We start from the raw sequence: 57671 nt of genomic DNA, 5'->3' as shown, positions 1-57671 counted from the left end.
TACAGATTAACGCAAAGAATAAGTAATAAAGTGAGGACTATATATGAAATATTTTGGAACAGATGGAATTAGAGGAGTTGCGAATAAAGACTTAACCCCAGAATTGGCCTTTCGGGCTGGTCGTGCAGGTGGTTATGCTCTGACTAAGCACAGTGTTCAAGATCATCAGCCACGTGTCTTGGTATCAAGAGATACACGAATTTCTGGACAGATGTTGGAAGATGCTTTGGTAGCTGGAATGTTGTCCGTTGGAATTGAGGTGGTTCAACTCGGAGTTGTCACTACCCCCGGAGTAGCATACTTGGTTAGAGATCAAAGTGCTGATGCCGGAGTTATGATTACGGCTTCACATAATCCCGCTGAGTTCAATGGAATTAAATTCTTTGGCGGTGACGGATATAAATTGTCCGATGACATCGAGGCTGACATCGAGAAGATTCTTGAAAGTGATACTGATAACTTACCACGTCCCTCAGCAAAGGGATTAGGCACTTCAGCAGAGTACACCGAAGCATCGCAAAAGTATCTTCACTTTCTGTCCCAAACGATTCCAGATGAATTAAGTGGGATTAAGGTGTCAGTTGATGCCGCAAATGGGGCTACCAGCAACTTGGTTCCCCGTCTTTACGCTGACCTTGGCCTTGACTTTAAAACAATGGCGACCTCACCTAATGGACTAAACATTAATGATAACGTCGGTTCCACTCACCCAGAACAGTTGCAAAAAATGGTTGTTGAAAATGGTTCCCAGTTAGGAATTGCCTTTGATGGTGATGGTGATCGGTGCATTGCTGTCGATGAAAAGGGAAACATCGTTGATGGTGATAAGATTATGTACATCTGTGGTAAGTATATGGATGCTAATGGTCGATTAAAGCATGACACCATTGTTACGACAGTGATGAGTAACCTCGGAATGTACAAAGCCATGGAAGCCAACGGCTTAAATAGTGTGAAAACTAAAGTTGGGGACCGATACGTGGTTGAATCAATGAAAGCCAATGGTTACAATCTAGGTGGCGAACAGTCCGGTCACATTGTGTTTTTGGACTTTAATACCACTGGCGATGGGATGCTAACCAGTCTGCAATTAATGCATATTATGAAAGAAACCGGTAAATCACTTTCCGAATTAGCAGACGAAGTGAAAAAATATCCTCAAAGTCTTGTTAACGTGAAGGTTTCTGACAAAAAGCACGCGATGGATCATGACAATGTTAAAAAGGCCATTGATGATGTTGAAGATGAAATGAATGGGAATGGTCGTGTCTTGGTTCGACCAAGTGGGACTGAGCCGCTGCTAAGAGTTATGGTGGAAGCTCCGACTCAAAAAGAAAGTGATAAGTATGCGAACAAAATTGCCGACGTTGTTAGAGACGACATGGGAATTGAATAAAGCAATCACGAATTAATAAAAGAGTTAACGTTTGTTAACTCTTTTATTATGCTTAAATTTTTATTAAATTTCGTTCATCGGTGCTATACCAATTCTAACTTATATTTGACAAACACTTGTGAAACCATTATTATCAAAGATGTTAAGTATATAAATAAAATTTAAATACATCTATACCAATTTTAAAGAGAGGTCATTCCCATGTGCGGAATCGTTGGAGTTACAGGCAATAAGAATGCGACATCCATTTTAGTTAATGGATTAGAAAAATTACAATATCGAGGATATGATTCAGCCGGAATCTTTGTGGAAGGAAAAGACCACAAAGATTATTTAGTGAAAACAACTGGAAGTATCGACGATTTAAAGAAAAAAATTGGACCAGAGGTTCAGGGAACTGCTGGAATTGGGCACACTCGTTGGGCCACTCATGGTGGAGTGAACATTGAAAATGCTCATCCTCAATTCTCAGATGACAATCGTTTCTATCTGGTTCACAATGGTGTGATCGAAAACTATGAACAATTGAAGAAAGAATACTTATCAGACGTTAAGTTTCATAGTCAAACTGACACCGAAGTGGCGGTCCAATTGGTTGATAAGTTTGTGACTGAAGACAAAATGAGCACGAAGGATGCCTTCATTAAGATGCTTTCACTCCTTAAAAATTCTTCATATGCTTTTATCTTAATGGATAAAGAAGATCCAGATACTTTATATGCAGCCAAAAACAAAAGCCCCATGTTGATTGGATTATGTGACGGTTTCAACGTAGTATGCTCTGATTCAATTGCCATGTTAGACGTTACTGATACTTTTCTTGAGGTGGTTGATGGTGACGTTGCGATCGTAAAGCCTGATAAGGTAACCATCCTTGATGAAAACCGTAAGCCAGTAGAGCGTCATCAGTTCAAGGTAACCATTGATCCAAGTGCGTCTGATAAGGGGACTTATCCTTACTACATGCTTAAAGAGATTGATGAACAACCCAATGTCATGAGAAAATTAGTTAAAGAGTACTTTGATGCAGACGGAAACATGAACGTTGGTTGTGGCGTAATGGATACCATCCTTGATTCAGATCGAATCTATATCGTGGGTGCTGGTACCAGTTATCATGCTGGATTAGTCGGTAAAGATTTGATGGAGAAGTACACTGGAATTCCAACTGAAGTGCACGTCTCATCCGAGTTTGCTTACGAAGATCCATTGCTTTCTAAGAAACCATTCTTTATCTTTTTGACTCAAAGTGGGGAGACCGCTGACAGTCGGGAAGTTTTAGTGAACGTTAACAAGCATCATTTCCCTAGTTTAACCATTACTAATGTTGCTAATTCGACCTTGTCACGCGAAGCAACTTACACGATGTTGCTTAATGCTGGTCCAGAAATTTCAGTTGCTTCAACTAAAGCATATACTGCTCAAATTGCAATCCAAGCCATTTTGGCAAAGGCCGTTGGTATGCGGGGTAATCGTCAGGTCGCAAAAGATTTTGATTTAGCACGACAATTGGGTTTGGTTGCGACTGGGATGCAGTCAATTGTTGAAGAAAAAGATAAGATTGATGAAATTGCTAAGAAATATTTCGTTGATGCTAAACAGGCCTTTTACATCGGCCGTGGGGTTGATTACACTGTTTCCCTTGAAGCAGCGTTGAAGTTAAAAGAAATTTCTTATGTCCATGCGGAAGGCTTTGCTTCTGGTGAACTTAAGCACGGAACGATTGCATTGATTGAAAAGGGCACTCCAGTGATTGGTATTATCACCCAGAAGAAGACCGCTGGATTAACTCGTAGTAATCTGGAAGAAACTGCAGCTCGTGGTGCCAGTGCTTTGACGATCGTGCGACAAAGTCTAGCTCAAGATGGTGATACGTTTGTTATCCCAGACGTTGATGAGTTGTTAACACCGCTGCTTAGTGTCATTCCAGCTCAACTAATTGCTTATTACACTAGTTTGAACAAGGGATTGAACGTTGATCGTCCAAGAAACCTTGCTAAAAGTGTTACAGTTGAATAATGTTTTTAAGAGCTACCATTCTTGGTAGCTCTTTTATTATGTTGTTGAAGCATCGTTGAGTACTGAACTTTCTTTACATTTTAGTAATTTTCTCGTATTATTTTATTATCGTGTCAGTTGTAATTTTGAATTTAGGAAGTAAACCATGACTGAAAAAAATTATAAAATTAAAGTACAAGATGTCACCAAAGAGTATGACATGTTCAAGACTCAATCTGACAAGTTAAAGTCGTTTTTCTCATTATCAAGGAAAAATAAAACCCCACATTTTTGGTCTTTGATGGGAATTTCATTTACCGTTCAGCCTGGTGAAGCATTGGGAATCATTGGTGTAAATGGTTCAGGAAAGTCAACCATTTCTAACATTATTTCTGGCATTATTCCGCAAACGACCGGCCAAGTTGACGTGCGCGGAGATACTTCGATCGTGGCAATTAACGCTGGCTTGAGAAAGAATTTAACTGGCCGTGAAAACATCCGAATGAAGTCATTGATGCAGGGACTTACAAACCACCAAATTGATGACATGATGGATGATATCATTGCCTTTGCTGATATTGGTGATTTTGTTGATCAACCAGTAAAAGACTATTCTAGTGGTATGAGGTCCCGACTTGGCTTTGCCATTGCCGTTCACATTAAGCCAGACATTTTGATTATTGATGAAGCCTTGTCCGTTGGTGACGATACTTTCTACCAAAAATGCGTTGATAAGATTGATGAATTCAAAGAAGAAGGTAAGACCATTATCTTTGTATCTCATTCACTAAAGCAGGTGCGTCTGTTGTGTGATCGGGTTGCTTGGATTAACTACGGGAAGCTACGGAAAATTGGTCCGATGGAAGAAGTCGTCTCCGAATATCAGAAGTTCATCAAGTGGTTTAAATCGTTAAGCAAAAAAGAGAAAAAACAATTCCAGAAAAAAGAAAAGACCATTCAGAAGAATTTTGATATTAATAAGTATCAAAAAGAAATTACTAATGAGTATGCTGAGGATCACCCGAATGATCCTAATCCAGCACGAACCATCCATAAGCGGTTCTATAGTGAAGTTATTCAAGAAAAGATGCCATTGACCACTAAGGTTATGACGTGGGCGGTTTTATTTGCCATGATTTTCTTTTGCTTGGTAAATGTATCTGGTCATCCAACGATGGCTGTTGTTAGACACCCAAGTTACATTGTTCATCCAAGTAAGAAGATGAGGTACCAAAAGAAAAATGGAAAATCAGTAATGGTCACTAAGCATGAATACAAGCAACTTGAGAAACATGCCTGGGGACAACGATAAAAATTTTGCTATTATTCATCAAAGTGAATAATAGCATTTTTGTTTAGGAGGAAGATTTAGATGGCAATGAAGAGTCATGAAACATTTACATTGATTGAGGAAATTACGCGATTAGATGGTTCTAAGTACCTTGAAATCAGCAACATGGTGCAGAACGGACGAGCTGAGCTTGCTGCAGAACGAAAAATGATTAAACAGGTTCGAATCCTTCAACTAAACATTCCTCACTCCGTTCATGTCATTAATTACGAGAACTATGTTAACCAGAATTATGTGATGCCAAAGGAAAACTTTGACCACTTTGAGGAGTGGAAACGAACCCCAGCAATGGATCATGAAGTCCAGATGATTTTAAAAGAGAACCATATTGGTTAAATCAATTGGCTAATCTTTTTGTGAATTAAATCATTAATATTTGTTATCACCAACCACCAAATATGGCATAATGAGTATGAATAATATTTGGAGGTGTTGATGATGACTGAAAAATTTTTAATTGGAACTTATACCCAAAAAACTAGTAAGGGCGTTTATCAAATTGAATTAAACAAAGACAAAAAACAGCTGGAAAATGCTCAGCTAATTGCGCAAATTAGCTGTCCAACCTATGTTGTTGAGTCTGATGACCATAAAATTTATGCGATTGATCGTAATCAAGATGAAGCGGAAACACGTGGTGGGATTGCTGTTTTTGATAGCAGCACCATGCCAGCTAAATTAATGCAAGAAGACATTGAAGTAGGTCCCTCACCAGCCTACATTACTGTAGACGAAGGACGCCAGATGGTCTATACAGCAAATTATCATACTGGTAATGTCATTGCGTATCACATTGAAAGTGACGGGACTGTCAAAGAATCACAGCGAATCCATGACGATGGAATGACCGGTCCACTACCAGAACAACAAAGTGGTCCTCATCCACACTATGCCGATCTAACTCCTGATGATCGCTTAGTGATTTGTGACCTGGGATTGGATCGAGTTTATTTGTATGATGTTTCTGACGCGGGTGAGATTACTCCTGTTAGTGAGATTCAGTTGTCACCTGGATTTGGTCCAAGACACATTGCTTTTGCTGAATCGACGGGAAAGGCTTACTTAATTGGTGAACTAAGTAGTAAGATTGCAGTTCTTGATTATAATGAAGAAGCTGGCATCTTTACCGTCCAACAGGTTGTTAAAACTATTCCCAATGACTACAAAGATGCTAATGGTGGAGCTGCAATTCGAATAACTAACGATGAGAAGTTTGTGTATGTTTCTAATCGTGGCAATGATTCGATTGCTGTTTTTAAGGTCCTAGATGATGGTGACTTAGAGCGAATTCAAGTAATTTCAACTGAAGGGGAATTTCCGCGTGATTTTAACTTTAATTCAGATCAATCCTTTCTAATTGCTGTAAATCAAAACACTAATAACGCAACCTTGTACGAGCGAAATCATGAGAATGGTAAGTTGTCTGTCATTCAAAAGGATTTTGCGGTACCAGAGGGAACCTGTGTTGCTCCTCGAAAATAGTTAATTTAATGAAAAGTTAATGCTTTTATAGCGTTAACTTTTTTCATTCCCTTAACAAATTGATATAATTAATTTAAACAGGTGGGGTGGAGATTTTGATTAAATTAATTGTGACAGATATGAACAAAACTTTTTTAAATGAAGCTAATCGATATGATGAGATTAAGTTTTTAAAAACGTTTCAAAAAATGAAACACCAAAACGTTAATTTTGCCGTCGCTAGTGGCGGACCGAATGATAAATTACAAAGCCTGTTTGTTGATTATCGGGACCAAATGGATTTTATTTCTCAAAATGGTTCAGTAATTTATCGTGGAAATGATTTAGTCCATGCCGAATCGCTGAATGATGATCAGATTAAACGGACGTTAAAGATGCTTTATGATGATTTTGGCCCTGACATTGTCGGGGTTAACGTATCTGGGCTTAAGCATACTTATGTAGATAAAAGGCTACCCGAAAAAATGTATCAGTTAATGAAACAATACTATAGTAATACGGTCCGTTTGAATGATTTGGCTAACATCACAAGTGAGAACACTGATGATCAATTAGTAAAAGTTGGTGTGACGTTTAAGCAAGGTGCAAACGTGATGCGAAAAGTTCATGAAATGCGACAGATGCTTCCAGATAATCTTGAGAGTTTGAACTCTGGCTTTAATACCGACCTAATTGGTGTAAAAGGGATCGACAAAGCAACTGGCGTGCGCTATTTGATGAAAAAATATGATGCCAATCCTGAAGAGGTTGTCACATTTGGGGATAATGAGAATGATTTAGGAATGTTGGATTTAACTCCGAATAGTTATGCTATGAAGAATGGCATTCGGGAGGCAAAGGACGCCGCTGGTCACGTTACCGAGTTTGATAATAACGATGATGGGGTTCTAAGGACAATTGATACCATTTTAGATAATCAGTAGTTTCATTTAGTAAGGTAATGACAGTACAAATATACGTGAGGCGATTAAAAATGAATAACGAAGAATTAAATAACATTGTTGAAGGACGTTTGGATAAGTACTTTGAAAAATATCCAAGTACTCCTGATGTTGAGATGTACAAGATTGAGTTGAAACGTTCAATCGTAAAAGATGCATTAGCTAAGATTTCAGATGAAGTTACGATTAACGATGCAATTAACCAGGCTTTTTCTGACTTTGGTGACATTGATCACGCTATTAATCAGATTGTTTTTAAAAGTCATGGAATCAAGGATTAAAATGAATTAGCCGTTGTGGCTTTTTTTATTAGGATACATATGATAATGTATTCATATGAAATAAATTACATATATAAGGAGAAAATCATGGATTCTAAGATTAATCCCAAAAAATTAGAAGAAGCTCATGAGTTATTTAAAATTTTGAGTAATCCGGTTCGGATTCAAATGTTAGTGTTGTTAGAAAATCACTTACTCAACGTTGGTGAGATTAGTGAGGAACTTGGACTTGAACAATCAGCTACTTCTCATCAATTGGCAATGCTTAAAAAGCATCAATTGGTAAGTAGCGAACGGAAGGGCAAGTCAAATTATTATCGCCTGGATGATCCTCATATTATGGACATTGTAAATGAAGGACTAGCTCATTCGGATCACGTGGTAAGGGGTGTCAAACATGGAAACTAAAAACGTGGTTGGGTATGGAATGATAATTGAGATGGTTGCGATTGCTTGGATGATAGTAGAATTTTCGGTTGGCTTAAAGGCCGGGATCGATGCCCACTCAATTGTATTAATTGCGTTTGGTCTTGATAGTTTGATGGAGATTATTGCTGGATTTGTTTTACTATTTCGTTTGGAAATTGAGTTTAAAGGGAGTTCAAAAATTGACATTAATCGAGTGGATAAGGTTGCCACGAAGATCGTTAGCATCATTTTGCTCCTTCTGTGTGTCTATATTCTAGTTACTTCTGGATATAATTTGTTTCAGCATGAAGGTGCTGATGGCAGTCTGATGGGGATCATCATTTCTATTTTGTCTCTTATTATCATGCCAATGATCGCCTATGCTAAGTATTGGATTGGGAAAGTAATTGGTTCTAACGCTTTAATTCAGGATGCCATGTGTAGTGTTACTTGTGCTTATCTTGCTGGGACGGTGCTTATCGGAGTTTTGCTTAATTATTTTTTCCATATTTGGTGGATCGATTCAGCAGCAGCAATTCTAATTGTTTTCCTTATTGGTAAGGAGGCATTAGAATGTCTTGTGGAGAGCTAATCTTGACAAGTGCAATTATAGAACTATAATAATAATTGTATAAAGTTTAGTTGTACAAAACTAAAAGGTGAGGTGTTAAGTATGAGTGAAAACAATTATCAATTTGATGTATTGTATTTAGGAAGTGGACATGGTGCTTTTAACGGTGCTATTCCATTGGCCCTAAAGGGTAAAAAAGCTGGCATTATTGAAGTTGGCAAGATTGGTGGAACTTGTCCTAACCGTGGATGTAACGCTAAGATTGCTTTAGACTTCCCAGTTAAGATGAAAAAAGACGTTGATAACTTCCAAGGACACGGCTTAGATGGAACTACTAAGATCAATTGGGCCGATAACGTTAAGCATGAAAAAGAAGTTATCAGTCAATTACCTGGTGGAATCGAACAAGGTCTAAAGAGTGTTGGCATCGATGTGATCCATGGGTATGGAAAGATCGTTGATGCGCACACCATCGACGTTGACGGTACCAAGTACACCGCTGATAAACTTGTTGTAGCAACTGGAGCTCATTATCACAAGATTGATATTCCCGGTGCTGACTTGGCATACGATGGAACTGATTTCTTGAACTTAGAAAAACAACCAGAACACATGACCGTTATCGGTGGTGGATACATTGCCATTGAATTTGCTACCATCGCAGCAAATGCTGGAACTAAGGTTACCATCCTATTGCACCATGACAAGGCCTTAAGAAAGTTTTATCAACCATTTGTTGAGTCATTACTTAAAGATCTTGAATCTCAAGGAGTTCAAATCATTCGAAACGTTGATCCTGAATCAATCGAAAAATCAGGTGATGGTTTTGTAGTCAAGACTAACAAAGACGACATTGACTCTGATTGGGTTCTTGACGCAACTGGCCGTGATCCGAACGTTGAAGGATTTGGTCTTAAAGAAGTTGGTGTTGATTACGATAAGAACGGAATCAAAGTTGATGATCATCTTCAAACTTCAGTTGACAGCATTTACGCTGCTGGCGATGTTCTTGATAAACAAGTTGGTAAGTTAACTCCAACTGCCATTTTCGAGTCAATGTACCTTACCAAGTTATTTACTGGTGCTACTACTGATCCAATTAAGTATCCAGCTGTTCCAAGTGCAGTTTTCTCATCACCACGAATTGCTGAGATCGGTGTTAGTGTTGACGAAGCTAAGGCCAACCCTGATAAGTATGATGTTAAAGAATCAGACCTTGCCACTGATTGGTTCAGATTTGCAATGCAAGAGAACAAAGGTAAGACCATTTCAATCACCGACAAACAAGGTTACCTAGTAGGTGCTACTGAGATCAGTTCTGAAGCTGATAACGTTATTAGTACTTTGGCACCATTTGTTGAGTATCACATCTCACCAGAAAAGATGAGCGAATTGATCCCATTGTTCCCAACACTTGGTTCTGAGACTTTGAATCATCTATAAAATAAAAAGTTCGCCAAATGGCGAACTTTTTTTTGTATCTAATTCTATTTAAGAAATTCCGGTTTTCTGAAATCAGGATCTGGATAAGTGTAAAAGCCTTTACCGGATTCAAGACCAATGTTACCTTGGTCAATCATATCCTTGAATTTTTCGGAAGCCTTTTTAACTTCTGGGTTAGTTGACATCTTAGTGATATCATACATGGTTTTCATCCCAATAATGTCCATAATGGCGAATGGACCAAGTGGTGCACCAGTTCCAATCATCCATGCCTTATCGATCGTTTCAGGATCAGAAACGCCATTGTTCCAGAGGACTAAAGCATCTGATAGAAATGGTACTAACAGTGAGTTCAATAGGTAACCCGGTTGTTCCTTGTTAACTAGGATTGGAACCATTCCAATTTCACGTGAAAACTGTTCCATCTCTTTTGGAAGATCCTTATTAGTTTTAGATTGTGACATGATTTCAGCGGTATTGTTTTTCCAAATTGAGTTAGCGAAGTGGTAACCCAAATACTTGTCAGGACGACCAGTAGCATCAGCAAACTGTGATGGTAGTAAAGTCGAAGTGTTAGTAACGATAACAGTATCTGGATCAGCTAAATCGTTGAACTTTTTGTAAAAGTCATTTTTAACATCTGGATCCTCAGAAAGAGCCTCGATAACTAAGTCAGCACCCTTAAGAGCGGCCTTTAAATCAGTGGTGTAATGGAGATGTTCCTCTGCGTTCTTGACCTGTTCATCGGTAGCTCCAATGTCTTTTTTTACTGCTTTTTCCCAACGAGCTACTCGCGCCTTAGCACGATCGAGTGAGCCGTCTGAACGGCCCCAAATAGTAGTGTTTTTTCCGTGAAAAGCCGACATGAAAGCAATTTGTGAGCCTAAGGTGCCTCCACCGACAATGACAACGTTATTGAATGTCATGGTGATTTCCTCCTATATATTTACTTATTATCCACTTCTATTCTATGCTAGTGAAAGCGCTTAAGCAACCTTCTTTATCTGTTATAAATGACAATGGTTGCAAGCCAGAGTAAATTAGTTAAAATATTAACTAAATTGTTAATGGAGGTTCAAAATGATGAGTGAGATTAGAAGGGTAACGATTGATGATATTAGTGCTTTACGAGCCATTAGTCGGGAAACGTTTGCCGAGACGTTTGGAACCGAAAATAAACCTGAAAATTTAAATCAATACTTGGATAATGCTTACGATCCGGAAAAATTAAAGAATGAAATTTCTGATCCTAATTCTCAATTTTATTTTGCCTACGTTGATGGAAAGTTAGCTGGTTATCTAAAGTTAAACGTTGATGATGCTCAATCTGAAGAAATGGGTCCGCATCTCTTAGAAGTAGAACGAATTTATTTGAAAAAAGAATTTAAACGTCACGGTCTAGGAACCGAATTGATTGATTTGGCTGTTAATGAGGCGCAGAAAAAAGGGAAAGGAAAGGTTTGGCTTGGTGTGTGGGAACATAATAATGCTGGACTGAAGTTTTATCAAAAAATGGGATTTAAGCCGGTAGGGGATCATGTATTTCAACTTGGCAAGAGTGCTCAGCGTGATTTGATAATGGAAAAGCCAATTAGTGGTAACATTAAGTAAGTAGTTAATAATCTTAATTGGGAAAGTTGGTTCTTTCGTTGTTATTTAATGGTATTTTTCTTTTAATTGCTAGCATCATTGCCGGAACGTTGAGTAGTGTCGTTGGCATGGCAAGTGTGATTCTTTATCCGGCGCTTTTGTTTGTTGGATTACCACCAATTATGGCAAACGTCACGATCACGGTGGGAATTATTTTTAGCGGAACAAGTGCCGTCTTGTCATCAAGACGAGAGCTCAAAGGACAGGGTTCGGTCACTCTTCACGTTATGCTATTTGCGGTCATTGGTGCGGTTATTGGATCAATTATCCTGTTACATAGTTCCAATAAGAGCTTTCAAGATGTTGCTCCCTTTGTCATCTTACTGTCCGGAGTTTTAATGTTAATTCCAAAACGACAGTCAACGTTTGCTTCTGAAAGTATTTCAAAAACAGCGAGTGCAATTGCCGCGATTGCCATTGTGATTGTCGGGATTTACGTTGGCTACTTCGGTGCCGGCGGCGGAGTGTTAATGGCTGCCATTTTGATTCGAATTATCGATGCACCATACGCCATTTGCAATGCGGTCCGAAATGTGACGACTTTAACCATGAACGCAGTATCAGCTGCCATCTTTATTTTTACTACCCCAATTAGTTGGAGTGCTTTGGTGGTGCTTGCCATTGGTCTGTTTATTGGTGGGTACATTGGCCCGATTATTGTCCGGGTAATTCCATCAGCTGTAATGAAGTACACGGTTGCGATTGGTGCGATTATCCTGGCTGCTTTTTTAGCATATCAGGCATATTTTTAAAAAAGATGAATGTAGGGAAATATTATGTGGAATTTAATTTTTTTAGTAGTGGCAGGAGTTGTTAGCGGGGTGCTTGAAAGTACGGTTGGACTGGCCAGTTTAGTTGCTTATCCAGCGATGCTTCTGGCAGGATTTGCACCGATCGTTGCAAACGTTACCAACACGGTTGGCTTTGCCTTTAGTGATTCAAGTGCCATTTTAGCGTCCCAAAAAGAACTTAAGGGACAAAGTAAAGTCATCTTTAAAGTCACCATCTGTGCTGGAATTGGGACCATTATTGGTTCTTTAATTTTACTTAACAGTTCGAATAAAAGTTTTGAAAATGTTGCCCCAATCATCATTATGATTTCGGGAGTTTTGATGTTGCTACCAAAGAGTCAAAAACAATTATCTGAAACGCATATGACTTTGTGGGGAAAGATAATTACCGCCATTGCACTTCTTTTTGTTGGGATGTATTTAGGTTACTTTGGTGCAGGCGGCGGAGTCATGTTAATTGCCATTTTACTTCGAGCTGTGAACCAACCCTATGCTGTTTGTAATGCAATCCGAAATTTTGTTTCTTTAATTTTGAACTGGATTTCGGCCATCATATTTATGTTTACAATGCCAATCAATTGGGTGGCTTTGATTGCCATCACAGTTGGGTTACTAGTAGGTGGATACATTGGGCCGTCAGTCGTACGTCATATTCCATCCAATGTTATGAAGTATGGAGTTGGGATCGGTGCCATTGTATTAGCGATTTGTTTGGGAATTAAGACTTATTAATAAAACAAGGAGAAAGTGGAAGTTTGATTTTAAAGTATTTCTTATTGATTTTTGCTGGGATTTTAAGCGGAATTATGGGAACCGCTGTGGGACTTGCTAGCGTTATTTCATATCCAGCAATGTTGGCTTCCGGACTATCACCAATCGTTTCCAGTGTGACTAACATCGTTGGTTTTGCGTTTAGTAACATGAGCGCAGTGGCTTCATCTCAAAGAGAATTAAAGGGTCAAGGTAAGACCATTTTAAAAGTGGTTATTTTTGCTGGAATTGGGTCTGCACTCGGTTCCCTGATTCTTCTTCGTAGTTCCAACAAAAGTTTTGCAGATATTGCACCAGTTGTCATCATGTTGTCTGGGATTTTGATCATGCTACCGAAGAGTCAAAAGCAGTTAATGAAAACCCATTTGGGATTATGGGGTAAGACCATTACCGCCATTGCACTGACGTTGGTTGGAATGTACTTAGGTTATTTTGGTGCTGGTGGTGGAATTTTGATCATGGCGATTTTAATGCGAGCCTTAAATGAGTCATATGCCGTGGATAATGCCATTCGAAATGTGATGTCACTAGTGATGAATTGGATCTCGGCTTTGATCTTTATTTTTACAATTCAGATTAACTGGCCAGTTCTGATTACGCTAACGATTGGATTGGTTATTGGCGGATACATTGGACCAGCCATTGTACGTCTCATCCCATCCAATATCATGAAGTACGGGGTCGGAATCTTGGCAATTTTATTGGCCATTTATTTAGGAATTAAAACTTACTAATCATGTTGCAACCAGCCTGTGATTATGGTACTTTTAAATCAAATAAGATATGACAATAAAGAGGACGAGTACCATTAATTTCTTTTATAGCGAGTCGAAGTTGGTGAGAGTTCGATAAAGAGTTAATGGGGAAAACACCTTGAGTTTTAAAGCTTGAACGAAGTAGGGCTAACGGTCGCAATCCGTTATCATTGTGTGAGTTGGTTTATGTTACATAAACAATATGGGTGGTACCGCGATGACCTCGTCCCTTTTTGAGATGAGGTCTTTTTTATTGTCTAAAAAGGAGTTGTTAAGTATGAAAGAACAAAACGTTTTAGCAAAAGATTTGTACACTAAGAAACACGATTTTGGTAATGAATCAGTAGTTCTAGAAGGATGGATTCGAACCATTCGTAATTCTAAAAAGATTGCCTTTATCGAAGTCAACGACGGTTCATACATTAAGAATGTTCAGGTGATTGTCAAGAGTGATCTAGATAACTTTGATGACATCATCAAACTGCCGATTAGTTCAACTCTGAAGGTGATTGGCAAACTCGTGGACACCCCGGATGCCCCGCAGCCATTTGAAATTCATGCGGAGCAAGTTAAGATTGAGGGTGTTTCTGATCTAGACTATCCACTGCAAAAGAAGAAGCAATCACTTGAGTACCTTCGTTCTATTGCACATTTACGTCCTCGAACCAATACTTTTTACGCTGTTTTCAAGATTCGTTCGATGGCAGCCTTTGCGATTCATGAATACATGCAAAAACACGGCTTTGTCTATGTAAACACTCCGATTGTTACTAGTAGTGACACGGAGGGGGCTGGTGAGATGTTTCAGATCACTAGCTTAGATCAAAATGACCTGCCAAAGGATGAAAATGGTAAAGTCGATTACTCAAAGGATTTCTTTGGTCAAGAGACGAACTTAACCGTTAGTGGACAATTACCAGTCGAGGCCTTTGCTCTGGCATTTAGAAACGTATACACTTTTGGCCCAACTTTTAGAGCTGAAAATTCGCATACTAAACGCCACGCTGCCGAATTTTGGATGATTGAACCGGAAATGGCATTTGCTGATTTAGATGACATTATCGAAACGTCTGAGGACATGCTAAAGTATGTCATTAATTATCTACTTGAAAATGCTGCAGAGGACCTTCAATTCTTAAATGATAACGTCGACGACAACTTACTTAAGTTGCTTCAGACAACTGTGAACGAGAAGTTTGCGCGGATCACGTATACGGAAGCAATTGATTTGCTTGAAAAAGCCGACGTTGAGTTTAAATATCCGGTTAAGTGGGGGATTGATTTAAAGGCTGAACACGAACGTTATCTATCCGAAAAAGTGTTTGGCAAACCCGTGTTTGTCACTGATTATCCACGTAATATCAAAGCCTTTTATATGCGTGATAACGATGATGGCAAGACCGTTGCTGCTTCAGACCTTCTGGTTCCAAGAATTGGTGAACTAGTTGGAGGAAGCCAACGAGAAGAGCGTGAGCAAGAATTGGCTGACAAAATGGATGAATTTCATTTATCAAAGGATGAGTACGAGTGGTACCTCGAATTACGTAAATACGGTGGCACTAAGCACTCTGGCTTTGGAATTGGCTTCGAACGATTACTGATGTATATCACTGGGATGGATAATATTCGTGATGTTATCCCTTATCCAAGAACCCAAGGTAGTATTAAATTTTAGACTAAAATGAGCCCATGAGAAATCATGAGCTTTTTGTTATCTTTTGTAACAATTCAAATGAAAAAATGATAGTCTATAAATAGCTATTAAATTAGTACAAATCGAAAAGGAGCGCTTTATATGGCAAAAAGTAATGGACTTAGTAGATTAGAAAGATTTTGGTTTATTACCATCATGTTAATCGGTACTTTCACCATGTCGATTAGTCAGTCATCACTATCGACGGCTTATCCCACATTGATGAAGTACTTTGATATTTCAGCATCAACCGTTCAATGGTTAACGACTGGTTTTATGATCATCATGTGTATCATGATGCCGATCAGTCCTTGGTTGTTGAACAACATGAGTTTTAAGAAACTCTTTATGGGAGTTTTACTGATGTTTGATCTAGGGACGTTAATCATTTTAATCAGCAATAGTTTTACGTGGGTGCTGATTGGGAGAGCCTTAGAGGCAATTGCCGTTGGAATTTTGTTTCCATCGTATCAAACGGTATTACTAAATATCACACCGGAAGATGATCGAGGAACGATCATGGGAGTTGCTGGACTAGTCATGGGTTCAGCTCTGGCGTGTGGACCAATCATTTCCGGAATCGTTTTGAAGTTTACCACTTGGCGTGGCTTGTTTGATGTCTTCATTGTGATTATCACTGCTGTATTCCTGATTTCATTCTTTGTGATGAAAGACGTTATGCCACGAATTAAATCAAAGTTAGATTGGCTTTCAATTATCTATTCATTTGGTTTGATTGGAATCTTGTACGTAATTAGTGAAATTGCTAAACCAAACAATAACTATGGAATGCTTTTACTCATCTTAGTTATTAGTATCGTTTTGATTGCGTTGTTTGTTTTCCGTCAGTTTAGGATCAGCAATCCACTATTGAACTTAAACGTGTTAAAGACCTTTAACTATGATTTAGCAGTGCTTTTGACCGGTTTCTCTTACATTTCATTGATTGTAGTTACGATCATTTTCCCACTGTACTATCAACAGGTACTGGGAGTATCACCATTCATTTCCGGGATGGCACTAGTTCCTGGAGCTGTTTTCTTAAGTATCTTGAACCCAATCACGGGTACGATTGTTGATAAAATTGGATTTAAGCCAGTTATGTTAACAGGAATGTTGATGATTGTGCTGGGCTGGGCCATTTTAGCCTTTTTCCCAATTTACAATATCTGGGGCATGATGATCTTGGCAATGCTAATTGAGGGTGGAAATGCCTTTGTCATGATGCCTGCGGTTACGCTTGGGGCCGATTCACTGCCAGAAGATTTGATTTCTTATGGAACGGCTTTAATTACGACGGTCAGACAGGTACTTGGGTCAACTGGAGTTGCGGTTGCAACGATTGTATTAGTTAGAGCAACTGGATTCTTCAAACTCAGTATGCCGGCAATGCCAGCTCAGGTTAATGGATTCCACATGGTTTACTGGGTCTTCTTGGTAATTGCGGTCATCGGATTATTGTTTGCGGTTATGATTAGAACGCCAAAAAAAGATCAAAAATAAATTAAAAACGTATTTTAGATGGAAATCAAATGATTTCCATCTTTTTTTGGTTAATTATAAATTAATTTCACAATATAATGCCAAAACTACTGAAATTAATGGATTTGCAATCGTGATGTAATCATTTGGTATTAATCCTAATCTATCATAGAAAGTGTATGATGATTGTAAAATAATGCACAATAATTAATAAAGGAGCTGGTAAGATGTTCAAAGGATTAATCAGAGGTGTAACAGTAGCGATTGCGTCGTTAGGTTTATTTGGTGTTGTAAACATCGCCACTAACCAAAATCGAGTATCCGCAAATAAAGTCCATTTTTCAAACGTTAAGCGGGTTGCTACTAGTGAGCTTGGTAAATCATATTCGTACGGTGCAGTCGGACCTAACAGTTTTGATTGCTCTGGCTTTACTCAGTATGTCATGGAAAATGGTGCTAATCGTAATATTGTAAGAACCGCACAGGCTCAATACGATGCTTATAAGCATGTTAGAAAGAGTAAAATCAAAAAAGGTGACTTAGTCTTCTTTGGTTCAAGTAAAAGTGACATTTACCACGTTGGGATTGCTTTAAACAAACATCAAATGATTGATGCGCAAAATCGTGGAGTGGTGATTGAGCCAATCCACGCCCCGTGGTGGCATTTAGTGGGGGTTTCGCGTCCAGTTTCATTTACTAAGAAAACAGTTTAAAGTCCCGTTAGGTTTTAATGAGCCTGACGGCTTTTTTGACTTCTCCAACTTTGCTGATTACTATGTAGGCAAATGTTGAAGGGAGTGCATTTCAAGTGCTAAGAAAAGACGAGCCATTTTTACCAATTACATCAAGAAAGGAACTTCGTGACTGGTTTGCTGAAAATTGCAAGAGAGAAGATTGTCTGTGGGTTCCAGTCAGCATGAGTAAAACCAGTGAAGAAAAGATGTTTTATTTGGATATCGTCGAAGAGGCACTGTGTTTTGGCTGGGTCGATGGTTTGCATAAAAGTTCGGATGAAACGGGACTAGCACAACGATTGACTCCTCGAAAGGAAAACAGTAACTGGACCGAGCTCAACAAGGAGCGGGCTCGAAGACTAATTAAACTAGGTTTAATGACTGAAGAAGGCAAACGAGTGTTACCAGATTTGTCTCCTAAATCGTTTAAGATTATTCAGCCCGTTAAACGTGCCTTAAAACGTGATCCGAAAGTATGGGATAACTTTAACCATTTTCCCGATTTGTACCAACGAGTTCGCGTTGATGGTGTTCAGTCCCGCTTGAAATTTAGTAAACCCCAATCATATAAACATCGGTTACGTAAGCTAGTAAAGAAGACGAAAGTCAATGAGATGTATGGTGGTTGGTGTGATGATGGAAGATTGTTGCATTATTAAGTTTTATTAGATTCAATGTTTACATCTGGCATTTGTATCTGAATTTAAACTTAATTATTGCTTCATAAGAATAATGACTAGTTAAATTTTTGTATTAAGTATTAATTAATTCTGATATACTTGGTTTATTAAATATTTTAGATAATCAATGAGGAATTAATTCAAATGGCTAAAAAATATTTAACCAGTGGGACACGTACCAGTCATACGTATCAGTTTTATAAGGAACGCAGAAATGATCCAAGTTGGCGGGAAGATTACTTAGAGGTTAAATCAAAACGAAGACGTAATTTTCTGATGAAATTAGTTTCAGGGGTTGTGATTGTATTGATTGGGTTCTTTCTGTTTAACCATTATGCTGGTGCTTTAATAAGTAGAATACAAAATGAGTTTAGACGGAATCCTTCATCAATAATTTCAAATCGAACTTTCAATCAACATAATTCAGCACAAATAACTCCTAAATCTTCTCAAGCAAAAACAGAAGCAACTCCAGCAGATGGTGACAATAATCAGGCTGAGAATGATGTTAAGCAAACAAGCACTTTGACAGAACCAATTGCTAAACAAATATTAGAGAAAGAAACACCTTATTTTCAAAATACGACTACTAATAAAATTAGTTATTGGAATTATGGTGGTAAACTATCTGGAGATCAGACGGGATATTGGTTTATAACTCAAAACGCTACTAGTGATATTGGATTAGAGGGGACCGTTAAAGATAATGGGGACGGAACTGCTCACATATCAGAAAACGTTGTTTCAAAAGCAACCGGTCCACATTCTTCAAATTTAGAAAAAGATGTGACAATTCCACGTTAAGCTTATAAAACACAAAAAAGCGAACCAATCAATTTAATGACTGGTTCGCTTTTAATTATGGAGGCGGCGGGATTTGAACCCGCGTCCGAGCATATTGCCTCCTGAACGTCTACATTCGTAGGCTAATCATTTGAAGTTCACTGTACAATCCGCAATTAGTCAATGCTAGCATGCACAGCTAATCTGATTAATCTCTTCATACTACTTCAGATGGGAGCAGTAAGCGTATCCTATTAAAGGTAGGACCTAGGACTGATCCATAGGAAAAATCAGCTAGATCTACGTCAAGCGCTTATTAGGCAGCTACGGCGTAAGAATTGTTATTATTTTTTGCAGTTATAATTAAACTGAGCGATTTGACGCATCGTCGTACGGAATGCAATTCAGGCTCAAACTATACCCGTCGAATCCATAACGCCCCCGACAGACACATTATTACTATACCATGATATCTGCCTAATTTACAGTGATTTAGATCAGGTTAAAATGCTTCAGTCCGTTGACAATTCCATGGTCGGTATTTTTGGTGGTAATGAATTCACCATGTGGTTTGACATTTGGAAGTCCATTACCCATTACGACCGGATGATCAACGTAGTCTAACATTGGGATGTCGTTATTACCGTCTCCAAACGCGTATGTTGGGATTCCAGTTAGTCCAGCAGTGTTTATTAATTGCTTGATTCCAGTAGCCTTAGAAACGTCATGAACGACCACATCAATTGAATAGGGCGAATTACGGTAAAAGGTTAGGACATCTCCAAAGTTTTCTACGTAGTCAGTATCCAGATCAGTATTGGTAACCACCATCATGTTAATAGGATTTTCGTGCCAATACTTTTTTGTGACAATGGTCGGAAGTGGAGCGTGGACGTGTTCAAAGGCTTTAACTGCCAATTCATCGTGATTGGTAATGGCACCACGTTTTTGGTTCAGTAAAACTAATGTATTATCGTGTTTTTCAACAAAGTTGTACAAACGATCAATGATTTTGGGGTTGATTGTATTAGAAAAGACTTCTTGGTTTCTTAACATTCCAAAATCACCGTTTGCGGCTACCACGGAATCAATCTTGGTTTTCTCTAACGTATCTCTGATTTCAAAAAGATTCCTTCCGGTTGAGATTACCGGAAGGCCACCGTGTTTTCTGATTTCATCCATTGCGTTTGCAACTTCATCGTTCACCTTTGAATGTTCATCAAACAAGGTCCTATCTAAGTCAAAAAATACTAAATATTTATACATAATCGAATCTCCTTTGCTTATTATTTTAACATATGACCTACTTTGCAATCCTACTAATTAATCGTGATTACATGTACAATGAGATAGGAAGCGATTTTTAGAGGAGAATAAAATAATATGAAAAAAGTTGAAATAACCGGTAAAGCCGTCAAAAAGTTTGAGGGCGGTTATCCACAAATTAGTGAAAAAGATTTAGTTAACGAAGCGGATTTTAGCAACGGCGAGGTCGTGGCTTTAATTAAAGGAGATCATTTCGTTGCCAGTGCGTACTTTGGCAAACAAGCTGGGGGAATCGGTTGGATTTTGGATCGTAAGGAAAATCAATCTATTGACGATCGTTTCTTTGGTCATTTATTTAGTCAGGCCTTCAGTAAACGGATTTTACTTCAAGATGAAGGCATTGATATTCATCGCCTGTTTAACGGACAAGGAGACGGTTTGGCCGGAATTACAATTGACAGCTACGATGGTCAAGACGTGATTACCTGGGAAAATGCTGGAATTTACCAATTACGAAATCAATTGATTCCAATCATTGTTAATCAATTGGGGAGTTACCAGAATTTATACGAGTATCAGCAGTTTGAACATGGTTCTGAAATCAAGTCAGTTGAAAACGCTAGTCCCGATCCTGTAGGCTCGGCCAATGTCTTGGAGGGTGAAGTAACGTATCCAATTAGTTTACAGAACGCCAAAACGACAGGATTAGACATCATTTATCGCGATGTAAGACAGGACGTTTTTGATCAATCACAAGATAAAGTTGGTCTAAATTTATTTTATGAGGGAACCGGAGTTGCTAGTGCCATGATTGGTGGTGGTAGCGTTAAGACCGTTAATGTTGACGATAGTAATCGTGCTAAATCTCAATTGATTAATGAAATTGATGCTAATGGATACATGATCGGTGCCCAAGAGGTCAGAAAAATGAGTGTCTTTGGGTACTTAGATTATGCGCAAAAACATGATTTGAAGTTTGACTTAATCACCGTTAACGTGCCTGTCTTTGTTAGAGATAAAAAGAATCGGTTTGAGATTAAGCGTGACTTACAAGCTCTCGTTAGTGCGGTAAGTCAAGTTGCTAGTAAGGATGCGTCCGTCTTCTTTACCACAGATACCAATAAAATGAATTCGAAAAGGTTTCGGTCTGAAATCTCGGATGCATTTGCCGCAAACGGTGTTAACGTTAATTTTGGAAAAACTTACTCTAACCCAAATGATTTTCCGATTGACCATGATTATGAACGTGAGGGATCGTTTAAAGGGATCAATGTGCGGATTAAATAAGAACTAATATAATAAAATTAACAGAGCAAAAACATCATTATGTAATTAATTTTTGTTGTATAATGTAAGCGATATTATAGAAAGTGGGGATAGTGTAATGGCTTATTTGAAATTTGATGATTCTAAGTTAAGCAAGTTTGTACATCCGGATGAGTTGCCTGAGATTCAAGCGATGGTGACTGCAGCGGATAAAGAGTTAAGGGATGGCACTGGTGCTGGAAATGATTTCCGGGATTGGTTAGATCTTCCAGAAAATTATGACAAAGATGAGTTCGCAAGGATTCAAAAAGCAGCTGACAAAATCAAGTCTGATTCAAAAGTTTTAGTTGTGATTGGAATTGGTGGTTCATACTTAGGTGCTAAGATGGCCGTTGATTTTCTGAATGGTACTTTTTACAACTCTGAACCTGATGACAAGCGTCGTGGTGTCAAGGTTGTCTTTGCGGGTAATTCACTCAGTGCTCCATATATTCATGATTTATTGAACTACATCGGTGACGATGACTTTTCAATTAACATCATTTCTAAGTCTGGAACAACCACTGAACCAGCAATTGCTTTCCGAATTTTCAAGGAAAAGTTAGTTAAAAAGTATGGTGAAGATGAAGCTAACAAACGAATCTATGCTACTACTGATGCTCATCGAGGTGCTTTGAAACAAGAAGCTGACGCTAACGGCTACGAAACCTTCGTAATTCCAGATGGTGTTGGTGGACGTTACTCAGTTCTTACCCCAGTTGGTTTATTACCAATTGCTGCTACCGGTGCTGATATTAGTCAATTAATGAAGGGTGCACTTGATTCTTCTAAGGAATACACCAATCCAGATGTTAATAAAAACGATGCCTATCGTTACGCTGCGTTGAGAAATATCCTTTACAGAAAGGGTTACACCACTGAATTACTCGAAAACTACGAACCAAACATGAGAATGTTCTCAGAATGGTGGAAGCAGTTAATGGGTGAGTCAGAAGGAAAAGACCAAAAGGGAATTTATCCATCATCAGCTAACTTTACAACTGATCTTCATTCATTAGGTCAATACATTCAAGAGGGGTTACGTGATCTGATTGAAACGGTTGTTAAATTAGATAAGCCTGATGACGATATTGCGATTCCAAAGGAAGAGTCAAACCTTGATGGTCTTAAATACCTTCAAGATGACACAGTTAACGAAGTTAATACCAAAGCCTATGAAGGGGTTGTTTTAGCTCATACCGATGGTGGGGTTCCAGTTATGACCGTTCATATTCCTGATCAATCAGAATATTCACTAGGTTACTTGATTTACTTCTTTGAAGTTGCGGTTGCTATTTCTGGTTACTTAAATGGTATTAATCCATTCAATCAACCAGGCGTTGAAGCATACAAGAATAATATGTACGCACTATTAGGTAAACCTGGTTACGAAGAATTAACCAAGAAACTGGATGCAGAATTAAAAAAGGAAAACAATAACTAAATAGACAAAAAGAACGGATTCAGTTGAATCCGTTCTTTTTGTATGGTCAATGATTTGATTGTAATAAGAGGGTTATTCCCATTTTCCTTCAAGAGTACGTAGCTTCTTAATTAAGCGTTGTTGTGCTCTTTCAAGATCATTCATTTGATCATCAACGTGACGGTTTTTGTCCATTCCACGTTTATCATCTCGAGTCGGCTTAGCAACCTTAGTATCACGTAAGTTATTGGTCTGATTTTCGTTTTCAATCAACTCTTTCACAACGTCCATTCGTTCGTTGTAATTAGATAATAAATCAGCGTTGAATTTATCTGAGTTTTCTTTTTGGAACTTTTCTTGATCTTTGATTAATTTTTTAAGTTCTTTTTCTTTTGAGTGTGCGTCCATATTGTCATACCTCCAATATAAAAAGAATAGCACTAATGCTGTTTCAATAGCAATCTAATTTTATAAATAAAAATGGTCTTCCGATTAATCGGAAGACCATTTATTAGTTTAGATATTATTTGTCAGTATCTTTACGTCTGAAGCCAAGTACTGCAGCAAGAGCAACCATGATAGAACCAATGGCACTCATAAGTAGTGTACTTGCTTGACCAGTTTGTGGCAAGATGTGACCATTCTTTTGGTCATTGTTTTTAACTGCAGAAGCTTGACCGTTATCCTTAGTAGCAATGTGTGAAGTTGTCTTATCATCATTGTTTACCTTAGCAGCAGTTTCTTTGTTTGAAGCATTCTTGTCAGAAACTTCTTTGTTTGAAACAACCTTAGCGGAAGTCTTCTTGTTAAGAGCTGCCTTTTGGTCAGTTGACTTCTTTGAAGCGTTCAAATCAACTGTGTTCTTCTTAGCAGTAGTGTCATTTGACAAGTTACTTACTTGTTCTTTAGGTGCTGCTGGAGTTTGTTGAACATTTTGTTGAACGTTAGGAGTCGTCTTTGAAGTTTTAACAGTCTCGTTAGTGTTGGCACTAGTATTTGATGATGCCTTTGTTGGTTGAACATTCAAGTTAACCGTCTTAGTGTTATTTTGTGATACAACACTAGTAGTTTGTTGTTTGCCATTTGAAGCAATTGGAGTTGGTGTAACACTAGCTGATTTATTAACAGTGTTCAATTGAGTAGTAGGGACACTAGCTCTCAAGTTGTAAGTGTATGCTCTGTTATTAGCACGTCTTGCAGCTGGAGTGCTTACGTTTTGTTGAACGTAGTTTGAACTAGCTTGGTTGTTAGCTCTTGGAGTATATGAATTGTTGTTAGTGTTTTGGCTTGGTGTGTAAGTACTTGCGCTTCCACCGTTAAATCCGTTAACACGTCCGAATAATACGGCACCAGGGAAATAACTAAGTGAATCGTTGTAAATAACACCACGGTTTTGAGCATCAAGCATTAAACCGTTACCTAAGTAGATTCCAACGTGGTAAAGATCGCCACCTTGAGAGAAGAATACTAAGTCACCCTTTTGAGCTTGACTACGTGAAATGTGTTGTGTAGCAGGGTATTGACTGTAAGTAGTTCTTGGAAGACTGTATCCAGCCTTGCCAAATACGTATTGAACGAATCCAGAGCAATCAAATCCAGCTGGTGTACTGCCACCCCAAACGTACGGAGTTCCAACATATTGTCTACCAATGTTAACTACTTGATCGGCATTAGTGTTTTGAGCTCTAAAGCTGACATTTTGAACTCTAAAGTTAGTTGCGGCTGCACGAGCGGCACTCAATTGAACGTTTGAGTAAGAATGAGCTGCTGGGGTAACATTGTTGTTTTGAGTGTTAGTCTTAACAGTTTCAGTCTTAGCTGATTGTGCAGGGGTAGTAGTTTTAGCATCAGCTTGTTTTGCATCATTGTTTGAAACTGGTGCTTGCTTAGCAGGTGTTTGTTGAGTAGTTTCAGATTTAGTAGCTGGGGTTACATTATTTTCAGCTTTTTCAGTATTTACTGGTTGTGCTTGTGTAGTAGCTTCGGTTTTAACTGAATCGTTGTTAGGAGTCTTTTGGTCAGCGTTGTTGTTTTGGTTGTTATCTGCTTTAGCAGAAACAGCGTTGTCTAAATTATTAACGTTAACATCAGTTTTAGCTGATTGTGCAGGAGTAACAGCTGCTGCAACCTTGTTTTCAATCTTGTTTGGTGTAACAGTTGATGTTTGGCTATTGTTTTTAACGGCATCATTGTTAGCATCATTTTGATTGTTTTGGTTGTTTTCAGCTACTTGATTATTATCAGTAGTTGCTGATTGATCGTTAGTAGTTGTAGCTTTTGTTGCATCATTAGTGGTGTTGTTTACATCATTGTTTGAAGCAACATTAGTTTGAGTAGTGGCATCTTTAGTAGCATTAGCATCGTTTGTTTGATTATCAACGTTAGTGTTAACTTTGGCTGCGCTCTTAGATGAGTCATTTTTAATAGTGCCGTTATCTTTCTTGGCACTTTGAGTAGCTTGTGCGTTATTTCCTAAGGCGTCAGCGTTAACAACGCTACTGGTAGTTAGAAGGCCACCGGCAACCATCGTAGTTGCAAGGGCAGCAAACATCCATCTCTTACCAGCTTTGTACATTTTATAGTGTAATTTATCATTATTCATATATTTAATTTCCTCCTTTGGAATATATAAACAATAACATCAAAACTATGTGAAAAAAAGAGTTAAACTCAAGCGTAACTATAATGATATAGTGCGAAACATTCAGGAAATGGTTTGTTAAACTAGTAATGTTTCAGTAACATTGGTGTAATATAACTGTGCTACTTATAAAATGTGACTAAACGGCTTGACCACGACGTTACGTAACGGTTAACAATGATTTATAGAGAGGTATCATGCATGCTTAAAATAAAAGAATGAGCCGATATGGCGGGCGTTATAGCTCGTTCCCTTCAATACTATGATTGAATATATTTATTGGTTCTCAGAAGAGATATTGATTCTGGTTATCGAAATTATAATTCTAACGATATTTTGAAATTACAGGTGATTTTATTTTACAAAAGTTTTGGTTTTGACTTAAAAGAAATTAAAAAAATTATGAGTGATCCAGCCTTTAGTTTTCACAATGCAGTACTGATTCAAGAAAGATTTTATCTGAACAGGGCCGGCACCTTACCCGATTAATCAAAAGCATTTAAACTTATTTGCCGTTGATTTTCAAAATATACAAGAAATGGAAAATCGAATGATTGGTTTATTAAAACAATCATTAAGGAATAAAAATACTGATTATAAAAAATACTGATTATAATGGAAGAAAAATTTACAAATTACACAAAAAGTGTTTGCAATATACATGGCCAAATTATTCTATAGAAGCTCATCAAGGACTGTCTAAAATTTATTTAAATGATGGCCGGTTTCAAAAATATTACGATAATAAAGCGGGAACTGGTGCCACAGAAATTTTGGCTCAATCAATTCAAAAATATGCAAAGTAATGACCCTAACCCCAAAGACGTTTTATTAAGCATTGATTAACCGAATTGTTCAATGTTTGGTAGAATTAGTGTAATACATTTAAGAGGGGGATTATGATGGCATATGGAAACTTAGACTATTATTATGCAATATTAGGATTACCCACAACAGCAGACAAACAAGAAGTTGACCGAGCTTATCGCAAATTGGCTAAGAAGTATCATCCTGATGTTAATCATTCTCCTGATGCTGCCTCCAAGTTCAAAGAAATTACCAGTGCGTATGAAATTATTAAAGAAAATAATTATAGTTCTGGATCATATGCAGGATCAAGTCAGTCTAGTTATGAATCACATTCTAATGAGTCTAACGCTAACAATGATTCTTATCAGCAAAACACTAATTATAATTATTCTAATTACCAGCAACGAAATCAAAATCATGAACCTCATCATTTTACTGAAGCTGACATTGGCAAGATAATTTTCTGGATTGCAATCGCAATTTCGATTGCGACGGTAGTGATTGTCATCAAAGTATTACCTCTTAGTATTATTTATGCAGTTTTGATTGTGTGTGGAATTTTGTATTACTTCTATCAGAAAAAATGATTAATTATAAAGATCGAGCATTAAAATGCTTGGTCCTTATTTTTATTAATTAAGTTTTTATTGTAATAAAAGCTTACATGAAAAAATTCTTTATGGTAGATTAATCATTGCTGAAAAATTAGGAGGTTAGGTATGCCAAGGGATTTTAAGGAAGAATTATTGTTTACTGGATTAATGGCCGGAATGATGGTGATCGTGATGGAGGCCTATAATATTGCACTCGGAAGTGGGGTTGATTCTACTTTTGTTAAAAGTGTGTTAGTGGGTTATCCATTTGCATTAGTTATTGCGGCTGTTTGTGATTTGCTTTTTGTGGGACCACTTGCAAAAGGAATCTTTTTCAAATTTATTTTTAATGAAAAAATGGAAGAGAAGCCGCTTTTGATTTCTTTAGGAATTTCAATTTTGATGGTGTTGGGAATGGTAACTTGCATGTCAATTTTCGGAATTGTAGTTGAAAGCGGATTTTCAAGTCTTAATCTAGCAACGTTTGGGATGACATGGATTAGAAACTTGATTTTGGCCCTGCCATTACAACTTCTGATCGTTGGACCAATTGCTAGAATGGTTTTAAGTAAGGTTCAAGAAATCAGGAATTAGAATCAATTCAATAAAAAAGAACCATTTCAATAGTTATTGAAATGGTTCTTTTAGTATTTATAGTTGAGTATACTGGGCTCGAACCAGTAAATTGCGGATTCAGAGTCCGCTGCCTTACCAATTTGGCGAATACTCAATATTTGAACAACTAATATACTACAATTCTTTATGGACAGTTGTCAACAGAAAATTTTGCATTACTTTGTTGACAGACCGGTTTAAATTGGGTAAACTATGTAATTGTTCAGTTTATTGCCCGTTGGTCAAACTGGTTTAAGACGTCGCCCTCTCAAGGCGGAGCTATGAGTTCAAGTCTCATACGGGTAATTCAAAGATGATGGTGCCTTCAAACATAGTTATGTTTGGAGGCATTTTTTTATAAAGAAATCTGAGGAGGATTTGGATATGTGTACTTCAATTATTATTAAATCTACGGATGGTCATCCGTTTTGGGGCCGTACGATGGACTTTATGGTTTCACTTTTTGATTCTCATAACGAAAAAGCGGCTGTCTCAACTAAAATCGTAAATATTCCCGCAAATCAGATAATTCAGTCAAAATTAAAAAACTGGCGTAGCAAGTATGCAGTTATGGGGATTGGACCTGACGAAGGGAGTCTTCTGTTTGATGGGATCAATGAAAAGGGAATCACCGGAGATCTTCAGGTTCTTCTGGAAACCACTCATGGAAGTGAAACAGATTTAAAAGCTCGTAATCTAACACCAGTTTTTGGTGAGGAATTTGGGACATATGTTTTAACTCAATGTGCGACGCTTGATGACATCAGAAGACTCGCTAAGACCACTGGATTGATTGATAAAGCTTATGTTTTTCATGGAAAAGCTGGCAAGCTTCATCTTCATTACACCTTTTCTGATGAAAACGGGAATTCCATTGTGCTTGAAGCAACGGACAATGGTGGATTTAAAATATACGATAGTATTGGGGTGATGACCAATAGTCCACGATATTCATTTCATACTACTAACCTCAGAAATTACGTTTCGTTAAATGCTTATAATCAGAAGCCGACTAAGATTGGTGGAAAATTACCGGTTAATCCAATCGAAGGTGGTACTGGATATGGAATGTTTGGGCTTCCAGGAGATTATTCTTCACCATCGCGGTTTATTCGGGCAACTTTTATCTCTAAAAACATTGATGAGTTTTCAGATGATGAAGGAACAAGCACTTTATACAATTGCTTTAAGCCATTCATCGTTCCAAAGGGTATCAGTCGAAATCCTGATTTGCCGCAACAGTGTGATTTTACTCAGTATTGGGTTGGTTATGATGTTAAGAACAGGACCTTGTATTTACAAACACCAAGCTGTCCGACGATGACCCGTGCTACTCTTGATCCTAACCGCACTGAAATTGAGAAATTTGACGTTGATCAGACGTGGAAAGTTAATGATCTTCAGTAAATTCAATCTGGAGGCAATTTGCTCTCTTAATTTTTAGAGAAATTGGTATAATTGAGGTTATTAGGAGAATAAAAATGAATTTTTCAAAGACAAAAGCTAAAATAAAAAAAATGATTGAAAGCCAGAGTATTCCAGGAGCGGCATTTTCGTTTATCACTGGGATGAACGTTGAAAGTGATGAAATGGGATTGAAGCAAGTGGAGCCAACGAAAGAAGTCGTTGGACCAAACGACGTTTACGATATTGCTTCTTTGACTAAAGTTGTCGGGACCCTGCCTGTTATCATGCGATTACTTCAAGATGGGCGAATTCACTTGGATGATTCTGTTTCCGACTATTTACCAGAATGGAAGTATCCAGAGGTTACAATTCGTCACTTGTTGACTCATACGTCCGGGATTGAAGGGTACATTCCCAATCGAAATCTGATGAACATCAATCAGCTTCGTGAGGCTCTTTTAGGTCTTCATGTGGGCGATAATTTTAACAAGCAAATGAAATACGAAGACGTGAACTATATTTTCTTAGGATGGATTGCTGGGTTGGTAATGGGAATTCCTATTCAACCACTGATTACGCAAATGGTCCTAAAACCACTTGGGTTAAATGACACGACTTTTCACCCAGAAGTGCAACGTTCTGTTCCCACTACATACAATGAAGAAACCCGTACTAATTTGCAGGGTGAAGTTCATGACCCGAAGGCGCAAATCTTGGGCGATGATTGTGGTTCAGCTGGGATGTTTAGTACTTCAAATGACTTGTCTCGTTTTGCCCAGTGGATGCTTCAGGTTAATAGTCGTAGTAGCATCTTTAATAATGAGACGTTTGATGAATTGTATACCGATCAGACGCCGATGGAAGATGGCACCCGGTCATTTGGATGGGCTTTAGCTGATTACGAAGGTCATCCGTACATTTGGCAGTCCGGTTACACAGGGGTGGTAATCGTACTCAATCGGGACCAAAAGAGTGGCTTTGTCTTTTTGTCTAATCGGGTTCACCCTCACTTAAGTGATCATTTCATGGAAGATCGAAATGACTTAATTAACACCTATCTTTACGAATTATTTAATTAGATTAAAAACACGTTTGCTTTAATTTAAGACAAACGTGTTTTTCTTATTTATAAGGAACTTTAAGATAACTGTTTTCCAAATCAATCGTGTACTCAATCTCTTGATTCCCGCGCTGAGTCATCTGAAAGTCAGTTCCGTATAGTACTAGTCCAAGTTTTCTGCCAGCTGGAAGGTGGTAGAAGGTTGGTTGTAAAGTTAAGTCAATATCATAAAATCGGTTTGGGACCAATTGATCGTTTTGATAAGCAGAATGGCGATTCTGAAGGTTCATATGTCCAAACGAAATCATTTTATTTGGTGTTGAATGCTTATTTAAAGTGAATTCCCGTAGATCATCCGTGTACCATTTGTGTCCTAGTAGAATTCCTTTGGGCTCAAGAATGGTAGGGGTAACATTCAATCTTTTAGCGTCCCCATAATCGACCAATTGGGCTGACAAGAGTCCGACGTTCTTAGACGTGGCGATGCGTAGATGAAGGGTACTAAATCCCGAAATGATTTGATCTTCACTAAAAGATATTGTCTTAAAGATCAAACGGTGTCCTTTTAATGAACTGTTTGAATCAAGTAAGTCTTTTTCCCACCGTGTTGGATGAGAACAGTATGCCTTAAATCGCGACGAATCCAGCTGGTCTTGGTATTTAAGTTGGCCTTTGTTTGAAGTTTTGCTTAGTTTTTCATCATTTAAGTAGTATTTTTTACTATGATTATCAAGCCAGTTATTCTTTTTGTTCCACGTTTCCGGCTTGACGTTGTCTTGCACAATCATATTTGGGATTTGGTTCATTACGTTATTCTCAATCCCATATAACTCATGTGAAATCCACATGTTGACGATATCGTTGAAATCAAACGAACGAAAGGCGTTGATGTAAATGTGTTGACCTTGGTGAAGAATAATCTTTTGATTGATTGGAAGAGACTTGATTCCCTGCCATAGTTTGGCTGCATTGACTGGTTTAACGTTCCAATCGTTCAGGCCTTGCACGATTAAGACATCGGCTTTAATGTTTTTAACGTTGTTTCGGTAGTTTCTTTCGTCCCAAAATTCGTTGTAATTTCCGGTATTGCGGTCCATCTGTTTTTGCATAATTGATAAGTAGCGATCAAAGAAAGGACGGATCTGGAAATTATCACCAGGATTGAGACTTCTACTGAATGTCTCGGCCGCTAAAACGTCAGCGTCTTCTCCCTGAAATCCACCCGGAGCCATTACCAGACCATTTTCACGATAATAGTCGTACCAAGAAGAGATGGCGGCTTCTGAAATAATGGTTTTAAGGCCGTTCACTCCAGTAGTTGCTGCAGCATTGGCAAGGGTTCCTAGGTAGGAACGTCCGGTCATTGCTACGTTACCATTGGACCAGTCAGCTTTGATCTCGATATTGTCCGTTCGGTTGGTGAATGCTCGCCGTTTATGATTAAGCCATTCAATTACCGCAACTGTTGAATCGGTTTGTTCGGGGGAACCGCACGTCTGAATTCCGTCAGAATCTTTGGTTCCAATACCAGCTGAATAAACCACTGCATATCCCCGCATTAAGAAGTAGTCATTTAAAGTATAACCGGGCTTTGCAACGTGTCTCTCAATGGCTTCATCGGAAAAACCTTTTGGCGTTCTAGTACTAAACTTTTGGGGTTGTTCTTCATACATAATGTCAGAATAAATGGTATCATCTGGTTCTTTTCGAATAATTGGTTTGTTTACATCATGAGTGATTTGGTCTCCAAACGCATCGTTTGTCCCTTGGTCGTACGGACTAGCCGTATAAAGAGTTCCTAGCTTAAAGCTAGTTTGGGGACGGGTGATCTCAGCTTTAACTAGATCAGCCCTCCCGTCTTTATCAGAATCAGTGTCGGTTTCAACGTAGACTGTTTCATAAATGAGGTCTTCTGGTTCAAAAATAGCCTGCGCTTTGCCATTAAAGAAGAGGGGCTTATCTTTTGGAAATCCCTTAAAGAATCCCTGGTTTGCTAAGTGATCAAGGTAGGTTTGACCAGTCTTGTTATGAGTAGTTAGTAGAAGGTACCAAGCTTTAAGTAAGTCGTCTATGTCCCATTTACCAGGTTTATTGAGGTACTTCAAGTTAATTTTCTTCATTGCTTTCAGTGGTTCATCAACCTGAAAGTCGACGTCTGCTTGAAATTCAAGCAATTGGAGGGCCACTAGATAGAAAACCCGTTGGTTGACTTCACCATTATTTTGCAAATAATCGCCAAGTCGTTTATCTGGAGCCGCTAGTCGGTTATTCAATTGCTCCATTTGACCACTTTTATTGTTTACGTTAATAAGCGTTTTACTAAGTAATTTCAAAAATGCTTCTGAAACGTTTTTAGAATTTTCGATTTCGGTTGGATTAAAGCCAACTTGGGCTAACTCCCGTTTAGCGGTGTTAAGGTCAACTAGTACTTGTGCGAACTGATTATTTTTCATGTCATCCACCACTCCTTCTTTTCAGTAATTATGCCATAACCAGAGAAGGGTGTTAACGAATTATGACTAAAAGTCCTTATGGATTGTGTATAATGGAGTTAATCTAAATGGGGAAGTGTTATTATGCTAATTTGGATTCATTTATTAACGTGGTTGGTTCTTTTTATTGTGGTCTGTATCGCTCTTTTTTCGAACTGGCATTTTAAAGTTATGACGATGATTGCCAGACTCTGTTATGTGATTTTAATTATTTCGGGAATTTTTCTGATCCCATTTGCATGGGGACGTGATCCGGTCTTGACGATTATCAAGGTTGTTTGCGCGTTACTATTGATTGGTCTGATTGAGATGGCGTTTGCCTTTAAATCACAACAGAAACTTTCAGGATGGTTTTTGTGGATGACCGTGATTGCAATTATAGTGGTGGCAATTCTTGGATTGCTTCTAGCAGGTGGTCGACCGTTTATTCATTTTATGTAAAAAAAGAAGCACTACCAATTTAATCGGTAGTGCTTTAATTTTAGAATGATTCAACTTTTACTTTTTTCGTATCACCCGAAAAATCAGTATCGGGATACTTCTTTTCAAGGGCATTAAACATCATACGCTTAGCCAAGTTACCGTTTCGGGCTAAAATAGGGCCATGAAAGTAGGTACAGACGGTGTTTTTGTAAATGGCACCTTCTGTACCATCCTTGCCGTTGTTGCCATGTCCCTTAATGACTTTTCCCAGTGCTCGTTCACTTGGTCCTAAGTAGGTCACTCCAGCGTGGTTTTCAAAGCCATGGTATTTTTCCTTGGTTTGTTCGTTTTGAATTTCAATGTTTCCAATGAAACGATTGTCCTTCATTGCATCCGTGTAGTGATCAAGGGCACCAATGCCAGGAAGCTTTTCGCCATTAGCTGCAACGTAGTAGTTTCCAAGTAACTGGAAGCCACCACAAATTGCAATAACAGGCTTGCCTTGTTCAATGAAACGTTTAATTTCGTCCTTTTTGGTTTGAATGTCTTTTGAAACAATGGTTTGTTCAAAGTCTTGTCCACCACCGAAAACCATGAAATCATAATCGTCAGCGTTGAACCCTTCTTCTAAACTAACAACGTTTGAGGTGACCTCAACGCCAATCTGTTTAGCGTAATATCGTAACGACAAAATGTTACCGATATCACCGTAAGTATTCATTAAGTCACCATATAAGTGAGCCACTCGAATGGTTTTTGTCATTAGTCCATTCCTCCTTTAATGAATCCTTTTTGTGCTAGTAAATGTCTGAATTGAAGCATAGCCGTGTAAGTGGCCAGAACGTAAACCTTTTTAGTGGGAAGCTGCTTAATTTGTTCCAAGACTTTTTCAATGTTTGGTTCAATGATGTGATTGTCGTCATGAACCCCAGCAACCTTTAGCCTGAAAGTAATGTCTTTGTATCGTTCACCACCGGAAATGAATTTTTTAATGTTCATCTTTGGCAGACGTTCAAAGTCGCCATCCCAGATCCAACTCGTGTCAATTCCGTCAGCATAGTTAGCATTTTCAAGAAAGACAAACGAAAATGGTTCTTTTTCATGAGAAATCATATCAATGACTTGGTTAAGTCCAACTGGATTTTTAACTAACACAATGGTTATTTCCTTGTCACCAACTTTGATTTCTTCTTGTCTTCCAAAGAGTCGTTTGTTGGTTTCAAAAGCGTGTTTAATTTGATCAGGACGAACTCCCATTTGTCGACCGGCCGCATAAGCAGCTAGGGCATTGTAAATATTGTACGTCCCACCGACGTCAATCGAATACTGATTTCCATCAATGTCGAAGGTCGAACTAGTAGGGGTTTCGTCCACCACTTTGGTGACTTTGTAATCTAGTTCTGGGCGATGGAAACCGCAGTTGGGGCAGAAATAGTCACCTAGATTTCCGTAAGTGATGTAATGATAGTGCATAATGTGTGAACAAACGGGACAAAGAACACCATCTGTGTTAGGGGCTGCCTTGATGTCTTTATCAGCTGGTTGATCTTGAAAGCCATAGAACACTTGTTGATTTGGCATTTTTTTAGAGTTAAAAATGGCAGAATCACCGTTTGCAACCACTAAGGCATCTGGAGCTAGTAAGACCCCATTTAAGATTTTTTGGTAGGTAGTGTAAATCTCACCATAACGATCCAGTTGGTCACGGAAAATATTGGTCAAAACAAACATCTTTGGTTTGATAGCTTGAACAACCGGTTTTACGTTGGCTTCGTCAACTTCTAAGACTGCAATTGGATTTTCACCATATTTGGGATGCTTTGCTTGTAAAAAGGTTGAGACAATTCCCTGAGTCATGTTAGATCCAGTTGGATTAGTCAGAATTTGATCATATTCTTCCTTTAAGACTTGAACGATCAGTGCGGTAGTCAAAGTTTTACCGTTCGTTCCTGACACAATAATCACATCGTAATTTTTACCCAGCGTCTTTAAAATGTTGGGATCAATTGCAGTGGTTATTTTTCCTGGTAATGAGCTACCACGGTGCAAAAAATTATGCAGGAACCAGTAAGATGACTTACCAGCCATGGTGGCAATTCTACTCTGAAATGACATAATGAGTTCTCCCTTAGAAATGATTAGTTTTGCACAATTAAAATAATTCTATCATAAAATTACGCTTATAAGTAAGAATAGTAACTAATTTAAGAAAAAGCAATTATTCAAATGGTAGAACAAATTTTGAATTTGGATGCGAAAAAGTGGTAAATTCGATATAATGAAAAAGTTAGTGAAAATAGAGAAAAGGTGATAGCTTGGCACAACTATTCTTTCGTTACGGAGCAATGAACAGTGGAAAATCAATCGAAATTATTAAAGTCGCTTATAACTATGAGGAACAGGGTAAATCAGTTATTTTGATGACAAGTGGTGTTGATACCAGGGAAAGGAAGGGGACCATTGCTTCTCGGATTGGGTTCACCCGTAAGGCCCTTTCAATTAATTCCGATTCAAACGTATTTAAAATGGTAAAAGATGAAATTGAAAAGCGCGATGAACCCATTAGTTGTGTGTTAGTTGATGAAGCCCAGTTTTTAAATAAGCATCACATCTTCGAATTAACCGAAGTGGTTGATCAATTACATATTCCGGTCATGGCATTTGGACTTAAAAACGATTTTCAAAATAAATTGTTTGAGGGATCGAAGTATTTACTATTGTATGCGGATAAGATTGAAGAAATGAAAACGATTTGTTGGTTTTGTGAAAAGAAAGCCATTATGAACCTAAGAGTCCATGATGGGAAGCCCGTTTACGAGGGCGAGCAGATCTTTATGGGTGGTAACGAGTCATATTATCCTGTTTGTCGTTATCATTATTTCAATCCTCCGATTGAAGCACAAAAGAATAAGGAGTAATAAGAATGGCTGAAGCCGATATGGATAAAATTTTTGATAAATTACAATCCGTTTCTGACAGATATGATGAATTAAACGAACTAATCAGTGATCCAGAAGTGATTGCTGACACCCAGAAATTCATGAAACTCTCAAAAGAAGAGGGCAGTCTCAGAGAAACGGTTGAAACTTACAATAAGTATAAAAAGATTAGTAAACAATTAGATGATGATGAGACCATGTTAAGAGAGAAACTTGATAGCGAAATGGAAGACATGGTCAAATCCGAGATTAGTGATTTAAAGGATCAGAAAACACAACTTGAAGATCAAATGAAGTTGTTGTTGATTCCTAAGGATCCTAATGACGAGAAAAATATTATCATGGAAATTCGTGGAGCAGCTGGTGGAGATGAGGCCAGTTTGTTTGCAGCGGACTTGTATAACATGTACACCAAGTATGCTGAACGGCAGGGATGGAAGATTGAAGTGATCGATGAAACTGATACTGAAGTTGGTGGTTTTAAAGAGATTGTTTTAATGATCACTGGTGATAAAGTCTATTCCAAGTTAAAGTACGAAAATGGTGCTCACCGAGTACAACGAATTCCTTCGACAGAATCGGCTGGACGAGTTCACACTTCCACAGCTACCGTTGGTGTAATGCCTGAGGAAGAAGATGTGGACATTGACATTGATCCAGGCGATATTCGAACGGATGTCTATCGCTCCTCTGGTGCTGGTGGTCAACATATTAACAAAACTTCATCAGCCGTCCGAATGACCCACCTCCCAACTGGGATTGTGGTTGCAATGCAAGATGAGCGTTCTCAACAACAAAACCGTGCTAAGGCAATGCGAGTTTTGAAAGCGCGTGTCTATGACTACTACAAACAAAAAGAACAGAATGAGTACGATGAGAAACGGAAAGATGCCATTGGAACGGGTGATCGTTCTGAACGAATCCGGACTTACAACTACCCCCAAAATCGAGTTACCGACCATCGCATTGGTTTGACATTGAACAAGTTAGACAAAATCATGGATGGTGATTTAGATGATATTATTGATGCATTAATTGTTTCTGATCAAGCTAAAAAGCTGGAGAAATTGAATGACTCAGAAGCTTAAAAATAACGCAACTGTTTTTGAAGCCCTTAAATGGGCTTCTTTGCGTCTGGAGCAAGAAAGTTTGGATCCTGATCAAGGACGCCAGGTGATGAGGTCTTTGATGGGATGGAATTTGACGGATTTGCTGATGAATTATCGGTTTAATTTGTCTGATGATCAGGAAGCTAAATTTATTGAAATGATAGAACGGGTTCTAAATCATGAGCCACTGCAATATGTAATTGGAACTGCTAATTTTTATGGATACACGTTTCAAGTTAATCCCAGTGTTTTGATTCCAAGGCCTGAAACGGAAGAATTAGTGGAATGGATCTTAAATGATTACGATGATCATCCTATTAACGTATTGGATGTTGGAACTGGTAGTGGTGCCATTGCGGTTTCATTAAAAAAGCAACGCCCAAGTTGGAAAGTAACTGGTTCTGATATTTCACTTAATGCATTAAAAATTGCTCAAAAAAATGCAACGTCAAATCACACCGAAATTAATTTTGTTCAGAGTGACCTATTTGGCGCTTTTAGTGAACAAAAATTTGACCTGATTGTCTCTAATCCACCATATGTGGGTCAAAATGAGATTAAGTATATGGATGAAAGTGTCTTAAAATATGAACCACGTCAGGCTTTATTTGCTGATAATAATGGACTTTCAATCTATCAGAGAATTTCGCGTGATGTTGATGCTCATTTAGAGGGAGATGGCTCTCTTTATTTAGAAATTGGCTTTAGACAGGGAGATCCGGTTCAAAAGATTTTGATGAATGATAATAAAAGACGGTCGGTTCGTCTCCGAAAGGACATGGCAATGCGTGATCGAATGATTAAAATGAAATAAAGGAGAATTTTTAAAATGGATACAAAGATATTTACGCCGGATCAGATTGATGCGGCCGCAGAAGAACTTAAGAAGGGGAACCTCGTTTCTTTTCCCACCGAAACAGTTTACGGACTAGGGGCCGATGCTACTAATGTCTCAGCGGTTAAAAAGGTTTATAAAGCTAAGGGACGTCCAAGTGATAACCCATTAATCGTTCACGTTGCTGATGTTGAGACGGTTGAGAAGTATGCTCAACCGTTAGACGAAGAAGTAAAAAGATTAATGAAAACGTTTTGGCCAGGTCCATTGACAATCATCTTAAAGTTAAAAAGGGGTGCACTTGCTAAAGAAGTTACTGGTGGACTTGATACCGCTGCTTTTCGAAATCCTGATAAACAGTCAACTCTAAATTTGATTAAGGCCGCTGGTGTTCCATTAGTAGGTCCATCAGCAAATACGTCTGGCAAACCCAGTCCTACCCTTGCAAAGCACGTTTATCATGATTTAAATGGTAAAATTGCGGGGATTTTAGACGACGGTGCTACTGACTTTGGGGTTGAATCGACAGTTATTGATATGTCAACAGGGAAGCCAGCAATCTTGCGTCCTGGTGCAGTTACCGTTGACCAGATTGAAAAAGTCGTAGGCCCAGTTGACGATGCCGTTCATCATGTTAGTGCGGATCAGGTTCCAAAGGCTCCTGGAATGAAGTACCGTCATTATGCCCCAGATGCTCAGGTTCAAATTGTTGACCATAAAGATGACTGGAAGCGAGCGGCTGATTGGATTAAAAAACAAGATGGGACTGTGGGAGTTATGGCAACTGACGATGTAATTGATGCAGTTGACTGGCCAAACAATGCAGAAATTTACAGTCTTGGAAGTGATATTAATACGGCCAGTCATTTACTATTTGCCGGACTTCGTCAATTTGATTTAGAAGATGGCGTTGACAATATTTTGACACAGGGATTTACCCCAATTGAATTAGGGGAGGCTTACATGAACCGCTTAAACAAATCCGCAGGACAAAAGCACTTTGAATAGTATACTTAATTCAAATAGTGAAATGAGGTAGATATCATGTCAGACAAAGAGTATGAAAAGATGGATCCTGAACTTTGGGATGCCATTCACGGTGAAAAAAAGCGTCAAGAGGACACAATTGAGTTGATTGCATCCGAGAACATTGCCTCAAAGGGTGTCCGAGCCGCCCAGGGCTCCGTTTTAACCAATAAATATGCGGAAGGCTATCCTGGTCATCGTTATTACGGTGGCTGTGAGTATGTTGATAAAGTGGAGACGCTGGCCATTGAACGAGCAAAAAAGTTATTTGGTGCTGAGTATGTAAACGTGCAACCTCATTCCGGCTCTCAAGCTAATCAGGCTTCATATGCCGCTTTCTTAAAGCCGGGAGATAAGATCCTTGGAATGGACCTAAATGCCGGTGGACACTTGTCACATGGTGCTAAGGTCAACTTTTCTGGTAAGATTTATCAGTCGTTCACTTATGGCGTTAATCCAGAGACTGAGCAACTTGATTACGATCATATTCAAACAATTGCAGAGGAAGTAAAACCGCAAATTATCGTAGCTGGTGCATCTGCCTATAGTCGAATCATTGATTGGCAGAAATTTAGAGAGATTGCTGATAGTGTGGGAGCCTACTTAATGGTAGATATGGCTCACATTGCTGGTCTGGTTGCAACCGGATTACATCCTAGTCCAGTAGGAATTGCCGATGTAGTGACAACTACGACTCATAAAACCTTGCGTGGTCCTCGTGGTGGAATGATTTTAAGCCAAGATAAGTACGCCAAAAAGATTAAATCAGCTGTTTTTCCTGGGACCCAAGGTGGTCCTTTAGAACAAGTAATTGCTGCTAAGGCGGTTGCCTTTCATGAAGATTTACAACCCGATTTTGTTACTTATTCCAAGCAAATTCTTAAAAATGCGAATGCCATGGCTGACGAGTTCAATAATTCCGAACATTTACGAGTAGTTTCTGGTGGAACTGATAATCATTTAATGACCGTTGATCTGACTGATACCGGTTTAAATGGTAAACAAGTTCAAGATATGTTGGATTCATTAATGATTACCACTAACAAGGAAGCAATTCCAAATGAAAAGTTGAAACCAACTTTAACTAGTGGACTACGAATTGGGACTCCCGCGATCACTTCAAGAGGGTTTGATGAGAATGATTCAAAGAAAGTTGCTGATTTAATTATTAAAGCCATTGACAATTACGATCAACCCGATGTTTTGGCTCAAATCAAGAGTGACGTATCCAAATTGTGTAAAGAAAACCCAATTACACGATAAGGAGCTAGAAATTTTTTGGTATTCCTTGTGTTATAATAGGCATAAATATAATACGAAGAGGAGAGTGCGTTATGGGCGAGTTTCACGTAATGGATCATCCGTTGATCCAACATAAATTAAGCATTATTAGAGATAAGAATTGTGGGACACGTGAGTTTAGAGAAGTCGTTAATGAAATTGCTAGTTTGATGGTTTTTGAAGTTGCTCGTGATATGCCACTTAAAGACGTTGAAGTTGAGACACCTGAAGGAACTGCGCACGCTAAGAAATTAGCTGGTAAAAAAGTTGCTGTTGTTCCGATTCTGAGGGCTGGAATTGGAATGGTAGATGGGGTACTTGATCTAATTCCTACAGCCAAAGTTGGTCATATCGGGATGTATCGTGATGAAAAAACCTTTCAGCCTCACGAATACTTTTTAAAGTTGCCAAGTGATATTGGTGAGAGGCAGATCTTCGTTGTTGATCCAATGCTTGCTACTGGTGGATCTGCAATCATGGCGCTCGATGCATTAAAGAAGCACGGCGCTAATCCCAAAAACATTAAGTTTGTTTGTCTAGTTGCTGCTCCTGAAGGAGTTAAAGCGGTTCAAAAAGCTGAACCAGAAGTTGACATTTATGCCGCTGCACTTGACGATCATCTTGATCATGGTTACATCGTTCCTGGGTTAGGAGATGCTGGTGACCGTTTGTTTGGAACAAAATAAAAATAATAATTTTAAGTGAGAGTTAGTAAACTCCCACTTTTTTGTTAGATTGCTTTACGTAAGGGCCGGGTTTAAGTTTTGTCAATTTCGATTGTGAAGTAATTGTTATAAAGACTATAAAATTAGAATTTTTGGTGCTTTATAGCTTTGAAATTTGCCTGAAATGGTGGTATTATTTCATCAGATTTGAATAAGTGAGCTTTTGACTTGTTTGAATATAGAATCGCAATTATTCAACTACTTTTTATGGCACGTTTTTTATTGCGAGTGATAATAGTTGCGAAAAGAGGTGATATCTGTGGAGCCAACTCGTACTTTTCAATTTTTAGGTCTTACTTTCAACGTCAGCAATATGATTTCTGGTGTGATTGTGGCTGTTGTTTTGTTCGCTTTTATATTCGTCTGCTCGAGAAACCTGCAGTTGAAACCAAAGGGGAAACAGAATTTATTGGAGTACATGATTGATTTTACAAATGGAATTATAAAGTCAACGATTGGTAATGATGCGCCTAAGAATTATGGACTATGGGCATTTACGCTATTCTATTTCATCTTAATAGCTAACTTACTTGGTTTGTTCTTGCATATTCAGGTAGGTAATATTGTCTACGTCAAGAGTCCTACGGCCGATCCAATCGTCGCTTTGACGTTCTCATTAATGTCTCTGACATTTGCTATGTATTGTGGTGTTGAGAAACTAGGTTATAAGGGACACTTTAAGGGATTCTTACAGCCTGTCTTCTTGTTCCTACCGATCAACCTGCTTGAGGAGCTTACGAACTTCTTAACACTTGGAATTCGTGTTTATGGGAATATCTTTGCTGGTGAATTGTTGGCCGGGATAATTGCTAATTTAGCATTTTCAAATGGATTGTGGCTGATTCCAGTCGCTGCCCCACTTGAGTTAGCATGGCAAGGATTCTCAGTGTTTATTGGCTGTATTCAAGCCTATGTATTTGTAACATTATCATCTGTATATGTTTCTCAAAAATTATCAATTGAGGAATAAGAAAATAGGAGGATTATATTATGGGAGCTATTGCTGCTGGAATCGCAATGTGTGGTGCCGCTATTGGTGCCGGAATTGGTGACGGTTTAATTATTTCCAAGATGCTTGAAGGTATGGCACGCCAACCAGAATTATCAGGAACACTTAGAACTAATATGTTCATTGGTGTTGCCTTAGTTGAAGTTATGCCCATCTTGGCCTTTGTTGTTGCCTTCTTGGTTATGAACAAATAGAGAAAACATTTTCTTAGTTTAGAAAAAGGAGGTGTCAATAGATGTATACACATTTAGTTATTGCGGCTGGATTCAATGTTGGTGATATGCTGTTTTATGCCATCTTGTTCTTACTCTTGATGTGGATTGTTAAGATTTTCGCATGGAAACCCGTCACAAAGATAATGCAAGATCGTGCAACTAAAATTGCCAACGATATTGATTCTGCTGAACAATCACGTAACGATGCTGCTAAGTTAGCCAAAGAACGTGCCGATGCATTACAAAACTCGCATGACGAAGCAACTAAAATCGTTAGTGATGCTGAACAAGCTGGTCAAAAACGTCGCGACACAATTATTTCCGATGCTCAAGATGATGCTAAAACCTTAAAGGATAAAGCTCATAAAGATATCGAACAAGAACGTGAAGACGCTTTAGCAAGTACTAAAGATGATGTGGCAGATTTATCTATTGAGATTGCTTCCAAAATCATTAAAAAGAACTTAAATGCTGATGATCAAAAAGCATTAATCGATTCTTATATTGAAGGGCTAGGTAATCCAAATGAGTCTAGATAAGGTTACACTTGCCAAAAGATATTCTAATGCGCTCTTTCAAGTACTAGAAGAACATGATGAGTTAGAAACTGGGAACGCTGATTTAATGGCGATTAAAGACATTTTTCAAAGTGACCTTGGTTTATCTATCGCATTAGCAGGACCAGTACTTGATCTTAAGCAAAAAGATTCGATCATTAATTCTTTGATTGATGGCGCAACTTCTCAGTACGTCAAGAATTTTGTAGAGATGGTCTATGACTATGGACGTATTAATGATATGGTCGCGATTATTGATGAATTTGGCAAATTATATGATAAGAAGCAAGGAATCGTGCGTGCTAGCGTAGTTACAGCAGTTCCAATGAATGACGAAGAGAAAGACAAGTTAACCAAGACATTTGCCAAAAGGGTTGGTGCTAAAACAGTTGACTTATCTGCGAAAGTAGACAGTAGTATTATTGGCGGTGCGATTTTATCGTCAGATAACGTTGTTTACGACGGAAGTGTTCGTACTAAAATTAAAGAAGTACGGAATTTGCTCTCTTAGTCGATAAGATATCTATATTGAAGAGGTGAAACTTTTATGAGCATTAAGGCTGAAGAAATTAGTGCCCTAATTAAAAAACAATTAGATGGCTACAAAGACGAACTTAACGTCGACGAGACTGGTGTCGTTACCTATGTTGGTGACGGTGTTGCTCGTGCATATGGTCTAGATAATGCTTTATCCGGTGAATTACTGGAGTTCCAAAATGGTGTTTATGGAATGGTGCAAAACCTCGAAAGCAACGAAGTTGGTATCGTTGTTTTAGGTGACTTTACAGGTATTCGTGAAGGTGACAGTGTTAAAAGAACCGGAAGAATCATGGAAGTTCCTGTTGGAGATAATATGGTTGGACGAGTTGTGAACTCATTAGGCCAACCAATTGATGGTAAAGGTGAGATCAAGACCGATCAAACTGCTCCAATTGAGAAAAAAGCACCTGGAATCATGCAACGTCAAAGTGTTAAACAACCACTACAAACTGGTATCAAATCAATTGATGCTTTGGTTCCGATTGGTAGAGGTCAACGTGAGTTGATCATTGGTGATCGAAAGACTGGTAAGACTTCAATTGCGATTGATACAATCTTGAACCAAAAAGATCAAGATATGATTTGTATCTACGTTTCAATTGGACAAAAAGATTCAACTGTTAGACAACAAGTAAACACCCTCCAAAAGTACGGTGCGATGGATTACACAATCGTCATGTCAGCTGGTCCATCTGAGCCTGCTCCCTTGCTTTACATTGCACCATATGCTGGTGCAACCATGGGTGAGTATTTCATGGATAAGGGTAAAGATGTTTTGATTGTTTTCGATGACTTAACGAAACAAGCTAATGCTTATCGTGAACTTTCCTTAATTTTGAGACGTCCACCTGGCCGTGAAGCTTATCCTGGTGATATTTTCTACACCCACTCACGTTTACTTGAACGTGCTGCTAAGTTGAGTGACAAGATGGGTGGCGGTTCGATGACCGCTCTTCCAATTGTTGAGACGCAAGCAGGGGATGTCTCCGCTTATATTCCAACCAACGTAATTTCGATTACTGATGGTCAGATCTTCTTAAACTCTGACATGTTCTATTCTGGAGACCGTCCAGCCGTTGATGCTGGTACTTCAGTTTCTCGTGTTGGTGGAGATGCCCAAATTAAGGCAATGAAAAAGGTTGCTGGTACATTACGTTTGGATCTTGCTTCATATCATGAACTTGAATCGTTTGCTCAATTCGGTTCTGATCTTGATGAAGCTACTAAAGCTAAGCTGGATCGTGGATCTAGAACGGTGGAAGTCTTAAAGCAACCACTTCATTCGCCACTACCAGTTGAAAAACAAGTTTTGATCTTGTATTGCTTAACTCATGGCTACCTAGATAAAATTGCCGTTGATGATGTTTTAAGATTCCAGGATGAGATCTTCAAATTCTTTGATACAAATTATCCTGACCTACTTGAAAGCATTAAGAAAACTGGTGATCTTCCAGATGAAAAGAAGCTAAACAGTGCAATCCAAGAATTTGCAAGCACCTTTAAGCCTTCAGCTAAAGGTGACAGTATAGTTAATAGTAATTAACTTGAAGGGAGGATAACAACTAATGGCTGAATCGATGAATGATGTAAAGCACAGAATCGCATCGACCAAGAGTACACGTCAGATTACCGAGGCGATGCAGATGGTTTCAACGGTTAAGTTGAACAGAATTCAGGCACATACAGAGAACTATAATCAGTATGTATCTAAGGTTAAGTCTGTAATCGCTCATCTGGCTCAGTCCGATTTGTTAGAGGATAATAAACCTTCAAGTCAAGATTCAAAAAATGCTAAGAAAAAGACCGCCTATATTGTAATTTCATCTGATCGTGGAATGGTTGGAAGCTACAATAGTAATGTAATCAGAGGTGCCAATGAGTTTATTGAAAAGCACACTCCAAATACTGATGATTATATGATTTTAGCAATTGGTGGTAATGGTGCAGACTTCTATAAGAAGCGTGGAGCAAACGTTGCATACGAAAATCGCACCGTTTCAGATGTTCCTACTTATACCGAAGTTCAAGGGATCGTTAAGACCATTACCTCCATGTATAATGATGGAATTTATACTGATTTGTACATTTGTTATAATCACTTCGTTAACCGAATTTCCTCTGATTTTAGGGCTGAAAAGCTTCTTCCCATGGATAAAGAGTCAATTCAATCATCTATGGATGATAAGAATAGTGGTCAAGCTGGATCTGATGTCAAAGTTAAAAACTTGATTGAAGATTATGATATTGAGCCATCTGCTAAGGCTGTGCTTGGTGTTGTAATTCCTCAATATGCTGAAAGTTTAATGTATGGAGCGATCTTGGATGCCAAGACAGCTGAACATGCTTCCAGTTCAACCGCAATGAAATCAGCCACTGATAATGCCGATGATTTGATTTCATCACTTGAACTCAAGTATAACCGGGCACGACAGGCAGCTATCACTACTGAAATTACAGAAATTACTGGTGGTCAAGAAGCATTGAACCATTAATAGATGGGAGGAATTAAAGCATAATGAATACTACTGGTAAAGTACAACAAGTTATCGGGCCAGTTGTTGATGTTAAATTTCCCCTAGACGGTGATTTACCAGAAATTAATACTGCTTTGAACGTTAAAAAGGGTGACAACAAGCAATTAGTTGTTGAAGTTGCTCTTGAGTTAGGTGACGGAGTGGTACGTACCATCGCTATGGACGGAACCGATGGTTTACGTCGTGGGATGGATGTTGAAAATACTGGTGCTCCAATTGAAGTGCCAGTAGGTAATGATACTCTAGGTCGAGTATTTAATGTTTTAGGTCAGCCAATTGATGGTGGACCAGAATTTGGTCCTGATCAAACGAGATGGGCCATTCACAGACAACCACCTAAGTACGATGAGTTAAACCCATCGACTGAAGTTCTTGAAACTGGAATTAAAGTTATTGATTTATTAGCTCCATATATTCGTGGAGGTAAAGTTGGATTATTCGGTGGTGCCGGTGTTGGTAAGACCGTTTTGATTCAAGAATTAATTCATAACATTGCTCAGGGTCATAACGGTATTTCCGTTTTCACTGGTGTTGGTGAAAGAACCCGTGAAGGTAATGATATGTACTTTGAAATGAAAGGATCGGGTGTGTTAAAGCATACTGCCATGGTGTATGGTCAGATGAATGAGCCACCTGGTGCTCGTATGCGTGTGGCATTGACGGGTCTTACACTTGCTGAGTACTTTAGAGATGCTGAAGGTGATGATGTTCTTTTATTCATTGATAACATCTTTAGATTTACCCAAGCTGGTACGGAAGTTTCAGCTCTGTTAGGACGTATTCCATCAGCCGTAGGTTATCAGCCTACTCTAGCTACTGAAATGGGACAACTTCAAGAACGAATCACATCAACTAAAAAGGGTGCGATCACTTCAATTCAAGCTGTTTACGTTCCAGCTGATGATTATACCGATCCTGCTCCTGCAACAACGTTTGCCCATTTGGATGCTACCACTAACCTTGAGCGTTCATTAACGCAACAAGGTATTTATCCTGCCGTTGATCCATTGGCATCAACATCATCTGCCCTTTCTCCAGAAATCGTTGGACAAGAACACTTTGACGTTGCAAGTCAAGTTCAACACGTTCTTCAGCGATATCGTGAATTACAAGATATCATTTCAATTCTAGGAATGGATGAATTATCCGACGAAGAAAAGACGATTGTTGGTCGTGCTCGTCGTATTCAATTCTTCTTATCACAAAGTTTCACCGTTGCCGAACAGTTTACGGGTCTTCCAGGTAAGTATGTATCCGTTAAGGATACTATCGCCGGCTTCAAGGGAATTCTTGAAGGTAAGTACGATGATATTCCTGAAGACTGTTTCAGAAACTGTGGTGGAATTGATGATGTCGTTGCAAACTACAACAAACTGAAAGAACAAAAAGCAAGTCAAAGCAAATAGGAGGCTGATCTAATTGGCTGATAATAAATCGTCAGTATTAACCGTTAGTATCGTTACTCCTGATGGCGAGGTTTATTCCAATGATCAAGTCACCATGGCTATCATTGAAACCATGATGGGTGACCTTGGAATTTTAGCTAACCATGTTCCAGTGATTGCTTCTTTAAAAATTGGTGAAACGAGGTTTAAGTTTAACGGAAATGACATGGATACCGTTGCGGTCAATGGTGGATTTGCCGAATTTTCCAATAATACTTTAACCATCGTTGCTGATAGTGCTGAACGTAAAGGTGACATTGATGTATCGAGAGCTACTCATGCCCGAGAGCGTGCAGAACAGAAGATTAAAGATGCTCAATCTAAGAACGATACGGATGCATTGAAACGTGCACAAGTTGCTTTACAAAGAGCTGTTAATAGAATTAATGTTGCACAACATTAATTAAAAAAGAGGAACTTTTTAGTTCCTCTTTTTTGTTACAATTTTTTACATGGACCTCCGATTTACGACAATTGAATGATTTTATGATAGTATATAGTAAGAATGAATATTAGGAGTATCGCGTAATGAATCCATTTGGAGTTGAATCTTTAATAACAATAATTAGCCAGCTATTCTTTATTGCATTAGCTTTTTGGTCTATACAAGGAATTCACTTTGAACGGTTTTTACCAATTCAAGAACGACGAGGGAAGGTCTTGATTGTCCTCCTTTCGATCGTAATTGGTTTTATATGCAGTTCGTTCTTTATGTCATTCATTGATAACTTAAAAAATTTAACAGTACTATTTAAATAATACGTAATAGGAGAGAGTACCATGGAAAAAATTGTTGTGCATGGCGGAAACAAACTTAATGGTCGAGTTCACATTGAGGGTGCAAAAAATGCCGTTTTACCGATTCTAGCTGCTACTATTCTTGCAAGTGATGGCGAGACTGTTTTAACCAACTGTCCCATGTTGTCCGATGTGTTTACTATGAATGAAGTTTTAAAACATTTGGGTATTCAAGTTGATTTTGATAAAAGTAAGAATAAAATTACAGTGGATGCTTCTGGAAAAATTTCACCAGAAGCTCCGTACGAATATGTTTCAAAAATGAGAGCCTCAATTGTTGTGATGGGTCCACTTTTAGCTCGCTTAGGTCAAGCAAAAGTTGCTTTACCAGGAGGATGTGCAATTGGAAGTCGTCCCATTGACTTACATTTGCGTGGCTTTGAAGCCTTAGGTGCTCACATTGAACAACATGATGGTTACGTAGAAGCATCTGCTCCTAACGGACTTACTGGAACCGATATTTATTTCGATTTTCCAAGTGTTGGTGCTACTCAAAATGTAATGATGGCCGCTACCCTTGCAAAGGGAACTACCAAGATTCAAAACGTTGCCCGTGAACCTGAGATTGTTGACTTACAAAAAGTATTGAACAAAATGGGAGCAAAAGTTTCTGGAGCAGGCACTGATACGATTACAATTACCGGAGTACCAAGTGTTCATGGTGCTAGTCATGAAGTGGTTCAAGATCGAATTGAAGCTGGGACTTTTATGGTTGCCGCAGCGCTTACTGAAGGAAATCTTTTAATTGAAAACGGGATTACCGAACATAACTTACCATTAATTTCCAAAATGAAACAGATGGGGGTTAAAGTTGAACAAGAACGCGATGGTGTTCGTGTCATTGGACCCGCAAAATTAAAACCAGTTAACGTTAAGACTGCCCCATATCCAGGCTTTCCTACTGACATGCAGCCTCAAATGACAGTATTGCAGTTAAGGGCCAATGGTGTCAGCAAGCTAACGGAAACTGTTTTTGAAAATCGGTTTATGCACATGGAAGAATTACGCAGAATGGGTGCTAAGTTCGACATTAATGGCGAAACAGTCACCATGTATGGACCAACCCATTTTGAGGGCGCTAAAGTTGCTGCGACTGATCTTAGAGCCGCAGCTGCCTTGATTTTAGCTGGTCTAGTTGCTGATGGTTATACGGAAGTTACTAATCTGAAGTATCTTGATCGTGGCTACTACGAATTTCACAAGAAACTGCAAAAACTTGGCGCAGAAGTTGAGCGAATCCCAATTAAAGAAAGCGACGCAATTGCTAATGACTAACTTGATCGTTAGAAAAATTTAGATAATTTCGTATGTGATAATTCTCTTTTGCTATTCTGGATATGCTATAATTTAGTTAAACGATGTTACGGAAGGAAGTATTTTTATGGCACAAGATATTGGGATTGACTTAGGAACTGCTAACGTTCTTATATACGTTACGGGGAAGGGTATTGTTCTTAATGAACCATCTGTAGTTGCCGTTGATACTAAAACAAATAAGGTATTGGCGGTCGGTTCTGAAGCTTACCAAATGGTAGGTAGAACTCCTGGAAACATTAAAGCCATTAGACCTTTAAAAGACGGAGTTATTTCTGATTTTGATATTACTCAAGAAATGCTTTCGTATTTTATCAGTAAATTAAGCGTTAAGGGCGTTGTTTCTAAACCACAGACGATGATCTGTGCTCCTACAAACATCACTAACATTGAACGAAAAGCAATTATCCAAGCAGCGGAACGCGCAGCTGGTGGCGAAGTTTTCATTGAAGAAGAGCCTAAAGTAGCTGCCGTAGGTGCTGGTATGGATATCTACCAGCCTCATGGTAGCATGGTAATCGATATGGGTGGTGGAACCTCAGACATTGCGGTTCTTTCACTTGGTGATATCGTAGCCAGTAAATCACTTAAAATTGCTGGAGATGTGATGAACGTTGATATCGTTAACTTCTTGAAACAAGAACATAACCTTATTATCGGTGAACACACCGCTGAACGAATTAAAATGCAGATTGGAACGGCAGACGTTTCCACTCAAGATGTTAAAGAGATGGAGGTTAGAGGTCGTGACTCGGTTAGTGGGATGCCTAAATCGGTAACCATTACTAGTCAAGAAGTTGCGAGAGCTATTAGTGGTTCAATTAACTCCATTGTGTCAGGTGCAAAGGCAGTCTTAGAGACAATTCCACCAGAAATTTCAGCTGATATTATTGATCGAGGAGTAATGTTAACCGGTGGTGGTGCACTTCTTAAAGACATTGATACTGTAATTTCAAATGCATTAACGGTTCCGGTTTATATTTCTGAAGATCCTTTAGATAACGTTGCAAAGGGTGCTGGTGAAATGCTTGAGCACATGAGTAGCAATAAAAAGAGTCGTGGATTTTTCAGTAGAAAATAATTGAGAGAAAAAATTGAAACGAGTATTTATATCTTTAATTAAGTTTTACCAGCGCTTTATTTCACCATTGTTTCCGCCTAGTTGTCGGTACTCACCAACCTGTTCGCATTATACGCTCGAAGCGATCAATCGCTTTGGAGCATTGAAAGGGACACTGATGGGGTTTACACGAATTTTGAGGTGTAATCCACTGGTTAAGGGTGGATACGATCCAGTTCCCAAGAAGTTTTCATTGGGAAGAAATAAAAAAGCTGAGGAAGATTATCGTCGCTCGATGAAGCTAAAATAGTTGATTTTATCAACTATTTTTTATTCTAGGAGGTTTTTAAGCGTGAATCGAAAGGAAAAACGAATCGGTGTTAATATTATTGATGATCCAGAAGAAAACGCGTTGAAATTGGTGCAAATTGGCGGTCATACCGTGGGCACCATTGAAGAAAAGAACGGGAAGTCAATTTGTGTGGTTGGTGACAAAACTTTCCATGAAAACAGCGAAGAAGATGCTGTTGCTGAGGTAATAAGAGAGTATAATTTGCACCAAAGATAAGTATGATTTATGAAAAAAAGGAGTTCTAATCGTGTTTAATAGGTCGGAAAGTACAGACGAGAATCGAATCGATTGGGGAATCATTTTTTGTGTACTGATGCTTGCTTTGGTGGGCATAGGGTCGATCTTTGTAGCTGCCAGTCATGATACAAGTCAAACAAGTGTCGTAAAGGCGGTTGTTTCGCAATTAGTGTGGTACGCAATTGGTGCAATTGCCATCGTTGTGATTATGCAATTTGATTCCGAACAGTTATGGAAATTAGCACCTTATGCGTATTGGTTTGGGATCTTTCTTTTAGTTGCTGTTTTGTTCTTGTATAGTCGTTCCTATGCGGCACAAACTGGTGCTAAAAGTTGGTTTCAGTTAGGGCCACTGACATTTCAACCATCTGAAATCATGAAACCTGCGTATATTTTGATGTTGGCTAAAGTCATTGCTTCTCACAATAATGAACATCCAATTCATGAAACTCGAAGTGATTGGGCGTTACTTGGTAAAATGATTCTATGGACGATTCCAATTGTGATTTTACTAAAGTTGCAAAATGACTTTGGAACTACCATTGTGTTCATTGCCATCCTGGCCGGGATGATGATTGTATCCGGGGTTACGTGGAAAATACTGGCGCCAATCTTTGGTGTTACAGGTGGTCTTGGTGCCATTGCACTGACACTTGCCATTACTAAAGAGGGTCGGATGTTACTTGGTCATTTTGGCTTTAAGTCTTATCAATTCGCTCGAATTGATACTTGGTTGCATCCTGAGTCAGATACGAGTAACCAAGGATTTCAACTATGGCAAAGTATGAAAGCAGTTGGATCAGGAGGTCTTACTGGAACGGGATTCAATGTTTCCAAAGTTTACGTTCCTGTTCGTGAGTCTGATATGATCTTTTCCGTGATGGGAGAGAACTTTGGATTCATTGGTGGGGTATTATTGATTCTTCTTTATTTCTTATTGATTTATGAAATGATCAAGGTTACTTTTGAAACTAAGAATGTTTTCTATGCCTATATTTCTAGTGGAGTTATTATGATGATTTTATTCCATGTTTTTGAAAACATTGGAATGAGCATTGGGTTGCTGCCAATGACTGGAATTCCGCTCCCATTTGTGAGCCAGGGAGGTTCTGCCTTAATTGGTAACATGATAGGGATTGGGTTGATAATGTCAATGCAATACCATAACAAGAGTTCAATGTTTAGTACAGATAAGAATTTCTCATAAAGCATGTTCATTCATGCTTTTTTATTTGGGATTATTTACCGGTTAATTTTTGTGTTATAATTAAGGTTCTATTATGAACGACAGAGGTGCGAATATGACTAAAAATAAGAAGCACGTCGCGTTATTATTTGGTGGTAATTCATCAGAACACGACGTCTCAAAAAGATCCGCGCATAATATTTATGATGCGATGGACAAGGATAAGTATGAAGTCAGCTTATTCCTAATTACTAAGGATGGAATCGTCTTGAGCGATGATGCTTCACATCGTGTATTTGATGGTGAAGATGAAACGGATGTGGAAAAAGATGAGATTTTAAATCTCGACATGAATAATCCGCTAGCTCCCATTATTAATTTCGATAGCGCTAAAGATATTGACGTTTTCTTTCCCATTATTCACGGAAACTTAGGGGAAGATGGAACCATTCAGGGGCTATTACGTCTAATGAATAAGCCCTACGTTGGAAGTGGAATCTTAGCTTCTGCAATGTCTTATGATAAGGATATTACTAAGAAAATCCTAGATGAAGCAGGCATTAACAATACCAAATACGTCTTATTGACTCCAGATAATCGTAAAGATTGGAATTATGCTAAATTATCTAAAAAGCTTGGTTCATTAATGTTTATCAAACCAGCCAATCAAGGTTCTTCCATCGGTATTCATCAGGTGCATAATCAAGAGGAATTGGATAGCGGACTAGAAGATGCTTTTCGTTATGACAACAAAATTTTGATTGAGGAAGCAATTGAGGGACCAGAAGAAGTCGAAATTTCTATTTTAGGAAATGAAAATCCCAAGGCATCAAAACTAGGGGCAATTAAAGTTCCAGCAGATGACAAATTCTATACCTATGACAACAAGTTCGTGGATGCCAGTCAGGTCCAATTTACCATTCCAGTTGAATTGCCAGATGGTGTCGATGATCAAATCACGAACATGGCATTAGACGCTTATAAGGCCCTTGGATTAAAGGGAATGGCACGAATTGATTTTCTTGTTTCAAAGGATTTTAAGCCGTATTTGAGTGAAGTTAACACATTACCGGGCTTTACCAATATTTCTTTGTATCCGCAACTTTGGGAAGCTTCTGGAATTAGTTATACCGAATTAATCGATAAATTGATTGAACTAGCTTATGCTGAATTTGACCGTCAATCTAAAATTTTGCATGACTTTAAGCCGCTTCAAAAGGGCGATCAGAAAAAAGTATATAAGGATAAATAATAAAAAAAGATTATGACATAGTCATAATCTTTTTTTATTTGAAGATTGTTCTTCGTATATACTTATAAGAGGTGATAATAATGGAAAGATGTAACTGGGCAACTAGGAGTCCACGATTAATGAATTACCATGATACGGTGTGGGGTGTTCCAGATTATGACGAAAAAGCATTATTTAGAGAACTGTCACTAGAAATAATGCAGGCAGGACTTCAGTGGAATTTAATTTTGAAGAAGTTAGACGGACTGGATAGCATTTATCATAATTTTGATTTTAACTATTTGTCTACTCACGCAGAAACCATCAAAGACACTGCAATGAGTGACAAACGTGGAATTAGAAATCGATCGAAACTTGATGCCATTTTAACCAATGCCAAGATTGTTTTTGAGTTAGAGGGAAAGGGGATTCATTTTTTTGACCAATTATGGCAGCAGGTGAATTATACTCCCGTTGACCATTTAATTATTGATGATCAAATCGATATTTCGGAAATGAGACCAATGATTAAAAAATTTAATCCGGTTTTTCAAATGTATCATTTTAAAAGAGTTGGGCCCACAACACTCTATTCGTTTTTACAAGCTTCGGGGATTATTAATGATCATAACGTTAATTGTTTTAGACACGATGAAATTTTGAATCGTCAAGGGAGATGACGTGCAATTGGAAGTCATAATGCCCTCAAAAGCGCTATTGAAAAAGATTGGAGCGAGAATTAAAAAACGCCGAATTGATATTCATATGACGCAGTCGGAGCTTGCCAAAGGACTATGTACTCAGTCAACCATCAGTGCGCTTGAAAATGATGGGTGTTTTAATCAATGGGTGATTATTCCAGAAATTGTGTCCCGATTGGGATTGAACTTAGACGAAGTTTGTTCTGATGAAAAGTATTGCTATGCTAAAAAAATACTGAAGAAAGTTGAATGCATTCTACTTCATTATCATTTCAAGAAAGCTAATACGATTATTGAAACAATTAAAGTTGAGAATATTGATTCAAGAGAAATCAAAGGAAGATATTATTGTGAACGTGGTTTTGCGGAACTATTTTGTGGTTTTTCTTTAGATGAAGTAATCCTATGCTTTCATACTATGATTGACTCGTGTTCCGTCAAAACAAATTTTATTTGTACTGCATGGAGTTATTTGGGCATTGCAATCTCATATCGGAGATTGGGATGTCAAAAATTGGCTCGTAAGTATTTGGATGATGCTTTGGTGAGGATGGGGCAATTGCTACATCGAAGAGAAATGAATACAATTGATCGATATGTTGTCATTAAGTTAGGACTTGCCATTGTCACTTTCGCATTTGTAGCTAACGATAATCAACTAGTGATTTCTGAATCCAATGTTATGATATCTTACCTAAAACGCAAGTATTCCTTCTATTGTTTGAAATCATTTTATAATTTGAAATATTTGAGTTATAAACGAGAAAAACTGTTTGAAAAGGCAGAAAGCACCCAAATTAAAATCAATCTTTTGAAAGGAGTAAGAGATAGCGGGCGGATTGATAAATTATTAAAAATTGCCAAAACAAAAAATCATTCGAAATAATCATCGAATGATTTTTTGTTTTACTTAGAAACTTTTTGTTTTCCTTTTTTAGGATCAACTTTTTGATTATTTAGATTTGTTCTTACAACTAATACATCACAGACCGCCATCCTAGTGACATATTCAGTTACTGAACCAATTAGTAACCGTTCAACACCATTTAACCCGGTTGCACCGATCATGATTAAATCAATATCGAGTTTGTCTGGAATTTCCTTTGAGATGATTGTTTTCGGTGCGCCATATTCGATTGAATAATCGACTTTGTTAACGCCATCATCCTTAGCCTCTCTGGCGTACTGTTCGAGTGTTTTTTTAGCGTTTTGAGTTACTTCTTCAACTACTGATGTATCAAAACTAGAGATATTTTGAAATGCTCGTGTGTCTACAACGTGGACAATGTGTAAATGAGCATCATTACGTTTGGCAACGGCAACGGCCTTTTTAAAAGCCAACTCGGATTCGTATGAACCATCAACGGGAACTAAAATATTATTGTATTCTTGTAGCATAAAAACCACCTCGATGTTTTATTTAACTTAATTCTAGTATTTTTTAATTGAAAAGTCAGATATAAAGGCTATTTATCCATGTATTGAATGATGAATAGTTCTGGAATCACAGCACACAAACACCCCGCACATAAGACTAACAGAGTAAAAACAGTGTTATCGAAAAATATTGAAATAATTCCTAAAATTGCTACCACAATTAGAATGACACCACTAATGAGTAAGATGATGCTTAATGAGGTAAACTTTTCGGGATGAAACAGTAGGAAACTTTTATGAGCATGAGTCAAAAAATAAATTCCGTTAATAATTAAAATTACGGAGAAAAATAACATTAAAACTTTTATGAGCATCGACAATTATTCCTTTCCGACATGCCTTTCAGCCTCGTTGATTTTTTCATATTGATCAGCTAGAGCTCTTTCGTATTTACCGTTCAGCTTTGGTTGGTAGTACTTGGCATTCTTAATTTTGTCAGGAAGATACTGCTGTTTAACCCAATCATTGGGATAATTATGTGGGTATTTATAACCGACGTGTCCTAGTTTTTTGGCACCCTTGAAATGGGCATCTTTTAAGTGATCAGGAATGTCTCCGTAATTGCCAGTTTTTACGTCAGATAAAGCCTTATCAATCGCTGTAATTCCTGAATTTGATTTTGGTGAAAGACAAAGATCAATGATGGCATCAGATAGCGGAATCCGTCCTTCAGGGAGACCGAGTTTATCAGCAGCTTGCACTGCCGATACTGTTCTGGAAGCAGCAGCCGGATTAGCTAACCCAATGTCTTCATACGCAATTACCATTAATCTTCTTGTTAGGGAGTTTAAATCCCCTGATTCAATTAACCTCGAGGCATAGTGTAGGGCCGCGTTAACATCGGAGCCACGAATTGATTTTTGAAGTGCTGACATCACGTTGTAGTGAGCGTCGCCATTTTTATCTTGACTTAGTGCTTTCTTTTGTAAACAAGCTTCAATATCAGCCAGAGTAATGTGAATGACGCCATCTTGGTCAGGCTTAGTGGACTTGGCGGATAATTCTAGGGCGTTTAAAGCACTTCTCAAATCGCCATTGGTACTGTGAACTAAAAAGCTCATGGCGTTATGGTCAAGTTTGATCTTTAGATTACCTAAGCCATTTTGCTTGTCCGCTAGTGCTCGCTTAACGGCTTTGGTTATGTCATCACTGGTTAATGGATGAACTTGAAATATTTCTGTTCTAGAACGAATGGCCGGACTGATATTGATATAAGGATTTTCTGTCGTTGCCCCGATTAAGATAATTTGCCCACTTTCTAGTAGTGGTAACAAAAAATCCTGCTTGGTCTTATCTAACCGATGGATTTCATCTAGTAATAACACTACCGTTCCACTCATTTTAGCTTCTTCAGCTACCGCCTGGAGGTCCTTTTTGGTATCAGTTGCTGCATTTAACATCCGAAAAGCATATTTAGTCGAACCCGCAATTGCACTTGCAATGCTGGTTTTTCCGGTGCCAGGTGGCCCATATAAAATCATTGATGAAAGCATTTTAGCTTTTACCATGCGATCAATAATCTTGCCCTTGCCAACCAAATCCTGTTGGCCAACAATATCTTCAATTTTAGTGGGCCTCATTCTGTAGGCGAGGGGCTTTTGCATTTTATAGCTTCTTTCTACTTAAATAACCGTGAGAACCATGATTGATGTTTTTTAGGTTGATCGTCATCATGTTTGGCGTTAACCTTACTAGGATCAAAATCAATATGGTCTTTATTAATTGCGTCAGGTGCAACTAAGACCACAGCGTATTGATTAGGCATCGTACCATAAGCGCTGTTATTTTTTAAAGTGAACTTAGTGTTATTTTGGCTAGCCAACTTCATGTACGGTTGTTGCTGTTCTTCAGCTATATTGCCGTTAATGAAGAGTTGATAAGTGGGATGTTGTTTC

General features: G+C 38.4%; 62 protein-coding genes, 2 tRNA genes, 1 other RNA gene and 1 other annotated feature (2 of these 66 cut by a window edge). Of the genes, 53 read left to right on the top strand and 12 right to left on the bottom strand.

Going from position 1 to position 57671, the window contains the following annotated elements:
• The 11 genes from AC6UD0_RS04295 to AC6UD0_RS04245 all read left to right on the top strand — a co-directional run.
• Positions 1–26, top strand: the 3' portion of a protein-coding gene (locus tag AC6UD0_RS04295; RefSeq protein ID WP_500694312.1) for a CdaR family protein. The gene continues 946 nt to the left of window position 1, outside the view; the window shows 26 of its 972 coding nt (coding positions 947–972); its start codon lies off the left edge, out of view; the stop codon is at positions 24–26.
• A gap of 17 nt (positions 27–43) precedes the next feature.
• Entirely contained in the window at positions 44–1396 is a 1353-nt protein-coding gene (glmM, locus tag AC6UD0_RS04290) for a phosphoglucosamine mutase (protein ID WP_500708226.1), read from the top strand.
• Between the two features lie 201 nt (positions 1397–1597).
• Positions 1598–3415 carry a glutamine--fructose-6-phosphate transaminase (isomerizing) gene (glmS, locus tag AC6UD0_RS04285; RefSeq protein WP_500694314.1) on the top strand — a complete coding sequence of 606 codons (1818 nt, stop codon included), beginning with the start codon at positions 1598–1600 and terminating at the stop codon, positions 3413–3415.
• A 145-nt stretch (positions 3416–3560) separates the two neighbouring features.
• Positions 3561–4706, top strand: coding sequence for an ABC transporter ATP-binding protein (locus AC6UD0_RS04280; RefSeq protein ID WP_500708225.1), 1146 nt, complete (start codon positions 3561–3563; stop codon positions 4704–4706).
• 60 nt (positions 4707–4766) lie between these two features.
• A complete protein-coding gene (locus AC6UD0_RS04275; RefSeq protein ID WP_500696028.1) occupies positions 4767–5081 on the top strand; it encodes a hypothetical protein in 315 nt (104 codons plus the stop codon).
• 102 nt (positions 5082–5183) lie between these two features.
• Entirely contained in the window at positions 5184–6227 is a 1044-nt protein-coding gene (locus tag AC6UD0_RS04270) for a lactonase family protein (protein WP_500708223.1), read from the top strand.
• Between the two features lie 95 nt (positions 6228–6322).
• The gene (locus tag AC6UD0_RS04265; protein ID WP_500708222.1) at positions 6323–7150 is read left to right on the top strand and encodes an HAD-IIB family hydrolase; all 828 of its coding nucleotides are present in this window, start codon (positions 6323–6325) and stop codon (positions 7148–7150) included.
• A gap of 50 nt (positions 7151–7200) precedes the next feature.
• Positions 7201–7449 (top strand): hypothetical protein, encoded by a 249-nt coding sequence (locus AC6UD0_RS04260; protein ID WP_500694319.1) that lies wholly within the window; start codon positions 7201–7203, stop codon positions 7447–7449.
• A gap of 87 nt (positions 7450–7536) precedes the next feature.
• Positions 7537–7857: an ArsR/SmtB family transcription factor gene (locus AC6UD0_RS04255; RefSeq protein ID WP_500694320.1), complete on the top strand. Its 321-nt coding sequence runs from the start codon at positions 7537–7539 to the stop codon at positions 7855–7857.
• Positions 7847–8449 carry a cation efflux transmembrane domain-containing protein gene (locus AC6UD0_RS04250; RefSeq protein ID WP_500706785.1) on the top strand — a complete coding sequence of 201 codons (603 nt, stop codon included), beginning with the start codon at positions 7847–7849 and terminating at the stop codon, positions 8447–8449. The genes AC6UD0_RS04255 and AC6UD0_RS04250 overlap by 11 nt, the downstream gene beginning before the upstream one ends.
• An 81-nt stretch (positions 8450–8530) precedes the next feature.
• Complete coding sequence (locus AC6UD0_RS04245; protein ID WP_500706784.1) at positions 8531–9871, top strand: dihydrolipoyl dehydrogenase family protein; 1341 nt, start codon at positions 8531–8533, stop codon at positions 9869–9871.
• A gap of 44 nt (positions 9872–9915) precedes the next feature.
• On the opposite strand, the gene AC6UD0_RS04240 is transcribed toward AC6UD0_RS04245, so the two are convergent.
• Positions 9916–10797 carry a 3-hydroxyacyl-CoA dehydrogenase gene (locus AC6UD0_RS04240; protein WP_500694323.1) on the bottom strand — a complete coding sequence of 294 codons (882 nt, stop codon included), beginning with the start codon at positions 10795–10797 and terminating at the stop codon, positions 9916–9918.
• A gap of 157 nt (positions 10798–10954) precedes the next feature.
• Here AC6UD0_RS04240 and AC6UD0_RS04235 point away from each other — a divergent pair, with 157 nt between their 5' ends.
• The 9 genes from AC6UD0_RS04235 to AC6UD0_RS04195 all read left to right on the top strand — a co-directional run bounded on the left by AC6UD0_RS04235 (position 10955) and on the right by AC6UD0_RS04195 (position 19231).
• Entirely contained in the window at positions 10955–11482 is a 528-nt protein-coding gene (locus AC6UD0_RS04235) for a GNAT family N-acetyltransferase (RefSeq protein WP_500694420.1), read from the top strand.
• A gap of 17 nt (positions 11483–11499) precedes the next feature.
• Positions 11500–12273 carry a sulfite exporter TauE/SafE family protein gene (locus AC6UD0_RS04230; RefSeq protein ID WP_500696035.1) on the top strand — a complete coding sequence of 258 codons (774 nt, stop codon included), beginning with the start codon at positions 11500–11502 and terminating at the stop codon, positions 12271–12273.
• A gap of 24 nt (positions 12274–12297) precedes the next feature.
• The gene (locus AC6UD0_RS04225) at positions 12298–13044 is read left to right on the top strand and encodes a sulfite exporter TauE/SafE family protein (protein ID WP_500701359.1); all 747 of its coding nucleotides are present in this window, start codon (positions 12298–12300) and stop codon (positions 13042–13044) included.
• 23 nt (positions 13045–13067) lie between these two features.
• On the top strand, positions 13068–13817 hold the full coding sequence (locus tag AC6UD0_RS04220; RefSeq protein ID WP_500696848.1) for a sulfite exporter TauE/SafE family protein: 750 nt from the start codon (positions 13068–13070) through the stop codon (positions 13815–13817).
• 46 nt (positions 13818–13863) lie between these two features.
• Positions 13864–14072 (top strand) — a binding site (T-box leader).
• A gap of 43 nt (positions 14073–14115) precedes the next feature.
• A complete protein-coding gene (asnS, locus tag AC6UD0_RS04215; protein ID WP_500708220.1) occupies positions 14116–15513 on the top strand; it encodes an asparagine--tRNA ligase in 1398 nt (465 codons plus the stop codon).
• Between the two features lie 120 nt (positions 15514–15633).
• On the top strand, positions 15634–17034 hold the full coding sequence (locus AC6UD0_RS04210) for a DHA2 family efflux MFS transporter permease subunit (protein WP_500707343.1): 1401 nt from the start codon (positions 15634–15636) through the stop codon (positions 17032–17034).
• A 206-nt stretch (positions 17035–17240) separates the two neighbouring features.
• Positions 17241–17726 carry a C40 family peptidase gene (locus AC6UD0_RS04205; RefSeq protein ID WP_500696040.1) on the top strand — a complete coding sequence of 162 codons (486 nt, stop codon included), beginning with the start codon at positions 17241–17243 and terminating at the stop codon, positions 17724–17726.
• A gap of 95 nt (positions 17727–17821) precedes the next feature.
• Positions 17822–18406 (top strand): YdeI/OmpD-associated family protein, encoded by a 585-nt coding sequence (locus AC6UD0_RS04200; protein WP_500696041.1) that lies wholly within the window; start codon positions 17822–17824, stop codon positions 18404–18406.
• Between the two features lie 165 nt (positions 18407–18571).
• Positions 18572–19231: a hypothetical protein gene (locus AC6UD0_RS04195; RefSeq protein WP_500707344.1), complete on the top strand. Its 660-nt coding sequence runs from the start codon at positions 18572–18574 to the stop codon at positions 19229–19231.
• Between the two features lie 55 nt (positions 19232–19286).
• Here AC6UD0_RS04195 and ssrA read toward each other — a convergent pair.
• Both ssrA and AC6UD0_RS04185 read right to left on the bottom strand, forming a co-directional pair.
• Positions 19287–19653: a transfer-messenger RNA gene (gene ssrA / locus AC6UD0_RS04190) on the bottom strand.
• Positions 19654–19702: 49 nt separating this feature from the next.
• Positions 19703–20476, bottom strand: coding sequence for a Cof-type HAD-IIB family hydrolase (locus AC6UD0_RS04185; RefSeq protein WP_500694333.1), 774 nt, complete (start codon positions 20474–20476; stop codon positions 19703–19705).
• A gap of 117 nt (positions 20477–20593) precedes the next feature.
• Between AC6UD0_RS04185 and AC6UD0_RS04180 the strand changes: the two genes are divergently transcribed.
• Positions 20594–21763 carry a class I SAM-dependent methyltransferase gene (locus tag AC6UD0_RS04180; RefSeq protein ID WP_500694334.1) on the top strand — a complete coding sequence of 390 codons (1170 nt, stop codon included), beginning with the start codon at positions 20594–20596 and terminating at the stop codon, positions 21761–21763.
• A 97-nt stretch (positions 21764–21860) separates the two neighbouring features.
• Complete coding sequence (locus tag AC6UD0_RS04175; RefSeq protein ID WP_500694335.1) at positions 21861–23225, top strand: glucose-6-phosphate isomerase; 1365 nt, start codon at positions 21861–21863, stop codon at positions 23223–23225.
• A 72-nt stretch (positions 23226–23297) separates the two neighbouring features.
• Here the strand turns inward: AC6UD0_RS04175 and AC6UD0_RS04170 are convergent, their stop codons facing one another.
• Entirely contained in the window at positions 23298–23612 is a 315-nt protein-coding gene (locus tag AC6UD0_RS04170) for a hypothetical protein (RefSeq protein ID WP_500694336.1), read from the bottom strand.
• Positions 23613–23727: 115 nt separating this feature from the next.
• Positions 23728–25806, bottom strand: coding sequence for an NlpC/P60 family protein (locus AC6UD0_RS04165; protein ID WP_500708219.1), 2079 nt, complete (start codon positions 25804–25806; stop codon positions 23728–23730).
• 318 nt (positions 25807–26124) lie between these two features.
• On the opposite strand from AC6UD0_RS04165, the gene AC6UD0_RS04160 reads away from it, so the two are divergent.
• The 4 genes from AC6UD0_RS04160 (at position 26125) to AC6UD0_RS04145 (ending at position 27842) form a co-directional block, all read left to right on the top strand.
• Entirely contained in the window at positions 26125–26334 is a 210-nt protein-coding gene (locus AC6UD0_RS04160; RefSeq protein WP_500696047.1) for a MerR family transcriptional regulator, read from the top strand.
• Between the two features lie 92 nt (positions 26335–26426).
• Positions 26427–26651, top strand: coding sequence for a TipAS antibiotic-recognition domain-containing protein (locus AC6UD0_RS04155; RefSeq protein WP_500701385.1), 225 nt, complete (start codon positions 26427–26429; stop codon positions 26649–26651).
• Positions 26652–26747: 96 nt separating this feature from the next.
• Positions 26748–27242 (top strand): DnaJ domain-containing protein, encoded by a 495-nt coding sequence (locus AC6UD0_RS04150; RefSeq protein WP_500708217.1) that lies wholly within the window; start codon positions 26748–26750, stop codon positions 27240–27242.
• A 132-nt stretch (positions 27243–27374) separates the two neighbouring features.
• Positions 27375–27842, top strand: coding sequence for a DUF2798 domain-containing protein (locus AC6UD0_RS04145; RefSeq protein ID WP_500708216.1), 468 nt, complete (start codon positions 27375–27377; stop codon positions 27840–27842).
• Positions 27843–27905: 63 nt separating this feature from the next.
• Here the strand turns inward: AC6UD0_RS04145 and AC6UD0_RS04140 are convergent.
• Positions 27906–27978, bottom strand: a tRNA-Gln gene (locus AC6UD0_RS04140).
• Positions 27979–28095: 117 nt separating this feature from the next.
• Between AC6UD0_RS04140 and AC6UD0_RS04135 the strand changes: the two genes are divergently transcribed.
• The 3 genes from AC6UD0_RS04135 to AC6UD0_RS04125 all read left to right on the top strand — a co-directional run bounded on the left by AC6UD0_RS04135 (position 28096) and on the right by AC6UD0_RS04125 (position 30349).
• Positions 28096–28169: transfer RNA gene (locus tag AC6UD0_RS04135), tRNA-Glu, on the top strand.
• A gap of 78 nt (positions 28170–28247) precedes the next feature.
• A complete protein-coding gene (locus AC6UD0_RS04130; RefSeq protein WP_500708215.1) occupies positions 28248–29270 on the top strand; it encodes a linear amide C-N hydrolase in 1023 nt (340 codons plus the stop codon).
• Positions 29271–29344: 74 nt separating this feature from the next.
• Positions 29345–30349, top strand: coding sequence for a serine hydrolase domain-containing protein (locus AC6UD0_RS04125; RefSeq protein WP_500708214.1), 1005 nt, complete (start codon positions 29345–29347; stop codon positions 30347–30349).
• A gap of 43 nt (positions 30350–30392) precedes the next feature.
• On the opposite strand, the gene AC6UD0_RS04120 is transcribed toward AC6UD0_RS04125, so the two are convergent.
• Positions 30393–32783 carry a Xaa-Pro dipeptidyl-peptidase gene (locus AC6UD0_RS04120; RefSeq protein ID WP_500708213.1) on the bottom strand — a complete coding sequence of 797 codons (2391 nt, stop codon included), beginning with the start codon at positions 32781–32783 and terminating at the stop codon, positions 30393–30395.
• A 123-nt stretch (positions 32784–32906) separates the two neighbouring features.
• Here AC6UD0_RS04120 and AC6UD0_RS04115 point away from each other — a divergent pair, with 123 nt between their 5' ends.
• Positions 32907–33263: a DUF1516 family protein gene (locus AC6UD0_RS04115; RefSeq protein ID WP_500694343.1), complete on the top strand. Its 357-nt coding sequence runs from the start codon at positions 32907–32909 to the stop codon at positions 33261–33263.
• Positions 33264–33303: 40 nt separating this feature from the next.
• Here the strand turns inward: AC6UD0_RS04115 and AC6UD0_RS04110 are convergent, their stop codons facing one another.
• Together AC6UD0_RS04110 and AC6UD0_RS04105 are read right to left on the bottom strand one after the other, a co-directional pair.
• Complete coding sequence (locus tag AC6UD0_RS04110) at positions 33304–34008, bottom strand: type 1 glutamine amidotransferase (protein WP_500694344.1); 705 nt, start codon at positions 34006–34008, stop codon at positions 33304–33306.
• Complete coding sequence (locus AC6UD0_RS04105; protein ID WP_500708212.1) at positions 34008–35360, bottom strand: MurT ligase domain-containing protein; 1353 nt, start codon at positions 35358–35360, stop codon at positions 34008–34010. The genes AC6UD0_RS04110 and AC6UD0_RS04105 overlap by 1 nt, the downstream gene beginning before the upstream one ends.
• Before the next feature lie 230 nt (positions 35361–35590).
• On the opposite strand from AC6UD0_RS04105, the gene AC6UD0_RS04100 reads away from it, so the two are divergent.
• The 23 genes from AC6UD0_RS04100 (at position 35591) to AC6UD0_RS03990 (ending at position 55225) form a co-directional block, all read left to right on the top strand.
• Complete coding sequence (locus AC6UD0_RS04100) at positions 35591–36163, top strand: thymidine kinase (protein WP_500708248.1); 573 nt, start codon at positions 35591–35593, stop codon at positions 36161–36163.
• 20 nt (positions 36164–36183) lie between these two features.
• On the top strand, positions 36184–37272 hold the full coding sequence (gene prfA, locus AC6UD0_RS04095) for a peptide chain release factor 1 (RefSeq protein WP_500694425.1): 1089 nt from the start codon (positions 36184–36186) through the stop codon (positions 37270–37272).
• Positions 37256–38107 (top strand): peptide chain release factor N(5)-glutamine methyltransferase, encoded by an 852-nt coding sequence (gene prmC, locus AC6UD0_RS04090; protein ID WP_500708211.1) that lies wholly within the window; start codon positions 37256–37258, stop codon positions 38105–38107. Before prfA ends, prmC begins: the two co-directional genes overlap by 17 nt.
• Positions 38108–38122: 15 nt before the next feature.
• Positions 38123–39136 (top strand): L-threonylcarbamoyladenylate synthase, encoded by a 1014-nt coding sequence (locus AC6UD0_RS04085; RefSeq protein WP_500699806.1) that lies wholly within the window; start codon positions 38123–38125, stop codon positions 39134–39136.
• 36 nt (positions 39137–39172) lie between these two features.
• Positions 39173–40417 (top strand): serine hydroxymethyltransferase, encoded by a 1245-nt coding sequence (gene glyA / locus AC6UD0_RS04080; protein WP_500708209.1) that lies wholly within the window; start codon positions 39173–39175, stop codon positions 40415–40417.
• 71 nt (positions 40418–40488) lie between these two features.
• Entirely contained in the window at positions 40489–41121 is a 633-nt protein-coding gene (upp, locus tag AC6UD0_RS04075) for a uracil phosphoribosyltransferase (protein WP_500694349.1), read from the top strand.
• Between the two features lie 298 nt (positions 41122–41419).
• Positions 41420–42130 carry a F0F1 ATP synthase subunit A gene (gene atpB / locus AC6UD0_RS04070; RefSeq protein WP_500694350.1) on the top strand — a complete coding sequence of 237 codons (711 nt, stop codon included), beginning with the start codon at positions 41420–41422 and terminating at the stop codon, positions 42128–42130.
• A gap of 20 nt (positions 42131–42150) precedes the next feature.
• Complete coding sequence (atpE, locus tag AC6UD0_RS04065) at positions 42151–42363, top strand: F0F1 ATP synthase subunit C (protein WP_010021947.1); 213 nt, start codon at positions 42151–42153, stop codon at positions 42361–42363.
• Positions 42364–42404: 41 nt separating this feature from the next.
• Complete coding sequence (gene atpF / locus AC6UD0_RS04060) at positions 42405–42923, top strand: F0F1 ATP synthase subunit B (RefSeq protein ID WP_500708208.1); 519 nt, start codon at positions 42405–42407, stop codon at positions 42921–42923.
• Positions 42910–43452 carry an ATP synthase F1 subunit delta gene (atpH, locus tag AC6UD0_RS04055; RefSeq protein ID WP_500708207.1) on the top strand — a complete coding sequence of 181 codons (543 nt, stop codon included), beginning with the start codon at positions 42910–42912 and terminating at the stop codon, positions 43450–43452. Before atpF ends, atpH begins: the two co-directional genes overlap by 14 nt.
• A gap of 36 nt (positions 43453–43488) precedes the next feature.
• Complete coding sequence (gene atpA / locus AC6UD0_RS04050) at positions 43489–45024, top strand: F0F1 ATP synthase subunit alpha (protein ID WP_500694353.1); 1536 nt, start codon at positions 43489–43491, stop codon at positions 45022–45024.
• 22 nt (positions 45025–45046) lie between these two features.
• Positions 45047–45973 (top strand): F0F1 ATP synthase subunit gamma, encoded by a 927-nt coding sequence (locus tag AC6UD0_RS04045; protein ID WP_500694354.1) that lies wholly within the window; start codon positions 45047–45049, stop codon positions 45971–45973.
• Positions 45974–45996: 23 nt separating this feature from the next.
• Positions 45997–47421 carry a F0F1 ATP synthase subunit beta gene (atpD, locus tag AC6UD0_RS04040; protein ID WP_500694355.1) on the top strand — a complete coding sequence of 475 codons (1425 nt, stop codon included), beginning with the start codon at positions 45997–45999 and terminating at the stop codon, positions 47419–47421.
• Between the two features lie 13 nt (positions 47422–47434).
• The gene (locus AC6UD0_RS04035; RefSeq protein ID WP_500694356.1) at positions 47435–47863 is read left to right on the top strand and encodes a F0F1 ATP synthase subunit epsilon; all 429 of its coding nucleotides are present in this window, start codon (positions 47435–47437) and stop codon (positions 47861–47863) included.
• A gap of 125 nt (positions 47864–47988) precedes the next feature.
• Entirely contained in the window at positions 47989–48219 is a 231-nt protein-coding gene (locus tag AC6UD0_RS04030; RefSeq protein ID WP_500708205.1) for a DUF1146 family protein, read from the top strand.
• A gap of 21 nt (positions 48220–48240) precedes the next feature.
• Complete coding sequence (murA, locus tag AC6UD0_RS04025; RefSeq protein ID WP_500708203.1) at positions 48241–49533, top strand: UDP-N-acetylglucosamine 1-carboxyvinyltransferase; 1293 nt, start codon at positions 48241–48243, stop codon at positions 49531–49533.
• A 106-nt stretch (positions 49534–49639) separates the two neighbouring features.
• Positions 49640–50653: a rod shape-determining protein gene (locus tag AC6UD0_RS04020; protein ID WP_500694359.1), complete on the top strand. Its 1014-nt coding sequence runs from the start codon at positions 49640–49642 to the stop codon at positions 50651–50653.
• Positions 50654–50666: 13 nt separating this feature from the next.
• Positions 50667–50942, top strand: a complete 276-nt coding sequence (yidD, locus tag AC6UD0_RS04015) for a membrane protein insertion efficiency factor YidD (RefSeq protein ID WP_500694360.1) — start codon at positions 50667–50669, stop codon at positions 50940–50942.
• A gap of 42 nt (positions 50943–50984) precedes the next feature.
• Positions 50985–51200, top strand: a complete 216-nt coding sequence (locus AC6UD0_RS04010; protein ID WP_500694361.1) for a DUF2969 family protein — start codon at positions 50985–50987, stop codon at positions 51198–51200.
• A 31-nt stretch (positions 51201–51231) separates the two neighbouring features.
• The gene (locus AC6UD0_RS04005; RefSeq protein WP_500694362.1) at positions 51232–52428 is read left to right on the top strand and encodes an FtsW/RodA/SpoVE family cell cycle protein; all 1197 of its coding nucleotides are present in this window, start codon (positions 51232–51234) and stop codon (positions 52426–52428) included.
• Between the two features lie 94 nt (positions 52429–52522).
• Entirely contained in the window at positions 52523–53659 is a 1137-nt protein-coding gene (locus AC6UD0_RS04000; protein ID WP_500694363.1) for a D-alanine--D-alanine ligase family protein, read from the top strand.
• Positions 53660–53739: 80 nt separating this feature from the next.
• Positions 53740–54318 carry a DNA-3-methyladenine glycosylase I gene (locus AC6UD0_RS03995; RefSeq protein WP_500708201.1) on the top strand — a complete coding sequence of 193 codons (579 nt, stop codon included), beginning with the start codon at positions 53740–53742 and terminating at the stop codon, positions 54316–54318.
• Between the two features lie 37 nt (positions 54319–54355).
• A complete protein-coding gene (locus AC6UD0_RS03990) occupies positions 54356–55225 on the top strand; it encodes a helix-turn-helix domain-containing protein (protein ID WP_500696065.1) in 870 nt (289 codons plus the stop codon).
• A gap of 20 nt (positions 55226–55245) precedes the next feature.
• On the opposite strand, the gene AC6UD0_RS03985 is transcribed toward AC6UD0_RS03990, so the two are convergent.
• The 3 genes from AC6UD0_RS03985 to AC6UD0_RS03975 form a co-directional block, all read right to left on the bottom strand.
• A complete protein-coding gene (locus tag AC6UD0_RS03985) occupies positions 55246–55737 on the bottom strand; it encodes a universal stress protein (RefSeq protein ID WP_500694366.1) in 492 nt (163 codons plus the stop codon).
• A 359-nt stretch (positions 55738–56096) separates the two neighbouring features.
• Complete coding sequence (locus AC6UD0_RS03980) at positions 56097–57380, bottom strand: replication-associated recombination protein A (RefSeq protein WP_500701335.1); 1284 nt, start codon at positions 57378–57380, stop codon at positions 56097–56099.
• A gap of 14 nt (positions 57381–57394) precedes the next feature.
• Positions 57395–57671 carry the 3' portion of a YueI family protein gene (locus AC6UD0_RS03975; protein ID WP_500694368.1) on the bottom strand. The gene runs 182 nt beyond the window's last position, so only the last 277 of its 459 coding nucleotides appear in the window; its start codon lies beyond the right edge, outside the window — the gene reads right to left on this strand; its stop codon occupies positions 57395–57397.

It is taken from the genome of Fructilactobacillus sp. X7R9C1, assembly GCF_059901005.1.
This window is presented reverse-complemented; position numbering and strand designations above follow the sequence as displayed.

Coding starts and splice junctions, on each gene's coding strand:
- AC6UD0_RS04045 (WP_500694354.1), top strand. CDS start 45,047: ATGGCTGAATCGATGAATGATGTAAAGCACAGAATCGCATCGACCAAG.
- AC6UD0_RS04030 (WP_500708205.1), top strand. CDS start 47,989: ATGAATCCATTTGGAGTTGAATCTTTAATAACAATAATTAGCCAGCTA.
- atpE (WP_010021947.1), top strand. CDS start 42,151: ATGGGAGCTATTGCTGCTGGAATCGCAATGTGTGGTGCCGCTATTGGT.
- AC6UD0_RS04185 (WP_500694333.1), bottom strand. CDS start 20,476: ATGTATAAATATTTAGTATTTTTTGACTTAGATAGGACCTTGTTTGAT.
- AC6UD0_RS04235 (WP_500694420.1), top strand. CDS start 10,955: ATGAGTGAGATTAGAAGGGTAACGATTGATGATATTAGTGCTTTACGA.
- AC6UD0_RS04150 (WP_500708217.1), top strand. CDS start 26,748: ATGGCATATGGAAACTTAGACTATTATTATGCAATATTAGGATTACCC.
- upp (WP_500694349.1), top strand. CDS start 40,489: ATGGGCGAGTTTCACGTAATGGATCATCCGTTGATCCAACATAAATTA.
- prfA (WP_500694425.1), top strand. CDS start 36,184: ATGGATAAAATTTTTGATAAATTACAATCCGTTTCTGACAGATATGAT.
- AC6UD0_RS04195 (WP_500707344.1), top strand. CDS start 18,572: ATGGCTAAAAAATATTTAACCAGTGGGACACGTACCAGTCATACGTAT.
- AC6UD0_RS04145 (WP_500708216.1), top strand. CDS start 27,375: ATGCCAAGGGATTTTAAGGAAGAATTATTGTTTACTGGATTAATGGCC.
- atpF (WP_500708208.1), top strand. CDS start 42,405: ATGTATACACATTTAGTTATTGCGGCTGGATTCAATGTTGGTGATATG.
- asnS (WP_500708220.1), top strand. CDS start 14,116: ATGAAAGAACAAAACGTTTTAGCAAAAGATTTGTACACTAAGAAACAC.
- AC6UD0_RS04110 (WP_500694344.1), bottom strand. CDS start 34,008: ATGACAAAAACCATTCGAGTGGCTCACTTATATGGTGACTTAATGAAT.
- AC6UD0_RS04260 (WP_500694319.1), top strand. CDS start 7,201: ATGAATAACGAAGAATTAAATAACATTGTTGAAGGACGTTTGGATAAG.
- AC6UD0_RS04255 (WP_500694320.1), top strand. CDS start 7,537: ATGGATTCTAAGATTAATCCCAAAAAATTAGAAGAAGCTCATGAGTTA.
- AC6UD0_RS04275 (WP_500696028.1), top strand. CDS start 4,767: ATGGCAATGAAGAGTCATGAAACATTTACATTGATTGAGGAAATTACG.
- prmC (WP_500708211.1), top strand. CDS start 37,256: ATGACTCAGAAGCTTAAAAATAACGCAACTGTTTTTGAAGCCCTTAAA.
- AC6UD0_RS04240 (WP_500694323.1), bottom strand. CDS start 10,797: ATGACATTCAATAACGTTGTCATTGTCGGTGGAGGCACCTTAGGCTCA.
- AC6UD0_RS04175 (WP_500694335.1), top strand. CDS start 21,861: ATGGCTTATTTGAAATTTGATGATTCTAAGTTAAGCAAGTTTGTACAT.
- AC6UD0_RS04245 (WP_500706784.1), top strand. CDS start 8,531: ATGAGTGAAAACAATTATCAATTTGATGTATTGTATTTAGGAAGTGGA.
- atpD (WP_500694355.1), top strand. CDS start 45,997: ATGAATACTACTGGTAAAGTACAACAAGTTATCGGGCCAGTTGTTGAT.
- AC6UD0_RS04225 (WP_500701359.1), top strand. CDS start 12,298: ATGTGGAATTTAATTTTTTTAGTAGTGGCAGGAGTTGTTAGCGGGGTG.
- atpA (WP_500694353.1), top strand. CDS start 43,489: ATGAGCATTAAGGCTGAAGAAATTAGTGCCCTAATTAAAAAACAATTA.
- AC6UD0_RS04180 (WP_500694334.1), top strand. CDS start 20,594: ATGAAAAAAGTTGAAATAACCGGTAAAGCCGTCAAAAAGTTTGAGGGC.
- AC6UD0_RS04115 (WP_500694343.1), top strand. CDS start 32,907: ATGCTAATTTGGATTCATTTATTAACGTGGTTGGTTCTTTTTATTGTG.
- glyA (WP_500708209.1), top strand. CDS start 39,173: ATGTCAGACAAAGAGTATGAAAAGATGGATCCTGAACTTTGGGATGCC.
- AC6UD0_RS04100 (WP_500708248.1), top strand. CDS start 35,591: ATGAACAGTGGAAAATCAATCGAAATTATTAAAGTCGCTTATAACTAT.
- AC6UD0_RS04170 (WP_500694336.1), bottom strand. CDS start 23,612: ATGGACGCACACTCAAAAGAAAAAGAACTTAAAAAATTAATCAAAGAT.
- AC6UD0_RS04105 (WP_500708212.1), bottom strand. CDS start 35,360: ATGTCATTTCAGAGTAGAATTGCCACCATGGCTGGTAAGTCATCTTAC.
- AC6UD0_RS03995 (WP_500708201.1), top strand. CDS start 53,740: ATGGAAAGATGTAACTGGGCAACTAGGAGTCCACGATTAATGAATTAC.
- AC6UD0_RS04250 (WP_500706785.1), top strand. CDS start 7,847: ATGGAAACTAAAAACGTGGTTGGGTATGGAATGATAATTGAGATGGTT.
- AC6UD0_RS04205 (WP_500696040.1), top strand. CDS start 17,241: ATGTTCAAAGGATTAATCAGAGGTGTAACAGTAGCGATTGCGTCGTTA.
- AC6UD0_RS03985 (WP_500694366.1), bottom strand. CDS start 55,737: ATGCTACAAGAATACAATAATATTTTAGTTCCCGTTGATGGTTCATAC.
- atpH (WP_500708207.1), top strand. CDS start 42,910: ATGAGTCTAGATAAGGTTACACTTGCCAAAAGATATTCTAATGCGCTC.
- AC6UD0_RS04085 (WP_500699806.1), top strand. CDS start 38,123: ATGGATACAAAGATATTTACGCCGGATCAGATTGATGCGGCCGCAGAA.
- glmS (WP_500694314.1), top strand. CDS start 1,598: ATGTGCGGAATCGTTGGAGTTACAGGCAATAAGAATGCGACATCCATT.
- AC6UD0_RS04130 (WP_500708215.1), top strand. CDS start 28,248: ATGTGTACTTCAATTATTATTAAATCTACGGATGGTCATCCGTTTTGG.
- AC6UD0_RS04270 (WP_500708223.1), top strand. CDS start 5,184: ATGACTGAAAAATTTTTAATTGGAACTTATACCCAAAAAACTAGTAAG.
- AC6UD0_RS04125 (WP_500708214.1), top strand. CDS start 29,345: ATGAATTTTTCAAAGACAAAAGCTAAAATAAAAAAAATGATTGAAAGC.
- AC6UD0_RS04280 (WP_500708225.1), top strand. CDS start 3,561: ATGACTGAAAAAAATTATAAAATTAAAGTACAAGATGTCACCAAAGAG.
- AC6UD0_RS04120 (WP_500708213.1), bottom strand. CDS start 32,783: ATGAAAAATAATCAGTTCGCACAAGTACTAGTTGACCTTAACACCGCT.
- AC6UD0_RS04165 (WP_500708219.1), bottom strand. CDS start 25,806: ATGAATAATGATAAATTACACTATAAAATGTACAAAGCTGGTAAGAGA.
- AC6UD0_RS04000 (WP_500694363.1), top strand. CDS start 52,523: ATGACTAAAAATAAGAAGCACGTCGCGTTATTATTTGGTGGTAATTCA.
- AC6UD0_RS04210 (WP_500707343.1), top strand. CDS start 15,634: ATGGCAAAAAGTAATGGACTTAGTAGATTAGAAAGATTTTGGTTTATT.
- glmM (WP_500708226.1), top strand. CDS start 44: ATGAAATATTTTGGAACAGATGGAATTAGAGGAGTTGCGAATAAAGAC.
- murA (WP_500708203.1), top strand. CDS start 48,241: ATGGAAAAAATTGTTGTGCATGGCGGAAACAAACTTAATGGTCGAGTT.
- AC6UD0_RS03980 (WP_500701335.1), bottom strand. CDS start 57,380: ATGCAAAAGCCCCTCGCCTACAGAATGAGGCCCACTAAAATTGAAGAT.
- AC6UD0_RS04020 (WP_500694359.1), top strand. CDS start 49,640: ATGGCACAAGATATTGGGATTGACTTAGGAACTGCTAACGTTCTTATA.